Origin of the sequence: Mycobacterium appelbergii (genome assembly GCF_032883035.1) — a bacterium.
GTDB lineage: Bacteria > Actinomycetota > Actinomycetes > Mycobacteriales > Mycobacteriaceae > Mycobacterium > Mycobacterium appelbergii.
Genome location: NZ_JAMQTH010000017.1, coordinates 1 through 57,671, shown reverse-complemented (window position 1 = coordinate 57,671; position 57,671 = coordinate 1). Strand labels below are relative to the sequence as shown.

34 protein-coding genes (1 of these 34 running past the window's edge) are annotated in these 57,671 nt (G+C 64.8%); 16 read left to right on the top strand and 18 right to left on the bottom strand.

Annotated elements, in window-relative coordinates; genetic code table 11:
- Positions 1-318, top strand: the 3' portion of a protein-coding gene (locus tag M1247_RS30750; protein WP_317160207.1) for a succinic semialdehyde dehydrogenase. 1,236 nt of this gene lie to the left of the window's left edge; only the last 318 of its 1,554 coding nucleotides appear in the window; its start codon lies off the left edge, out of view; the stop codon is at positions 316-318.
- A gap of 21 nt (positions 319-339) precedes the next feature.
- Here the strand turns inward: M1247_RS30750 and M1247_RS30745 are convergent, their stop codons facing one another.
- Positions 340-1,461, bottom strand: a complete 1,122-nt coding sequence (locus M1247_RS30745; RefSeq protein ID WP_317160206.1) for an NAD(P)H-dependent flavin oxidoreductase — start codon at positions 1,459-1,461, stop codon at positions 340-342.
- On the bottom strand, positions 1,458-3,110 hold the full coding sequence (locus M1247_RS30740) for a medium/long-chain-fatty-acid--CoA/3-oxocholest-4-en-26-oate--CoA ligase (protein ID WP_458695269.1): 1,653 nt from the start codon (positions 3,108-3,110) through the stop codon (positions 1,458-1,460). The genes M1247_RS30745 and M1247_RS30740 overlap by 4 nt, the downstream gene beginning before the upstream one ends.
- Before the next feature lie 70 nt (positions 3,111-3,180).
- On the opposite strand from M1247_RS30740, the gene M1247_RS30735 reads away from it, so the two are divergent.
- Positions 3,181-3,990, top strand: a complete 810-nt coding sequence (locus M1247_RS30735; protein WP_317160205.1) for a crotonase/enoyl-CoA hydratase family protein — start codon at positions 3,181-3,183, stop codon at positions 3,988-3,990.
- 56 nt (positions 3,991-4,046) lie between these two features.
- On the opposite strand, the gene M1247_RS30730 is transcribed toward M1247_RS30735, so the two are convergent.
- Positions 4,047-4,379 (bottom strand): hypothetical protein, encoded by a 333-nt coding sequence (locus M1247_RS30730; protein WP_317160204.1) that lies wholly within the window; start codon positions 4,377-4,379, stop codon positions 4,047-4,049.
- A 224-nt stretch (positions 4,380-4,603) separates the two neighbouring features.
- Between M1247_RS30730 and M1247_RS30725 the strand changes: the two genes are divergently transcribed.
- Entirely contained in the window at positions 4,604-5,467 is an 864-nt protein-coding gene (locus M1247_RS30725; RefSeq protein WP_317160203.1) for a type IV toxin-antitoxin system AbiEi family antitoxin, read from the top strand.
- Here M1247_RS30725 and M1247_RS30720 read toward each other — a convergent pair.
- The 3 genes from M1247_RS30720 to M1247_RS30710 form a co-directional block, all read right to left on the bottom strand.
- Positions 5,439-6,650, bottom strand: a complete 1,212-nt coding sequence (locus M1247_RS30720; protein ID WP_317160202.1) for a cytochrome P450 — start codon at positions 6,648-6,650, stop codon at positions 5,439-5,441. The two genes, M1247_RS30725 and M1247_RS30720, sit on opposite strands and share 29 nt — an antisense overlap.
- The gene (locus M1247_RS30715; protein ID WP_317160331.1) at positions 6,647-7,327 is read right to left on the bottom strand and encodes an acetoacetate decarboxylase family protein; all 681 of its coding nucleotides are present in this window, start codon (positions 7,325-7,327) and stop codon (positions 6,647-6,649) included. The genes M1247_RS30720 and M1247_RS30715 overlap by 4 nt, the downstream gene beginning before the upstream one ends.
- Positions 7,328-7,424: 97 nt before the next feature.
- Positions 7,425-8,456, bottom strand: a complete 1,032-nt coding sequence (locus tag M1247_RS30710) for an LLM class F420-dependent oxidoreductase (RefSeq protein WP_317160201.1) — start codon at positions 8,454-8,456, stop codon at positions 7,425-7,427.
- A gap of 57 nt (positions 8,457-8,513) precedes the next feature.
- On the opposite strand from M1247_RS30710, the gene M1247_RS30705 reads away from it, so the two are divergent.
- Genes M1247_RS30705 through M1247_RS30685 form a run of 5 tightly spaced genes read left to right on the top strand, consistent with a single transcriptional unit; the run spans position 8,514 to position 13,054 of the window.
- Positions 8,514-9,503 carry a Zn-ribbon domain-containing OB-fold protein gene (locus M1247_RS30705; RefSeq protein ID WP_317160200.1) on the top strand — a complete coding sequence of 330 codons (990 nt, stop codon included), beginning with the start codon at positions 8,514-8,516 and terminating at the stop codon, positions 9,501-9,503.
- Between the two features lie 8 nt (positions 9,504-9,511).
- Positions 9,512-10,576 (top strand): thiolase family protein, encoded by a 1,065-nt coding sequence (locus M1247_RS30700; protein WP_317160199.1) that lies wholly within the window; start codon positions 9,512-9,514, stop codon positions 10,574-10,576.
- Entirely contained in the window at positions 10,577-11,755 is a 1,179-nt protein-coding gene (locus M1247_RS30695; protein WP_317160198.1) for a thiolase family protein, read from the top strand. It abuts the gene before it with no gap.
- A 5-nt stretch (positions 11,756-11,760) separates the two neighbouring features.
- On the top strand, positions 11,761-12,639 hold the full coding sequence (locus tag M1247_RS30690) for a TIGR03619 family F420-dependent LLM class oxidoreductase (RefSeq protein ID WP_317160330.1): 879 nt from the start codon (positions 11,761-11,763) through the stop codon (positions 12,637-12,639).
- A 1-nt stretch (position 12,640) separates the two neighbouring features.
- On the top strand, positions 12,641-13,054 hold the full coding sequence (locus tag M1247_RS30685; RefSeq protein WP_317160197.1) for a nuclear transport factor 2 family protein: 414 nt from the start codon (positions 12,641-12,643) through the stop codon (positions 13,052-13,054).
- Here the strand turns inward: M1247_RS30685 and M1247_RS30680 are convergent, their stop codons facing one another.
- Positions 13,055-13,597, bottom strand: a complete 543-nt coding sequence (locus M1247_RS30680) for a gamma carbonic anhydrase family protein (protein ID WP_317160329.1) — start codon at positions 13,595-13,597, stop codon at positions 13,055-13,057.
- Positions 13,598-13,670: 73 nt separating this feature from the next.
- On the opposite strand from M1247_RS30680, the gene M1247_RS30675 reads away from it, so the two are divergent.
- From M1247_RS30675 to M1247_RS30665, 3 genes are all read left to right on the top strand, one after another.
- On the top strand, positions 13,671-14,318 hold the full coding sequence (locus M1247_RS30675; RefSeq protein WP_410506971.1) for a hypothetical protein: 648 nt from the start codon (positions 13,671-13,673) through the stop codon (positions 14,316-14,318).
- A 104-nt stretch (positions 14,319-14,422) separates the two neighbouring features.
- Positions 14,423-15,613, top strand: coding sequence for a 3-ketosteroid-9-alpha-monooxygenase, oxygenase component (locus M1247_RS30670; RefSeq protein WP_317160195.1), 1,191 nt, complete (start codon positions 14,423-14,425; stop codon positions 15,611-15,613).
- Positions 15,613-16,083 carry a hypothetical protein gene (locus tag M1247_RS30665; protein WP_317160194.1) on the top strand — a complete coding sequence of 157 codons (471 nt, stop codon included), beginning with the start codon at positions 15,613-15,615 and terminating at the stop codon, positions 16,081-16,083. The genes M1247_RS30670 and M1247_RS30665 overlap by 1 nt, the downstream gene beginning before the upstream one ends.
- 76 nt (positions 16,084-16,159) lie before the next feature.
- Here the strand turns inward: M1247_RS30665 and M1247_RS30660 are convergent, their stop codons facing one another.
- From M1247_RS30660 to M1247_RS30650, 3 genes are read right to left on the bottom strand one after another with little or no spacing between them, the layout of a single operon-like run.
- Positions 16,160-17,305: a sulfotransferase family protein gene (locus tag M1247_RS30660; protein ID WP_317160193.1), complete on the bottom strand. Its 1,146-nt coding sequence runs from the start codon at positions 17,303-17,305 to the stop codon at positions 16,160-16,162.
- Entirely contained in the window at positions 17,302-18,084 is a 783-nt protein-coding gene (locus tag M1247_RS30655) for an SDR family oxidoreductase (protein WP_317160192.1), read from the bottom strand. Before M1247_RS30655 ends, M1247_RS30660 begins: the two co-directional genes overlap by 4 nt.
- Positions 18,085-18,086: 2 nt before the next feature.
- Positions 18,087-19,214 (bottom strand): hypothetical protein, encoded by a 1,128-nt coding sequence (locus M1247_RS30650; RefSeq protein ID WP_317160191.1) that lies wholly within the window; start codon positions 19,212-19,214, stop codon positions 18,087-18,089.
- Between the two features lie 104 nt (positions 19,215-19,318).
- Between M1247_RS30650 and M1247_RS30645 the strand changes: the two genes are divergently transcribed.
- Positions 19,319-20,215 carry an IclR family transcriptional regulator gene (locus M1247_RS30645; protein ID WP_317160190.1) on the top strand — a complete coding sequence of 299 codons (897 nt, stop codon included), beginning with the start codon at positions 19,319-19,321 and terminating at the stop codon, positions 20,213-20,215.
- Between the two features lie 11 nt (positions 20,216-20,226).
- Here the strand turns inward: M1247_RS30645 and M1247_RS30640 are convergent, their stop codons facing one another.
- The 6 genes from M1247_RS30640 to M1247_RS30615 form a co-directional block, all read right to left on the bottom strand.
- Entirely contained in the window at positions 20,227-20,547 is a 321-nt protein-coding gene (locus M1247_RS30640; protein WP_317160189.1) for a hemophore-related protein, read from the bottom strand.
- Between the two features lie 17 nt (positions 20,548-20,564).
- Positions 20,565-23,429 (bottom strand): MMPL/RND family transporter, encoded by a 2,865-nt coding sequence (locus tag M1247_RS30635; RefSeq protein WP_317160188.1) that lies wholly within the window; start codon positions 23,427-23,429, stop codon positions 20,565-20,567.
- A complete protein-coding gene (locus tag M1247_RS30630) occupies positions 23,429-26,317 on the bottom strand; it encodes an MMPL/RND family transporter (protein WP_317160187.1) in 2,889 nt (962 codons plus the stop codon). Before M1247_RS30630 ends, M1247_RS30635 begins: the two co-directional genes overlap by 1 nt.
- A complete protein-coding gene (locus M1247_RS30625; RefSeq protein ID WP_317160328.1) occupies positions 26,314-26,724 on the bottom strand; it encodes an MmpS family transport accessory protein in 411 nt (136 codons plus the stop codon). Before M1247_RS30625 ends, M1247_RS30630 begins: the two co-directional genes overlap by 4 nt.
- 247 nt (positions 26,725-26,971) lie before the next feature.
- A complete protein-coding gene (locus M1247_RS30620) occupies positions 26,972-27,757 on the bottom strand; it encodes an alpha/beta fold hydrolase (RefSeq protein ID WP_317160186.1) in 786 nt (261 codons plus the stop codon).
- Positions 27,758-27,783: 26 nt separating this feature from the next.
- Complete coding sequence (locus tag M1247_RS30615; RefSeq protein WP_317160185.1) at positions 27,784-29,523, bottom strand: AMP-binding protein; 1,740 nt, start codon at positions 29,521-29,523, stop codon at positions 27,784-27,786.
- A 435-nt stretch (positions 29,524-29,958) separates the two neighbouring features.
- Between M1247_RS30615 and pks2 the strand changes: the two genes are divergently transcribed.
- The 4 genes from pks2 (at position 29,959) to htpG (ending at position 40,201) form a co-directional block, all read left to right on the top strand.
- Positions 29,959-36,285 carry a sulfolipid-1 biosynthesis phthioceranic/hydroxyphthioceranic acid synthase gene (pks2, locus tag M1247_RS30610; protein ID WP_317160327.1) on the top strand — a complete coding sequence of 2,109 codons (6,327 nt, stop codon included), beginning with the start codon at positions 29,959-29,961 and terminating at the stop codon, positions 36,283-36,285.
- 32 nt (positions 36,286-36,317) lie between these two features.
- Positions 36,318-37,079: a class I SAM-dependent methyltransferase gene (locus tag M1247_RS30605; RefSeq protein WP_317160326.1), complete on the top strand. Its 762-nt coding sequence runs from the start codon at positions 36,318-36,320 to the stop codon at positions 37,077-37,079.
- 276 nt (positions 37,080-37,355) lie between these two features.
- Entirely contained in the window at positions 37,356-38,177 is an 822-nt protein-coding gene (locus tag M1247_RS30600; RefSeq protein ID WP_317160184.1) for a GAP family protein, read from the top strand.
- Positions 38,178-38,260: 83 nt separating this feature from the next.
- Positions 38,261-40,201 carry a molecular chaperone HtpG gene (htpG, locus tag M1247_RS30595; protein ID WP_317160183.1) on the top strand — a complete coding sequence of 647 codons (1,941 nt, stop codon included), beginning with the start codon at positions 38,261-38,263 and terminating at the stop codon, positions 40,199-40,201.
- On the opposite strand, the gene M1247_RS30590 is transcribed toward htpG, so the two are convergent.
- Complete coding sequence (locus M1247_RS30590; protein ID WP_458695270.1) at positions 40,198-53,661, bottom strand: non-ribosomal peptide synthetase; 13,464 nt, start codon at positions 53,659-53,661, stop codon at positions 40,198-40,200. The two genes, htpG and M1247_RS30590, sit on opposite strands and share 4 nt — an antisense overlap.
- Before the next feature lie 20 nt (positions 53,662-53,681).
- On the bottom strand, positions 53,682-57,671 hold a 3,990-nt coding region (locus M1247_RS30585; protein ID WP_317160181.1), incomplete at its 5' end, for a condensation domain-containing protein.

Sequence of the window (57,671 nt, the reverse complement as noted above, 5' to 3'; positions counted from 1 at the left end):
GGGCTCAATGCCAGCGTGTGGGCGGGCTCGAAGTCCGAGGGTGAGGCGATCGCGGCGCGGCTGCAGGCCGGGACGGTCAATGTCGACGAGGGCTACGCCCTGGCGTTCGGCAGCACCGCCGCACCGATGGGCGGCATGAAAGCGTCGGGCATCGGCCGCCGCCACGGGGCCGACGGCATCCTCAAATACACCGAATCACAGACGGTTTCGACGGCGAGAGTGCTGAACCTGGATCCCCCGCTGGGGATTTCGCAGACGTTCTGGCAGAAGGCGCTGACCCCGATGATCCAGGCGGTGCAGAAGCTGCCGGGCCGGTGACCTTCTCCCGCGCGCAGGAAATCAGGCGTCGCGGACGGTGTCGAGCCGCGTCGTCGCGGCCTCGAACCCGCTGACCAGTTCCCCGATGATGTCTGCGACCGGGCGAATCTCGTTCATCCGGCCCACAATCTGACCGACCGGCATCGACACCGTATCGGGGTTGTCGGATTCGTTCATCCGCTGGTGAGCCTCGCTGACCAGGATGTTCTGCAACGGCATCGGCAGCGGCTCCGGAGCGTCCGGGGCATCCCACGCGTCGGTCCACTTGGTCTTGAGCAGCCGGGCCGGCTTGCCCGTGTAAATCTTGCGGCGCACGGTGTCGGCCGTGGTGGCTTTGAGCAGCGCCTCCTGGATCGTCGACGTGCCACCGGGCAGGCGGTGACCGAGGTCGTACTCAGCAGCGGTGAGGAACGCCGAGCCCATCCACACACCCGACGCGCCGAGCGCGAGCGCCGCGGCGACCTGCTTGCCGGTACCGATGCCGCCGGCAGCGAGCACCGGGGCCTTGCCCTCAAGGGCGTCAACGATTTCCGGCCACAGGACCATGGAGCCGATCTCGCCGGTGTGACCGCCGGCCTCGTGCCCCTGGGCGACCACGATATCGACACCGTTCTCGGCGTGGCGTAGCGCGTGCTTGGCACTGCCGGCCAGGGCTGCCACCGGGACACCGGCCGCATGCGCCTGGTCGATCACGTCCTTCGGCGGGGAGCCCAGCGCGTTGGCGATCAGCTTGATGGGGTGTTTGAGCGCGACCTCGACGTGGCTGCGCGCCACCGAATGCAGCCAGCCCAGCACACCCTCGTTACGCTCTTCATCCTCGGGAAGCTGCGGAACCCCAAGATCGGCGAGGGTTTTCGCGACGAAGTCGCGGTGACTCTGCGGAATCAACTTGTTGATGTCGACCGCGGTGCCCTCGGTCGGAATCTTGGCAGGCATCACGATGTCGACGCCGTAAGGTTTGCCGTCGGTGTTGGCGTCCATCCATTGCAGGACGTTCTCCAGATCGTCGGCGTCATTGAACCGCACGCAACCCAGCACACCCAGGCCGCCGGCCTTGCTGACCGCCGCCGCGACCTTCTCCGACGGGGTGAACACGAAGATCGGGTACTCGATCCCGAACCGTTCGCAGAGTTCGGTTTTCACTGTTTGGCCCCCACATGGTTGGCGTTCACGTCATCGGCGGGACGTTCCTCGGTGGTGTCCTTGGCCCAACGGTAGTCCGGTTTGCCGGCCGGGGACCGCTTGACCTCGTCGACCAGCCAAAGGCTGCGGGGCACTTTGTATCCCGCAATCTCGGTGCGGACGAACGCGTCGAGTTCCGCCAGGGTGGGGCGGGCGTCGGGACGCGCCTGCACCACGGCCGCGACGTGCTGGCCGAAACGCTCATCGGGAACACCGACCACCAGCGCGTCGAACACGTCGGGATGGCCCTTGAGCGCAGCCTCGACCTCTTCGGGGTAGATCTTCTCCCCGCCGCTGTTGATCGAGACCGAGCCGCGGCCCAGCATCGTCACACTGCCGTCGGCCTCGACCTCGGCGTAATCACCCGGAATCGCGTAGCGCACACCGTTGATGGTCTGGAACGTCTCCGCCGTCTTCTTCTCGTCCTTGAAGTAGCCGACCGGAATATGACCACGCTTGGCGATGATGCCGCGCACACCCGAGCCCGGCTTGACCTCGTTGCCGTCGTCGTCGAGCACCACGGTGTTCTTGTCGATGGTCACGCGCGGGCCACCGGTATGCGACTGTCCCTTGGCCACGATGCTGGTGCCGCCGAACCCGGTCTCCGAGGAACCGATTGAATCGGTGATGATCCGGTTGGGCAGCAGCTCAAGGAACTTCTCCTTGAGGCTCGTGGAGAACAGCGCGGCCGTACTGGCCAGCAGGAACAACGACGACAGGTCGTACTCCTTGCCCTGCGCCTGTGCCGTCAACAGCGAATCAAGCAGCGGACGGGCCATCGCATCACCGGTGAAGAACAGCAGGTTCACCTTGTGGTCGTGGATCATCTGCCAGACCTCGTCGGCGTTGAACTCCGGCGCCAGCACCACGGTCTGCCCGGAGAACAGCGACATCCAGGTGGCCGACTGGGTGGCACCGTGGATCATCGGCGGGATCGGCAGCCGGATCATCGGCGGATTCGCGGCGGCCTGCTTGGACAGGTCGTACTCGTCGGCGATTGGCTCGCCGGTCGCGAAATCGGTGCCGCCGAACAGCACCCGGTAGATGTCCTCGTGGCGCCACATCACGCCTTTGGGGAAGCCGGTGGTGCCGCCGGTGTACAGCAGGTAGATGTCGTCCTCGCTGCGCGGGCCGAAGTCGCGCTCGGGCGAACCCTGCGCCAGCGCTTCCTCGAAGGCCACGCCGCCGTACCGCTGGAAATCATCATCGCTACCGTCTTCGACCGCCAGGATGGTCGTGATCTTCGGAGTCTCCGGCAGCACATTGGCCACCCGATCGGCGTAGCGGCGCTCATGCACCAACGCGACCATGTCGGAGTTGTCGAAGAGGTACTTCAGTTCGCCCTCGACATAGCGGAAGTTGACGTTGACCAGGATGGCGCCCGCCTTGACGATCCCGAGCATCGCAATGACGATCTCGATGCGGTTGCGGCAGTACAGGCCGACTTTGTCGTCCTTCTTGACACCCCGGTCGATGAGGTAGTGCGCAAGTCGGTTGGCCTTCTCCTCGAGCTGCGCATAGGTCAGCTGTTCGTCGCCGCCGATCAGGGCGACACGGTCAGGCACAGCGTCGATCGCGTGCTCGGCAAGGTCTGCGATATTCAGAGCCACAGAACCTAAACTAGAACGTGTTACATTTCGTGACAAGTCCGGGGTTACCAAGCAGGGAGGTCGACGGTCCGTGAGCGACGAAAAAGATCAGGAAAAAGGGCCCGACGCCCTTATTGACCAGCGCGGACACACTTTGATCGTGACGCTGAACCGGCCAGAGGCGCGAAACGCGCTTTCCACCGAGATGCTCTCGATCATGGTCGAGGCCTGGGACCGCGTCGACAACGATCCAGAGATCCGCACCTGCATCCTCACCGGGGCCGGCGGGTACTTCTGCGCGGGCATGGACCTCAAAGGCGCGACCAAGAAGCCGCCGGGAGATTCATTCAAGGACGGCAGCTACGACCCGTCACGCATCGACGGCCTGCTCAAGGGCCGCAGGCTGACCAAGCCACTCATCGCGGCCGTCGAGGGCCCGGCCATCGCCGGCGGCACCGAGATCCTGCAGGGCACCGATATCCGCGTCGCCGGTGAGAGCGCCAAGTTCGGTATTTCCGAGGCCAAGTGGAGCCTGTACCCGATGGGTGGCTCGGCGGTTCGCCTGGTGCGCCAGATTCCGTACACAATCGCGTGCGACATGCTGCTCACCGGACGGCACATCACCGCAGCCCAGGCACTGGACTACGGGCTGATCGGACACGTGGTGCCTGACGGTACGGCGCTGGACAAGGCGCTGGAGATCGCCGAGGTGATCAACAACAACGGCCCGTTGGCGGTGCAGGCGATCCTCAAGACCATTCGCGAAACCGAAGGCATGCACGAGTTGGACGCCTTCAAACCCGACACCGCCAACGGCATCCCGGTGTTCCTCTCCCAGGACGCCAAGGAGGGCCCGCTGGCATTCAAGGAGAAGCGGGCACCCAACTTCCAGATGAAGTAAGCCGATGACACGACTGAGGCCCTGCTCGAAGCGAGCAGGGCCTCAGTGCTATCCGGTCACCAGTGGGGATGCGGCGGTCCCCACGGCCGCGGTGGCGGCGGTGGCGGTCCCCAGAACGGTGGCGGTGGCGGTGGCCGCCAGAACGGGGGCGGAGGCGGAGGTGGTGGCGGTCCCCAGAACGGTGGCGGCGGAGGCGGCGGTCCCCAGAACGGCGGAGGGGGCGGCGGAGGGGGCGGGAAGAGTGGGGCCGGGCCCATCAGCCCCGCCGACACCGAACCGGCCACGGGGGCCGCATTGGCCGCCCCGGCCAGGCCGACGCCACCGGCCAGCAACGCCCCGGTGAGAAGCATCCCACCGATCGCCTTGCGCCCGTTCGTATGTCGTGCCATACCGTTCACCTTTCTGTCATCGCGATCAGCGTCGAACCTAATTTAGCGAGACTATCTAATTAGGCTGTACGACGAAAGTCCCCTAACGCATGCACAGCCAATACTTAACTAAGACATAGGGTTGCGAGCCATGCCGATCGTGAAGCCTCTGCGAGTTTTCGGCCGATTTCTCGCAGACGTTTCACGCTCGCGGATATGTCGGTCAACGTTGACACACTTCCCGCATGGGCGAACCTTTCATCGGTAGCGAAGCCGTCGCATCCGGACGGCTGACGCCGTATCAGCTTCGCAGTCGCTTCGTCGGAATCTATCCGGGCGTCTACATATCCCGAGACGCCACGCTCACCGCGCCCCGCAAGGCTAAGGCGGCTTGGCTGTGGTCGGGCCGTCGCGGCGTGATCGCCGGCAGATCGGCATCGGCATTGCACGGCGCGAAGTGGATTGACACCGGCAGTCCCGCTGAGCTGATCTCTGACAACCGGCACGCCCCCAAAGGGCTCAGCACGTGGAGCGATCGTTTCGAGGGTGACGAGGTCGAACCGATCAACGGAATGCCGGTGACCACTCCCGCCCGGACCGCGCTCGACCTGGCCTGCCGTTATCCCACCGACAAGGCAGTTGCCTCGATCGACGCCCTGACCAACGCTACGAAATTCAAGATCGCTGATGTCGAGTTGCTCATCGATCGCTACCGCGGCCGTCGTGGGCTGAAGAATGCTCGTGCCGTAGTTGACCTCGTCGACGGCGGAGCCGAGTCACCTCGCGAAACCTGGTTGCGGCTGCTCGCGGTCCGCGCTGGATTCCCACGGCCCAAGACTCAAATTCCGGTGCACGACGAATTTGGCATCTTGGTCGGTGTCTTCGATATGGGTTGGGAGGACGCCAGAGTGGCCGCCGATTACGACGGCGAGCAGCATCGCACCGACCGCCGCAGGTTCAATCGCGACATCCGCAAGGCCGAAACGGTGACGCGATTGGGCTGGACAGACATCAGAGTGACGGTCGAAGACGGCGAGGCCGACATCATCAAGAGGATCTCGGCTGCTGGCGTGCCACGAGTCAGGCTCCGACGGGAGCTGTCGGGGTGAACACCACGGGCATGGCCTCGGGTCCGCTGACGAAGTTCGCGGGCCGCAACGGCACCTCGGCACCGTCGGCCAGTCGCAGGTCGGGCAGACGCTTGAGCAGCCGGGACGTCATGAGCTTGAGCTCGAGGCGGGCCAGCTGGTTGCCCAGACAGAAGTGACTGCCGAAGCCGAAAGCCAGGTGGCTGTTGGGATTCCGGTCGATATCGAAGTCGTCCGGGTTGTCGAAAACCGTCTCGTCGAAGTTCGCCGACTCGAACATCAGCATGATCTTCTCACCGACCTTGAGCTCGGCACCGTGGAACGTGGTGTCCGCGGTCAGGGTGCGGCACATGTTCTTCACCGGCGACGTCCAGCGCAGCATCTCCTCGATCGCGCCGGGCAGGAGCTCCTCGTTGGCCACCAGGCGGTCCCACTGATCCCGATGGCGCAGCAGCTGCTCGGTCCCGCCGGAGAGCGTGTGGCGGGTGGTCTCATCGCCGCCGATAAGGATCAGCAGTGTCTCGAACACGATCTCGTCATCGGTCATCCGTTGACCTTCGACCTCGGCGTTGACCAGGATCGAGAACAGATCATCGGTTGGATCGGCGCGCCGTTTTGCGATCTGTTCCATGGTGAACGCGGTGTAGGCCGCGAAGGTGTCCATCAGCTTCTGGATCACGGTCTCGTCGACATGCGAGGACAACCCGCACACCAGGTCATCGGACCACTTCAGCAGCATCTCGCGCTCCGTGGGCAGCACCCCGAGCATGTCGCCGATCACCGCCATCGGCAGCGGGGCGGCGATATCGCGGACGAAGTCGCATTCGCCGCGCTCACAGACGGCGTCGATCAGCGTGTCGCACAGCTTCTCGATCGACGGCACCTTGTCCATCACCCGCTTGCGGGTGAATCCGGAGTTGACCAGCTTGCGCCGCAACAAATGTGCCGGATCGTCCATGTCGATCATGTAGGGCATGCCGGGCTGATCGGGTCGGATGCCGCCGGTGGAGGAGAACAACTCCGGGTTGCGCTCAGCGTCGATAAGCGCCGCATAGGTAGTCGCCGCAGCCAGCCCGTTGCGGTCGCGGAACACCGGCTCATTGGCCCGCATCCAACGGTAGGCCTCACGGGCACCGCCGTCGGCGTAGAACGTGCCGTTGGCCAGGTCGACGTCTGGCTTGGTGGCCGAAAGTACCTGCGTCATGAGATCTCCTTGGCTTCACCGAACGTCATCTGCACGTTCTCGACGGAACTCGATACGAGCGCACGCTTGGGCAGGCCGAGCGAGGCAAGGTCTTTCGCGTACGGGTGATCGCCGAGCCACATCCGCACCCCTCCGGGCCGGTATCGCACACCGGACAGGCGCATCTCCCCCGCGGTTTCGCGGGTCACGCCGTCCAGATGCGAATATGTCGGGTGCACCTGCGGGCGGGACGTGAACGTCGGTGGCACCGGCAGACCTGTCCGGAACTCCATGCCCACGACCAGCTGTCCGTCGATGCTGACGTCAAATCCGAACTGACGGGCGTCCCGAACAGTGAAGTCTGCCATCACTTTCGGATAGCCCCAGATGGTTCGGCCGGCTTCCAACGTGAATGCCTGATCGACCGGCAGGTGATGGATGAACGCGCCTGCGGACTGCAGGGCGCGCACCCCGGAGGCACTCGAACCCGGCGGGTTCACCATGACGTTGGTGCCGTACTCCAGATACTGCCCGAGGTCACTGTCGAGGTAATGCATGAGCATCAGGACCACGACCGCGCGGCCGGGCCGGTACCGGCACACCTGCAGACCGCTGTAGTCGATCATGCGTTGCGCGGCGTCGGCATCGACCGAGAACATCGCCATGTGTTGCCGGGCGGTGCGGACCTGGACCGGCATGGTCACGACGGATCCGGCGATGATGTGCTGAGAAGACCCAGTGGTATCGGTCACACCCCAAATCTAGAACGCGTTCTAGACAAGTTGCAACAAGTGTCTACACCAGCGCGGCGAGTTCCCGGATCTGCTCGGCGCTGCGGCCGCTGACCACCATGGTGGTGACACCGGAGGCTTCCCAGACCTTGATCTGCTCGCGCACATGGTCGACGTCACCGACGATCGCGGCGTCGTCGACCACCTCGTCGGGTATGACCTCGGCCGCTTCGTCCTTGCGACCCGACCGGAACAGCGCGGTCACCTCGTCGACCACATCGCCGTATCCCATCCGGCGATAGACCTCGGCGTGGAAGTTGGTGTCCTCGGCGCCCATGCCGCCCATATACAGCGCCAGGTACGGCTTCATCGCGGCGAACGCCGCGGCCCGGTCGTCGGTGATGACGATGTTGGCCGTCGCACAGATCTCGAAATCCTCGCGGCTGCGCCGAGCCCCCGGACGGGCAAAGCCCTCGTCGAGCCAGGAGTTGTAGGTGTCGGCCATGCGCGGGGTGTAGAAGATCGGCAACCAGCCATCACAGATTTCGGCGGCCATCGCGACGTTCTTGGGCCCCTCGGCACCCAGCATGATCGGGATGTCGGCGCGCAACGGATGGGTGATCGGCTTGAGCGGCTTGCCCAGCCCGGTCGTCCCCTCGCCCGACAACGGCAGCGGATAGTGCGGTCCTGCGCTGGTCACCGGGGCTTCCCGGGCCCACACCTGGCGGATGATGTCGACGTATTCACGGGTGCGTGCGAGCGGTCTCGGGAACTTCTGGCCGTACCAGCCCTCGACCACCTGCGGTCCGGATACCCCAAGGCCCAGGATGTGCCGGCCGCCCGAGAGATGATCCAGGGTCAGCGACGCCATCGCGCACGCGGTCGGGGTGCGGGCGGACAGTTGCACCACCGAGGTGCCCAGCCGCAGTCGGCTGGTGGCCGAACCCCACCAGGCCAGCGGTGTGAACGCGTCCGAACCCCAGGCCTCGGCGGTGAACACGGTGTCGAATCCGGCGTCTTCGGCTGCGGCCACCAATTCGGCGTGATTGGTGGGCGGTTGCGCGGCCCAATATCCCAGTTGGAGCCCTAGCTTCATGAGGTTGCCTTCCGACCCGTTCTTGCCACGATTCTTAGAACCTGTTCTACTCGATGTGTGACAGCCAGCCAAAGCCGCCCGGCCTCGACAGATAATCACGAGCCGCCACTTTCTGCGCCACTGAAACTGTCTTTTGACTACACCCGTTCAGTTGGCCCGTTGCTCGGTCAATTCTTCACCGCGCTGCGTGAACGCCGAATCGTCGGCGTGCGCGGGTCCGACGGACGTGTGCACGTGCCACCCGCTGAGTATGACCCGGTCAGCTACGAACCTCTGACCGAGGTGGTACCGGTGTCCAGTGTCGGCACAGTGCTGTCCTGGACATGGCAGCCCGAGCCGCTGGAAGGCCAGCCGCTGGACCGGCCGTTCGCGTGGGCGCTGATCAAACTCGACGGTGCGGACACTCCGCTCCTGCATGCTGTCGACGCCGGGGACGCAACACTGGCCACCGGGGCGCGGGTCCACGCGCACTGGGTCGACGAGCCGGTCGGCGCGATCACCGATATCGCGTACTTCGTGCCAGGTGACACTCCGGAGGACGTCCCCGCCGTGACCGACGACCGGGACCCGGTGACGATGCTGGTGGTTCCGAGCTCGATCGAGATCCAGCACTCGGCATCACATCCGGAGAGCGTGTTCCTGCGCGGACTGCAGGAGGGCAAGCTGCTGGGCGCCAGGACGGGGCCCGAGGGCAAGGTGTATTTCCCTGCGCGCGAGGCTGACCCGGCCACCGGTCAGCAGCTCACCGAATACGTCGAGCTGGCCGACAAGGGCACTGTGACGACGTTCGCGATCATCAACATCCCGTTCGCCGGGCAACGCATCAAGCCGCCGTACGTGGCGGCGTACGTGCTGCTCGACGGCGCCGATATCCCATTCCTGCACCTGGTCACCGACATCGAGGCGGCCGAGGTGCGAATGGGTATGCGGGTCGAGGCGGTGTGGCGGCCCCGGGAGGAATGGGGCCTGGGCATCGACAACATTTCGCACTTCCGGCCGACGGGCGAGCCCGACGCCGAGTACGACACCTACAAGCACCACCTGTGAGGGACACGATGACTGATCGCGATATAGCGGTGGTCGGCTTCGCACATGCCCCGCATGTGCGCGCCACCGACGGCACCACCAACGGCGTCGAAATGCTGATGCCATGTTTTGCCCAGCTCTACGCCGAGCTCGGCCTGCAACAGACCGACATCGGCTTCTGGTGCTCCGGTTCGTCGGATTACCTTGCCGGCCGGGCATTCTCGTTCATCTCCGCGATCGACTCGATCGGCGCGGTACCGCCGATCAACGAATCGCACGTCGAGATGGACGCCGCATGGGCACTGTATGAGGCGTACATCAAAATCCTGACCGGCGAAGTGGACACCGCGCTGGTGTACGGCTTCGGCAAGTCCTCCTCCGGGGTTCTGCGCCGGATTCTGGCCCTGCAGACCGATCCGTACACCGTGGCGCCGTTGTGGCCGGATTCGGTGTCGATGGCCGGGCTTCAGGCCCGTTTCGGGCTCGACTCGGGCAAGTGGACGGCTGAGACGATGGCCCAGGTGGCGCTCGACTCGTTCGCCGTTGCCGAGCGCACCGACAGTGAGAAACCGGCCAACAGTATCGAGGAACTGCTGTCCCGTCCCTACTTCGCCGATCCGCTGCGCCGCCACGACATCGCACCGATCACCGACGGCGCCGCGGCCATCCTGCTGGCGGCCGGCGACCGGGCCCGCGAGTTGCGCGAGAACCCGGCGTGGATCACCGGTTTCGAGCACCGCATCGAAACCCCGATCCTGGGCGCCCGGGACCTGACGACATCCCCTTCGACGGCGGCTTCCGCGCAGGCCGCCACCGCCGGTGATGCCGGCTCCATTGAGGTGGCCGAACTCCACGCGCCGTTCAGCCATCAACAGTTGATCCTGCGCGAAGCGATCGGGCTGGGTGACTCGACGAAGATCAACCCGTCCGGCGGCGCCCTGGCCGCCAACCCGATGTTCTCGGCCGGACTTGAGCGCATCGGATTCGCCGCGCAGCACATCTTCAACGGATCAGCGGGGCGTGTGCTGGCACATGCCACCAGTGGTCCTGCGCTGCAACAGAATCTCGTTGCCGTCCTGGAGGGGAAGAACTAGATGGCGAACAAAGCTGCTGTCCTCGGCACCGGGCAGACCAAGTACGTCGCCAAGCGGCACGACGTGTCGATGAACGGACTGGTGCGGGAGGCCATCGACAAAGCCCTCGCTGACTCCGGTTTGACGATGGACGACATCGACGCCGTGGTGGTCGGCAAGGCACCGGACTTCTTCGAGGGCGTGATGATGCCCGAGTTGTTCATGGCCGACGCCACGGGCGCGACGGGCAAGCCGCTGATCCGCGTGCACACCGCGGGATCGGTGGGTGGCTCGACCTCGATCGTGGCGGCCAGCCTGGTGAAGTCGGGCAAGTACCGGCGCGTGCTCACCATGGCGTGGGAGAAGCAGTCCGAGTCGAATGCCATGTGGGCGTTGAGCATTCCGGTGCCGTTCACCAAACCTGTCGGTGCGGGCGCGGGCGGCTACTTCGCCCCACACGTGCGCGCCTACATCCGCCGGTCCGGTGCACCCGATCACATCGGAGCGATGGTCGCGGTGAAGGACCGGCTCAACGGCGCCAAGAATCCGTTGGCGCACCTGCACCAGCCCGACATCACGCTGGAAAAGGTGATGGCCTCCCAGATGCTGTGGGACCCGATCCGTTTCGACGAGACCTGCCCGTCTTCCGACGGTGCGGCGGCCATGGTGATCGGCGATGAGGAGACTGCGGACGCTCGGGTGGCCGAGGGCCATCCGGTCGCCTGGATCCACGCCACCGCGCTGCGTACCGAACCGCTGGCGTACTCGGGCCGTGATCAGGTCAACCCGCAGGCCGGCCGGGATGCGGCGGCCGCGCTGTGGCGCGATGCCGGAATCACCAGTCCGATCGACGAGATCGACGCCGCCGAGGTCTACGTGCCGTTCTCCTGGTTCGAGCCGATGTGGCTGGAAAACCTGGGCTTTGCCGCCGAGGGCGAGGGGTGGAAGCTCACCGAGGCCGGCGCCACCGCGATCGACGGCAAGATCCCGTTCAACGCGTCCGGCGGCGTGCTCTCGTCGAACCCGATCGGCGCGTCGGGCATGATCCGGTTCGCCGAATCGGCCATCCAGGTGATGGGCAAGGGCGGTGATCACCAGGTCAAGGGCGCCCGCAAGGCATTGGGTCATGCCTACGGCGGTGGCGCACAGTATTACGCGATGTGGGTGGTCTCCAGCGACAAGCCGGCAGCCAAGTCATGACACGCATGAAGTACACCCTCAGCGTGGCGATGGGGCCCCTCGAGCATCTGACCGAGTTGGCGCGCACCGCCGAGGAAGTCGGCTTCGATGCGATCGCGCTGCCGGACTCACTTTTCTACATGGAGAAGCAGGCCGCGGACTACCCCTACACCCCGGACGGTTCGCGGATGTGGAATGCCGAGACCCCGTGGGTGGACCCGCTGATCGCGGCAGCCTCGATGGGTGCGGTCACCTCGACGCTGCGGTTCTACACCAACGTCATGAAGCTCGGATCCCGCAACCCGCTGCTGCTGGCTCGACAGGTCGGCTCGGTGGCGAATCTGACCAACAACCGGTTCGGCTTCGGAGTAGGTATCGGTTGGGCGCCTGAGGAGTTCGAGTGGTGTGGGCAACCGTTCGCCAAGCGCGGTGCCCGCGTCGACGAGATGATCGAGGTGCTCAAGCTGGTGCTCGGCGGCGGGATGGTCGAGTTCCACGGTGAGTTCTACGATTTCGAACGCCTGCAGATGAGCCCGGCCCCGTCCCGGCCGGTGCCGTTCTACGTCGGCGGACACACCCCGGTGGCGCTCAAGCGGGCAGCACGGGCCAGCGACGGCTGGACCAGCGCGATGATGACCTGCGCGCAGTTGGCCGAGACGGTGTCGACCATCAACACGTTGCGCGCCGAATACGGTCGCGCCGACGAACCGTTCGAGTATCAGGCGGTCTGCATCGACAAGTTCGATCTCGACGGCCACCGGGAACTCGCCGCGGCCGGGATCACCGACAACATCGTGATCCCATGGATGCTCGATGGTCATGGCTTCGATGCGCCGATCGAGGCGAAGAAAGACTCGCTCAAACGGTTCGCCGACACCTACATCCACTCCGGTTGGCAGGACTGAGATGACCGTCACAGACCCAAACCATCCGGCGCACCTGGCCGGCAAGCGCTCCCGCGCCGCGGTCGCGGCACGGGACAAAGACGCCTGGCTTGCGGTGTTCGCCGACGACGCGATCGTGCAAGATCCGATCGGGCCGTCGTTCTTCGACCCCGAAGGCAACGGACACCGGGGCAAGGAAGCCATCGCGGCGTTCTGGGACAAGGCGATCGCCCCGACCGAGAACCTGGAGTTCCGGTTCGTCGACACCTTCCAGTGCGGTAGCGAGGAGGCCAACGTCGGCAGCATCGCCACCACGATGGGCGGCCACCAGATCGTCACCGAGGGTGTGTTCACCTACCGCGTCAATGACGCCGGGCAGATGGTCGCGCTGCGCGCGTTCTGGGAGGTCGACCGGGTGAGGACCACACCGGTCTAGTCAGTCGCGAGGTTCCGAGGGCACTTCGGCCAGTCCCGACAGATAACGCTGCGCCAGCTCCCGATAGGCCGCGGGGTTCGTCTCGACCCACATCGCGGCTCCGGTGCCGCCGATCGGACCTTTGACCTTGGCCGGTGCGCCGGTGACAAGAACTTCGTCGGGGATGCGGGTGCCGCCGACCACGAGCGAATGAGCCGCGATGAGGCTGCGCCGTCCGATCACCGCACCGTCGAGCACGGTGCAGTGGTTGGCGATCAAGGTCTCCTCGCCCACGTGCGCCCCGTGTATGACGCACATGTGCGCCACCGTCGCGCCAGGGCCGATGTCCACCGGCACGCCCGGCGGCGCGTGCAGCACCGATCCGTCCTGCACATTGGCGCCCTCGCGGATGACGATCGGCGCGTAGTCGCCACGCAGCACCGTGTTGAACCAGACCGACGCACCCGCCTCGACCGTGACGTCACCGATCAGCGTGGCAGTCGGGGCTATGAAAGCGGTCGGGTCGATGTGCGGTGCACGACCCTCGAACGAGTACATCGGCATCATTCAGATATACCCGGTGGTGGCCCCGGTACGTTGGATAGAGAATCCGCCAAACAACAGAACTTCGGTGCCATTGTCTGAATATTTTTCCAACATCCGTGTGAAGTTCTTCGCTGCCGCCGCGTTGACGGCACTGACCTGCCTGACGGCTACCGGCTGCGACACTGCCGACCCCGGCACGAGCGGGCCGGTGGGCAGCACGACGTCGTCCGCGCAAGCCTCCCCCACCACCAGCAGCAGCAAGGCCGCCGAGCCCGGGCCGGCCGACTACAGCCGGCTGCTGCTGCAGGCGGCTGACCTGAGCGACGACGAGGACACCTTCGCGGTGCGATCGACCTCCGGTGGCCCGAACGGGCTGCCGGGTGCCAGCGCACTGTTCGTCAATGCCGACGACACCAGGGCGATCTCCGACACCATCGTGATGTACCCGGATGCCGCGGCAGCGACCGCGACCCTGAATCAGGCGCTGCCCGAGATCGGCAAGGTGGTCACCGGCGGCACGCCGCAGCCCGTCGCGGTCGGCACCGACGGCAGCATGACCGTCGGCACATCCCCCGACGGCAGCAAGGCCACCACGCTGCTGTTGTTCACCCACGGCCCGGCCTTCGTGCGATTGCAATTCGAAAGTGCGCCGGAGGACCCGACGACCGACCGATTTGTGAATGCGATCGGCCGGATGCAGCAGATCGCGCTTCGCGTGGGCCTGGGCGCTGGGGAGTAACACCCTGGTCGGTGGGGTATGCCCCAGGTCACGTGCCAATTATTGCCAGATCGGGAGGAAAAACTGTAACGTGTTCTAGTTAGAGAGCAAGGACTGGAGGAGCCATGGCTACCGAGACTTTCGGCGGGCAGGAGCGTAGCGACCGGGGAACCGGTGTCGCTATTCGCGAGATCGACACCGGCGCGCTGCCCGATCGGTACGCACGGGGGTGGCACTGCCTCGGCCCGGTGAAGGATTACCAGGACGGCGAGCCGCACTCGGTGCAGGCCTTCGGAACCAAGCTGGTGGTGTTCGCCGATTCGCAGGGCGATCTGCAGATTCTCGATGGCTACTGCCGCCACATGGGTGGTGACCTGTCGCAGGGCACCATCAAGGGCGACACGGTGGCGTGCCCGTTCCACGATTGGCGCTGGGGCGGCGACGGCAAGTGCAAGCTGGTGCCCTACGCCAAGCGGACGCCCCGCCTTGCCCGCACCCGCGCCTGGCACACCGATGTGCGCGGCGGCCTGCTGTTCGTCTGGCACGACCACGAGGGCAATCCACCCCAGCCCGAGGTCCAGATCCCCGAGATCCCCGAGGCCGCCAGCGACGACTGGACCGAGTGGCGCTGGAACACGATGCTCATCGAGGGCAGCAACTGCCGCGAGATCATCGACAACGTCACCGACATGGCGCACTTCTTCTACATCCACTTCGGCCTGCCGACGTACTTCAAGAATGTCTTTGAAGGCCACATCGCGTCGCAGTACCTGCACAACGTCGGCCGGCCCGACATCGGCGACATGGGTACCGCGTACGGCGAGGCCCACCTGGATTCCGAGGCTTCCTACTTCGGCCCGTCGTTCATGATCAACTGGCTGCACAACAACTACGGCGGCTTCAAGGCCGAGTCGATCCTGATCAACTGCCACTACCCGGTGGACCAGGATTCGTTTGTGCTGCAGTGGGGTGTCATCGTCGAGAAGCCCAAGGGCATGGACGATGCCACCACCGACAAGCTGTCCAAAGCTTTCACCGAGGGTGTCAGCAAGGGGTTCCTGCAGGATGTCGAGATCTGGAAGCACAAGACCCGCATCGACAACCCGCTGCTGGTCGAGGAGGACGGCGCGGTTTATCAGATGCGGCGCTGGTATCAGCAGTTCTATGTCGACGTCGCCGACGTGACGCCCGACATGACCGACCGGTTCGAGATGGAGGTCGACACCACCGCGGCCAATGAAAAGTGGCACGTGGAGGTTGAGCAGAATCTCAAACTCCAAGCAGCGCAGAAGGAATCGGCGGAGCAGACGAGCTGATGGCCTCCGGCAGCGAGCGGACGCAGACGCCAGACGTTGACCGGCTGGCCCGCTCGATGCTGCTGTTGCACGGCGTGCACGAGGATGACGATCACCCTGCCGGCGATGGCCGTAACACCGGGAACTGGTCCAAGGCACCGAATTTCGCAGCTGACCCGCAGCGAGCGGCTGCCGTGCGAGCGGCGACCGAACAGGACCGGGAACGCTATCTGACCTCGGGGCTGGCCGCGGTGGATTGCCGGTTCTGCCACGTGACGGTTCAGGTCAAGAAGCTCGGCCCGGAACACACCTCGGTGCAATGGAGTTCGGAGGCGACGCAGCGTTGCGCGTTTTTCGCCGACATCCGGGCCGAGGGTGGTGATCCGGCGCGGGCCCGCTCCTGCCCGCGACTGGCCGACAGCATCAAGCACGCCGTCGCAGAGGGGTGTCTGGAGGAGATCTCCTCTGCCCCACCCCCTGGCGACGGCTGATTCTCCCCCGCGAGCAGACAGTTGTGTACCCTGTAACGCCGGGTTTCAGGTACCGAAGTGTCTGCTCGCCGGGGTACTAGAGGCCCTTGAAACGCTCCTTGACCGCCTCGACGGACAACCCGTAATCGGCCAGTGAATAGCTGTGTTTCGGCGCCCGCGGGCCCCTCTTGCTTGCCTCGTTCACCGCTTCGACGGCTTCGCGGGCCGCATCGGTGTAGGGCAACCCGAAATGGCGGTACACGTTCTCCACGGTGCCCACCGGATCGGCGATGAAATCGAAGTAGTCGACGTCGCAGAACTGCGCCGGATCATGTTTGGCCCGTTCGGCATTGAACAGTTCCAGGCCACGCGACCAGGTGTCCAACGCATCGGCCCCTATCTGCGCGCCGACGAAGGTGTCCGACCATCCCTCGGTGGTGTGCTGCGACAGTGAGCACATCGAGGCCATAATGGTATCGGCCGGCCGGTGACACTGGATCACCAACGCGTCGGGATAGGTGGCGAACACCGCCTCGAGCGCGAACAGGTGGCTGGGATTCTTGAGCACCCAACGCTTTCCGGGATCGTTGAGGCCGATCAACTGCAGGTTACGGCGATGACGCTGATACGACCGGGTCCAGTCCTGCCCTGCGAGCCAGTGCGCATACGTCGGCAGGTGGGCCAACGTCTCATAGGACACCGAGTGCAGGGACTGCCGCAACAGCTGCCAGCACTCCTCCACCTCGTCGGCGGTCATGAAATGCAGGCCGGTGTAATCCGGGTTCTCGTCATGGTGCCGGGAGAACTGAGCGTCGAGCTGCTGGTAAACGGGGTTGTCGGCCCAGGTTTCGCGCGGCGGGCGTGGTTGCGGGAATTCGGCCAACCACATCTCCAAGCCCTGATGGGCCGGGTCGGCAGTCAACAGCCGGTGCAGCACAGTGGTTCCGGTCCGCGGCAGGCCGGTCACGAAGATCGGCCGCTCGACCACCACATCGGCGTGCTGCGGATACTGCTTCCACGACGCCTCACTCAACAGCCGCGCCACCAACGCGTTACGCAGGAAGAACCGCGACATCTTGCTGCCCAGTTCGGTCAGACCGGCGTCGCGTTGATACGACTCCAGCAGCACGCCAAGCGCTTCGCGGTAGTTGTCGTCGTCGGTGCCGAAGTCCTCCAGCCCGGTCGCCTTGGTCGCCGATCGGTGCAGATCCTCGACCGTGCCCACATCAGTTCGCGCTGTCACGCTTTGTACTCCCCGCAGTTCACATCCAACGCCTGACCGGTGATACCGCTGGACAGATCGCTCGCCATGAACAGGATGGCCGAGGCCACCTCGTCCTCGGTGGGCAGCCGTTTGAGGTCGGACGCGGCGGCGGTGGCCTGGTAGATCTGGTCGACGGTGGTGCCGTACTTGCCCGCCTGATGCGTGAAGTAGCTCTCCAGCGTGCCACCCCAGATGTAGCCGGGCAGGATTGAATTGACCCGAATGCCTTGGTCACCCAGCTCCGTGGCCAGCGATTGCGACATGGCAAGCAACGCCGACTTGGCCATCTTGTAGGCACCGTACTTGGCCTGCGAGTGGCGTACCACCATGGAGTTCACGTTGACGACGGAGCCCTTGGCCTCGGCGAGCGCCGGGGTGAAGCCCTGGATCAGCCGCAACGCACCGAACACCGTGAGCTCGATGGCGTCGCGCATGTGGTCGAACGTGGTGTCGGCCAACGGCTTCATCGACGGCACACGAAATGCGTTGTTGATCAACACATCCACCTTGCCGTACGCCTCCAGCGACGCGGAAACGAGGTTGTTCACCTGCTCCTCGTCGGTGATGTCGGTGCCGACGGTCACGGCGCGGCGGCCGAGGTCGGTCACCTGCTTGGCCACCTCGTCGAGACGTTCGACGGTGCGGGCGGCCAGCACCAGGTCGGCGCCGGCTTCGGCGCAGCGCCGGGCCAGGGTGGTGCCGAGCGCAGGCCCGACGCCACTGATGACCACGATCTTGTTCTCAAGCAGTCCGGACATGTCTACCCCAGCATCCTGTTGGCGATCTGCTGCTGGCGCAGCGCGATACGCGCCCGCCATTGTTCATCGGAAATCTTGTTCTGTTCGTAATACGGGAGGGCGGCCTGCACCTTGTCGAGATCGACCAGTTCCACTGTCGGCCCGTCGGCCTCCGTCAGCTGCCGCGACACCCGCTGCCAGCGGAACTGCAGGATGCCCTTGGCGTGTCCGAGCGTCTCGACCCAGTTGGTGACGCCGGGATTCTGATCGGAGACCACGATGCGGATCTTCCCGTCGGGATCGGCTTGGGCCTGAGTGCCGTTCAGCGACGTCTGGTGATTGATGTAGTCCAACGAGATGTACCACAGGCTGCCGAGTTGGAACCCTAGATACGGCGCATCGGTGACCGGCAGGGTGATGACCAACGCCTGGTCTGCCGTGAGATCGTAGTGACCGGCCGAGGAATACTGCGTGGCCAGTCCGCCCGGCGTCAGCCGTGGCGCAACCATGGTGTTGACCGGGATGTTGAAGTAGAACCACTGCGGGAACTGCAGCCAGGTCTTGACGCGCTGGACCAACTGCTTACCTGCAGTGGCGAACCGCCTTTCGATGAGCTCGCGGCTCAGCGGCGGCGGCGCGGTGCCTGCGGTGTCGGCTCTGGCGATCGCCAGCGTGCCGCGCCTGGCCGACCAGTCGTTGTAAACCTCGCGGATCACCAGCTGCGCGGGCGCCTGCGGGGTGAACCGCCATTCGAATGTGCCGTCTGCACCGACATCGAGTTTGCGGTCATCGAATGCGGTTTCGCTGTCCGGCACGTTGGCGTCGGTGTACTCGCCGCCGAGCAATTGGAAACTCAGATCCGTTGTGCTGCCACGTGTCCCGGTGACTACGTATTCGTGCCCCGCATGTACCCGGGCGCCGAAGTACATCGTGTCCGGATTGTCCAGTCCCATCTTGTTGAACGGGCCGGTGCCCGACAGCAGAAACGGATGGTCGCGGTCATAGTCGAACGCGATGTGCGTACAGGCCGAGATGCCGCCCGCGACGTACTGCAGGCCTTCCAGCAGATCGGCCTCGGACTCGATGTGTGGCGCCTCGGCGACCAGGCGCTCGGCCTCGGCGATGGCGTCGACCAGTGGCTGTGAGTACATCTGCATCCATTCCGGTGCGGTCCAATATTGGACCGAGATGGTAGAGTTTCTGTACCGACACTAGAACGCGTTTCAGTTCGAGTCAATGCTGAGAGGTCTTTCGCATGACGCCTGCCGAGCCGACCGGCCGCGAATCGCCGCCCACCGCCCGGGTGGTCGCGATCCTCGACTTCCTCTCACGTCACCCCCATGACCGGTTCGGCCTGTCCGAGCTGGCACGACGTGTCGAACTGAGCAAGCCGACCTGCCTGGGCATCCTGACCACCTTGACCAACACGGGTTATCTGGTGCGCGACGACAGCGACAAGTCGTATCGCCTTGGGCCCACCCTGATTTCACTCGGTCACATCGCGCAGGAGTCGATGCGGGTCAGCCCGGCCGCCCGCACCGAGTTGCGTCGGTTATCGGCGGCCTTCGACACCACGGCAGCCCTTTCCGCGGTGGTCGACGACCGCATCACCGTGCTGGAACTGGTCGGACCGCCGGGCATCGATGTCGGCGTCCGGGTCGGGCAGAGCTATCCGTTCGCGCCGCCGGTCGGCCTGATGTTCGTGCTGTGGGACGACGACGCCCTGCGAGCCTGGCTGGCCAAGTCGCCGACCATCCCACTGCGCACCGAATCCGCACGGTTGCACCGGGTGATCGATTACTGCCGCGCCGACGGGTATCTGGTGGAACGCCTGACACCGGGAGGTCGCCGGCTCTATGCGTTGATGGCCGGGATGTCGACGAACCTGCCCGACGAACTGCGGGCGCTGCTCGGCGAACTGGTGTCCGACATCGGCGAGCGGGTGTACCTGCGCGAGGAAAGTGAAGCGCGTTCCGATATCAACGTCATCTCTGCGCCGGTGTTCGATCACCACCAACGCCAGGTCATGGCCGCCTCACTCCACATCGGAGCGACCCTGACGCACAACGAGATCGCCCAGCGCGCCCAGGCATTGGTGACGGCCGCGGACGCGGTGACCAAACAGCTCGGCGGAACCAAGCCGACACTCTGACGCGACGAAGCTCAGAAGTTGTTGCAGGTGTCGAACGTCGTTTGCAGAAGCCCGAGGTATGGCTGATTGGCCGGGTAACTCGCGATCGCCTCGGCCATCTGCCGACGCTGCCCGGGCGCCGCAGCGATGAACTGCCGCAACGCGGACTGCGCCTGCGGCGATACGCCGCCGGGATGTTGCACATTCAGCGCCGACATCACCTGGTCGTAACTACAGGTGCTGTTGACGGCAGAGTCCAGATTCGGATCGGCGGAAGCGATACCGGCCCCGACGGTCAATGCCAACGCCAGGCCAGTGACGGCGACAGCCACACTGATCGGTGATAGTTCCATGGTTTACGGACCTCCTCCTAGTTACCTTCTTGATTCAGCAAATATGTGCGGACCAACGGTCGAGGACCGGTATCCCGCAGCAGAACACTCGCCGGACGTGGGCGAACGCGCTGCGGCCACCAGAACCATCGCCCGAGAAGCGCAGCGATCGACGGAGTCATGAGGGCGCGGACAACCAGGGTGTCCAGCAGCAGGCCGATACCGATCGTCGAGCCCACCTGGCCGATGATCCGCAGATCGCTGGCCACCATCGACATCATCGTGAAGGCGAAAACCAGACCGGCAGACGTCACCACCTTGCCGCTGCCCCCCATCGCCCTGATGATGCCGGTGTTGATGCCCGCGTGGATCTCCTCTCTCATCCTCGACACCAGCAGCAGGTTGTAGTCGGATCCGACCGCCAAGAGGATGATCACCGACATCGCGAGCACCAGCCAGTGCAGGTTTATGCCGAGGATGTGCTGCCAGATCAGCACGGACAGCCCGAAGGCCGCACCGAGCGAAAGCGCCACCGTGCCCACGATGACCAGCGCGGCGATCAAGCTGCGCGTCATGATCAGCATGATGATGAAGATGAGGCACAACGCGGCCACACCGGCGATCAGCAGATCGTAGGTGGAGCCGTCCCGCATATCCTTGAAAGTTGCTGAGGTACCGGCAAAGTAGATCTTGGCGCTCTCCAGCGGGGTCACCTTGAGCGCCTCCTCAGCGGCGCTGACGATGGCACCCGCGCGGGCGATGCCTTCGGGCGTCGCAGGATCACCGCGGTGCGAAATGATGAAGCGGACGGATCTGCCGTCCGGTGAGAAGAACAGGTCCATGGCGCGTTTGAAGTCCTCGTTGGCCAGGACTTCCGGTGGCAGATAGAACGAGTCGTCGTTGCGGGCCGCATCGAAAGCCTCACCCATCGCGCTGGCGTTGGCGCTCATCTCGTCCATGAGCGAAAACGCACCCATCATGGTGCTGTGCATGGTCAGTGTCATGGACTGCATCGCCTGCATGGAGGCGACCATCGGCGGGAACTGCTCGATCAGTTGCGGCATGAGCACATCGAGCCGACCGGTTTGACTGACCAGGCCGCTGACATTGTCGACGACGGCGTCGACCGAGTCGAGCGAATCGAACAAGGACCGGAACGACCAGCAGAACGGTATGTCGAAGCAGTGCGGCTCCCAGTAGAAGTAGTTACGGACCGGTCGCCAGAAGTCGTCGAAGTCCGCGATATGGTCACGCAGATCCTTGACGTCGGATTCCAGCTCACGCATGATCTGCGTCATATCGTGGGTGGTATTCACCATCTTCTGCGTCACGGCGTACATGCGGTTCATCAGGGTGATGAGTTCCGCGATGTCGTCTGCCTGCGTGAGCAGGCTGCCCATCTGATCCCGCTGGAATGGCAGCAACTGTTGCTGGTTGGCGTTCTGCAGACTGAGCAGGAACGGTATCGACGTTCGGGCGATCGGAGTTCCCTCGGGCCGGGTTATGCCCTGCACCCGGGAGATGCCCGGCACCGCGAACACCGCCTTCGCGAGCTTGTTCAAAATCAACAGATCTGCCGGATTGCGCATATCGTGGTCGGCCTCGATCAATAGGACATCCGGTGTCATACGCGACGGCGGGAAGTGCCGCTCGGCGGCGGCGTAACCCACATTGGCAGGGATGTCGGCAGGCACGTACAACCGGTCGTTGTAGCTTGTCTGATATGCGGGCAGAGCCAGTAGACCGATCAGCGCGACCACACACGATGTGATGAGAATGGGTGCGGGCCAACGGACTACCGCGGTGCCGAGACGCCGCCACCGGCGCACGATGATCTTGCGTTTGGGTTCGAACAATCCGAAGCGACCACCCACTGCAAGCACCGCCGGAATGAGTGTCAACGCCACCAGCACGGCCACCACCATCGCGACCGCGGTGGGAATGCCCATGGTGTGGAAGTAGGGCAATCGGGCGAAGCTGAGGCAGAAAATGGCTCCGGCTATCGTCAGGCCGGAGCCAAGGACGACTTTGGCGATGCTTCGGTAGGTCGTGTAGTAGGCGGCATCGCGATCCTCTCCGGCCTGGCGGGCTTCCTGGTATCTGCCGAGGAAAAATATGCCGTAATCCGTTCCGACCGCGATCCCCAGTGATATCAACAGATTCACCGCGAAGGTCGACAGCCCGATGATCTCGTGCCCGCCGAGGAAGGCCACCACTCCCCGCGCCACCTGTACCTGTATCCCCACCATCGCCAGTAGCAGGACCGCGGTGACGATCGAACGGTAGACAAGGAGCAGCATCGTGAGAATCACCACGAGCGTCACCACGGTGATCTTGATGATGGATTTGTCACCGGCGTGGTTCATATCCGACACGAGTGGGGCCGGCCCGGTGACGTAGGCCTGCACTCCCGGCGGCGGCGGCATCCGCTTCACGATGTCGCGCACTGCTTCCACGGATTCGTTGGCCAGCGATTCTCCTTGGTTCCCAGCGAGATTCAGTTGAACGTAGACGGCCAAGTTGTCCGAGCTCTGCACCGCCGTCGCGGTGAGCGGGTCGCCCCAGTAGTCCTGCACATGCTGGACGTGGACGGTATCGGCCTTCAACTGGCGAACCAGATCGTTGTAGTAGCGGTGCGCCGCGTCGCCCAAGGGTTGCCTGCCCTCCAGAACAACCATGGCCACGCTGTCGGAATCTGACTCGCCGAAGCTCTTTCCCATGCGCTGCGCGGCTTGGAACGAGGGCGCATCTCTGGGCACCAGCGACACCGAATACTGCCGCCCGACCGTTTCGAGTGACGGAAGCGCGAAAGTCAGGACGGCCACGATCACCAGCCAGCCGACAATGATCGGCACCGCCAGGCGGTGGATCGTTCGGGCGATGAACGGTGGATCCGAGCCCATCAGGAGCCGCGGTCTTCCGGCTTCAGCAACAGCGAACGCACCAGTGGCCGTGGTCCGGTGGCCCGCAACAGTGCGCTCGCGGGACGTGGGCGTACCCGCAGCGGCCACCAGAACCAGCGTCCGAGGAGTGCGGCGATCGACGGCGTCATGAATGCGCGGACGATCAAGGTGTCGAACAGCAGCCCGATGCCGATCGTCGAACCGACCTGGCCGATGGTGCGCACGTCACTGGCCAGCATCGCCAGCATGGTCGACGCGAACACCAAACCTGCTGCCGTCACCACCTTTCCGCTGCCACCCATCGCCCGGATGATGCCGGTGTTGATGCCGGCGCCCACTTCTTCCTTCATCCGCGACACCAGCAGCAGGTTGTAGTCAGACCCCACCGCCAACAGGATGATGAGAGAGATCGCCAGCACCAGCCAGTTCAATTGGATGCCGAGAATGTGCTGCCAGATCAACACGGACAAGCCGAACGCCGCACCCAGGGACAGCGCCACGGTACCGACGATGACCATGGCCGCGACCAGGCTGCGAATCATGATCAGCATGATGGTGAAAATCAGGCACAGCGCCGCGATCCCGGCGATCAACAGGTCATAGGTGGACCCGTCCACCTGATCTTTCGCCATCGCCGCGGTGCCCGTCAGGTAGATCTTGGCGTTCTCCATCGGGGTGCCCTTGAGCGCCTCCTCCGCCGCCGTCTTGATCGGGTTGACGCGGGCAATTCCCTCCGGCGTCGCAGGATCGCCGCGTTGGGAGATGAGCATCCGCATCGACTTACCGTCCGGAGATATGAAGACGTTCATCACGCGCTTGAAATCCGCGTTCTTGAACACATCTGGCGGCAGGTAGAAAGAATCGTCGTTCTGAGCGGTATCGAACGCCCTGCCCATGGCAGTGGCGTTATCGCTCATCTCCTCCATCTGAGAGAAGATCCCCGACATCGTGGTGTGCATCCCGAGCAGCACGCTCCGTGTGCTCTGCATGGTCGCGATCATGGCCGGGAACTGCGCCATCATCTGCGGCATGAGGGTATTGAGCTGATCCAGATTTCCGATCAGCTGGTGCATCGTCGCGGTCACCTTGTCGACCCCGTCCAGTGCCTCGAACAGGGACTTGAGCGACCAGCAGATCGGAATGTCGTAGCAGTGCGGTTCCCAGTAGAGATAGTTGCGGACGGGCCGGAAGAAGTCGTCGAAGTCCGCCATGTGATCCCGTAGGTCATTCGTGACGTCTTCGAGTTCATGCGTTTTGCCGACCAGATCGTTGGTCGTGGCGGCCAACTCTTGCATGAGCGCGTACATCCGCTGCATGACGCCGATGGTTTTGGTGATCTCGTCGGCCTGGGTCACCAGATCGTTCATGCGTGCCTTCTGAAACGGCAGCAGTTGCAGCTGGCCTGCATTCGACGAGCTGATGATGAACGGTATCGTGGTGTGCTTCAGGGGAATTCCCCCGGGACGGGTCACCGCCTGGACCCGGGACACCCCGGGAACCGCCAGCACCCCTTTGGCGAGCTTGTTCAGGATCAGGAAGTCTGCGGGGTTGCGCATATCGTGGTCGGTCTCAACCAGGAGAACGTCGGGCGACATCATCAGTGACTGCGGGAAATGCCGTGCTGCGGCATCATATCCGGCATTCGCGGGAATGTCCTTGGGCAGATACTTCTGGTCGTTGTAGCCGGGTTGATATGCCGGTAGTGCAAGCAGTCCGATGAGCGACACCGCGAACGTCGCCACGAGAATGGGCGCGGGCCATCGGACGATCGCCGTGCCCAGTCGCCGCCACCGGCGGGCGATGATCGTACGCCTCGGCTCGAACAACCCGAATCGGCTGCCGACCGCGAGAACTGCCGGAATCAGCGTGAGCGCCACGCAGACCGCGACAATCATTCCCAGCGCGCACGGGATACCCAGCGTCCGGAAATACGGCAGGCGGGTGAAGCTGAGGCAGAAAACCGCACCCGCGATGGTCAGACCCGACGCCAGCACCACCCGGGCGACACTGCGGTAGGTGGTGTAGAACGCCGTCTCGCGGTCCTCCCCGACCTGACGCGCCTCCTGATAACGCCCGACGTAGAAGATGCCGTAGTCGGTCCCGGCGGCAATCCCCAGTGTGACCAGGAGATTGACGGCATACGTGGAAAGGCCCATGAGCCCCTGATCACCGAGAAAGGCGATCACGCCGCGAGCCACCTGCAATTGGATGCCCACCAACAGCAGCAGGATCACGGCCGTGAAGATCGATCGGAAGAACAACAGCAGCATCGCCAGGATCACCGTGAGGCTCAACCCCGTGACCAGCAGCACCGTCCGGTTGCCGCTGTCGCTCAGATCGGCGACGATCGCCGCCGGTCCGGTCACATAGGCTTTCACCCCGGGCGGCGGCGTGGTGCGTTCCACGATGTCGCGGACTGATTGCAGCGATTCGTCCGACAACGGTTGGCCGAGATCACCGCTGAGGCTCATCTGGACGTACACGGCCAAGTTGTCGGTGCTCTGCGCGGCACCGGCGGTGAGCGGATCGCCCCAGAAATCCTGGACATGCTGCACGTGTGCCGTGTCGGCTTTCAACTGGCGAACGAGGTCGTCGTAGTAGCGGTGCGCGGCGTCCCCGAGTGGCTCTCGCCCCTCCAGCACGATCATCGCCACGCTGTTGGATTTCGATTCGCCGAAGCTGTCCCCCATGCGCCGAACCGCCTCGAACGACGGCGCATCAGTGGGGATGAACGAGACCGAGTGCTCCTTTTCGACCTGCTCGAGTGGCGGGACGAACGCACCGAGGACATAGGCGATCACCAACCATCCCAGGATGATCGGTATCGCCAGCGAACGGATCACTCGCGGTACCCGCGGCGGTCTGGTGTTCGCGGGCGGGCGGCTCATGCGGCCTTCAGCAGGCAATAGGTGAACGCTTTCTCCCCTTGCTCGACCTTCTCCGCTTTGACCTTGTCGTCCACTGTGATTCGGCATCCGATGGTGTCGCTGTCACCCTGGGCGATGACGTTGACCATCGCCGTGGCCTCGGTCATCGGGAACTTCAGCGACCATGGCAAGCTTGCGTTGGCAACGAACTGCGGCTCGGCGTCGACGTCGAAATAGCTGATGTTGGCCACCGTTCCGGGCGGCCCGAACACCTCGTACACCAGCTGTTTTGGATCGTATGGCTTGCGTTCCTGAAGTTCGGTGTCGGAATACGCGGGGCGAACCTCGGACCCGAAGACGCCGTGCAGCCGCAACACGGTGAATCCCCCGGCGCCCACCACCAGGAGGATCACCAGTGGAATCCACAGCCGCTTCAGAGCCCCCACACCACGCACCTCCTCACATCTGAGGGTTGGCCCGACCTCAACCGGCGAATCGCTTGCCCACGCCCGTATGGACGCGGAACGAAAGCTACACCCGCACGGGCTGAATAGTCAGCGGGACTGTAGATTTGACGCGTCCGACGGTGCCGGTAGTTGAATTCACAACGACCCATTGCCCGAAGCTGGGCATTCGCTGCGTGACGACCGACAGTCGCGTGGCGTGCGACCACGGTCATGAGGCGTGACCACTGAAGAAGTTCAGGATTGCCGAGTTCACCGCATCCGGGCGTTCCAGGAAGCCCAGATGCCCCGCATCGGCGATCTCCAGATAGCGCCCGTTCGGCAGGGCGTCTGCCACCTCGGCGCTCAAGTGTGGTGCCATCACCAGGTCGTCGGCGAATCCGATCGCCAGAACATCAGTCGTGATCGACCGGTAGGCGGGCCGCCGATCGTTGTTCGGTGCAACGCCGTACTGGGCGCGAACTCCCGGCGTCGTTCTCGCCGGCCATCTCGTGAAGGTGTCGATCCAATCCCGAACCGTGTCTTCATTGTTCAAGGTCTTCGGTGAGAAACTTTCGAGCAGACGGAGTTTCGCCTCATATGTGGCGGGCAGCTGAACTCCGGCATCGGCAAGGTCCCGTTCGGCTGTCCGGAAGAATTCGCGGGTGACATCGTGACGTCCGCGAGTGGCCATCAACGCCGCCTGGCATACCATCTCGGGCCGGGTCAACATCAGTTCCTGCGCAATGTATGAACCCATGGAGACCGCCACCACGCGAACTGGAGCAAGGTCGAGGTGCTCGATCAATTCGGCCGTGTCAGCCACCATCGTTGCCGTGGTGAAGCCGTCTGTGCCTGCGGTCGCGCCCACTCCCCTGTTGTCGAACGTGATGACGCGGTACCCGGCAGCACGGAATGCCGGCACCTGATAAAGATCCCAGGTACGCCCGAGACCGCCCTGACCGGAAATGAACAGCACCGCATCGCCGCGGCCGCGGTCTTCGTAGGCCAGTTTCACTGTCCGCCTCCCCCTGGCATACGCACCTAAGCGTCCAGGCGCGCGAACTGGCCGTGTCGATACTGTTCGACACACTGCGCGCGACGCACTTTGCCGCTCGTGGTGATCGGTATCGAACCAGGTGACACGAGGACGAGATCGGCAACACCAAGGCTGTGGGTATTGAAGATCGCGGAGGTCACGGCGCGCTTGACGGTGGACAGCCGGTCGGTGGGCTCCTCGATCGGCTCGGTGGGCCTTCGCACTTCGATGATCACGACGAGTTTCTCGGTAGCGCCGTCCGGAACCGCGATGGCAGCACACCGGCTCCGGCTGACCTCCTGGATCGTCGCCTCGATGTCGTCGGGAGAGTGATTGCGCCCGTACACGATCAACAGATCTTTGATCCGGCCGATGACGAACAGTTCGTCCTCGAAGAGAAAGCCCGAGTCCCCGGTTCGCAGCCAGGGCCCCTCAGGGGTGCCCGGTGGCGCAGCGACGAGCCTGCCCCCGAACGTGGACTCGGTCTCACGAGCACGGCGCCAGTAACCAGTGGCGACGTTGTCGCCGTGCACCCAGATTTCGCCGACGGTGCCGACCGGGCACTCGGCATGTGTCTCGGAATCCACGATACGGATGCCGGGCGCCACCGGTACGCCGTAACTGACCAGTGGGGTGCCCGCGCCGTTCACGCAGCGCCGGGCGGTGCCGACGGTCAGCGCGTCCGAGTCGAACCGAACGATCGCAGGCGCTTCGCCGGAGGCGCGGGTCGCCACGTAGACCGTGGCTTCGGCAAGACCATAGGACGGCCGTATCACCTCGGGGCGCAGATGGAATCGAGAGAAGCGCTGCGTGAAACGTTCCAGCGTCGCGGGATGCACTCGCTCGCTGCCGGTGATGATCGCGAGCACATTCGAGAGATCAAGGCCCGCCATGTCCTCGTCCGAGGTCTTGCGCACCGCCAGTTCGAACGCGAAATTCGGGGCGGCGGTGTAGGTGCGGTCATTGGTCGCCAACTGCTTCACCCATCGGGCCGGCCGTTGCAGGAACGCCACCGGGCTCATGAGCACGGCGGGCACTCCGGCCAGCACCGGCGCACACACACCCAGGTACAGGCCCATGTCGTGATAGAACGGCAGCCAGGACACGATCGTCGAACCCTCTGGCACAACGTTTCCGAAGTCCTCGAAGTATCCCGTCGTGAGCTGTTCATAATTGGCCAGCAGGTTGCGGTGCGACATCATCACCCCGGCCGGCTGGCGGGTCGATCCGGACGTGTACTGCAAATACGCTGTGTCCGTATCGCTCTGCTGAAGCGGACTCGGTGCCCAGTGCCCGTCAAGACTCAACGAGTCGACTTCGACGATCGCCGGGATGGACTCCACGGCATGGGTCTTGACGTATTCGGCCACGACAGACGATACGGCCGATGTCGTGAGAATGACCGTCGGCGCGGCATCCCGCAGCACCGAGCTCACCCGCTCGTCACTGACACCGCCGAGAGGAACCGCAAGCGGCACCGCAATTCGCCCGGCCTGCATGGCGCCGAGAAACGCAACGATATAGCCGAGTCCCTGCGGCGCCAGGATCAGCGCGCGATCACCCGGTGTACCGGAACGCTGTACTTCTCGCGCGACGATGCAGGTTCGCCGATACAACTCGGCATACGTCAGGCTTTCCCCGGCACCGTCCCAATTCTTTTCATAATCAACAAACGTCACCGCCGTGTCATCGCCTTGAAGGCCGGCACGCTCGCATAGCAACGTCAAAATGGACGTCTCACTCACGGGCGTCAGAGTAGCCCCGCAATGGTGGCCGATATACAAAAAGTAGCAAACTTGCTATGACCGATCCGGAGATAACGCGCGGGCGAACTCTCCGCGCAATCCTCAACACCATTCACAGGATCGCGTACGCAGCACCACAGCATCTGATCTTGTTCGCAACGGAGATTCCCCCGGCCTTGGTGCAAAGTAGTTGAAATCGCTTGTACCTCGCCGGCGGATTGCCCAGATTCTGGGACAAGGCATCACAGCGAATTTACCGTTAGCAATTGTGACCGTCCGCTGCGGGCGTTGAGCCGGCGATACCCGGCGCCGACAACCGGTGCCACTATTCGGCTCACCGCACCAATGAGGGATATCGAGCCTTGCTGCGGTCAGACCGCCGAAGGCCTGCTGGGAGGAGGGCAATTGGCTGCATCCGAGTTTGTTGACGAGGAATTGCCGCGGGTCGATCCGGACGCGCTCGCACCGCCCATTGCCGCAACGCCGGTCACCCCGATCGCTGTCATCGGCATGTCGTGTCGGCTTCCCGGCGGGATCGACTCCCCGGAGCGATTCTGGGAGGCGCTGCTGCAGGGCGTTGATCTGGTCACCGAGGTTCCGCCCGACCGGTGGGATGCCGACGAGTACTACGACCCCGAACCCGGGGTGCCGGGCCGGTCGGTGTCGAAGTGGGGCGCCTTTCTCGACGACGTCGCCGGTTTCGATGCCGAATTCTTCGGAATCAACGAGCGCGAGAGTTCGGCGATCGATCCTCAGCATCGAATGCTTCTGGAGACATCATGGGAGGCCATGGAGCATGCCGGCCTCACCCGGGATTCGCTGACCGACTCTCTCACCGGCGTCTTCATCGGACTGACCCACAACGACTACCTCATGCTGGCCGCTGATGCGCAAGCCCTTGAGGCGGCATATGGGTTCAGCGGCAACAGCTTCAGCCTGGCCTCGGGACGGGTGGCCTACGCGCTCGGCGTGCACGGCCCCGCACTGACGGTGGACACTGCGTGCTCTTCGGGCCTGACCGCCGTGCACCTGGCCTGTCGCAGCCTGCACGAGGGCGAGAGTGACCTGGCGTTGGCCGGCGGGGTCACCCTGGCCTTGGACCCGCGAAAATTCGCATCCGGATCGGCCGAGGGCATGCTGTCGCCGACCGGGCGATGCCATGCCTTCGACGCCGCGGCGGACGGCTTCGTCTCGGGTGAGGGCTGCGTCGTGCTGCTGCTCAAGCGGTTGCCTGAGGCGTTACGCGACGGCGACCGGGTGCTGGGTGTGGTGCGCGGGACCGCCGCCAATCAGGACGGCCACACCGTGAACATCGCCACGCCGTCGGATGCCGCACAGACCGCGGTGTATCGAGCGGCGCTGGCCGCAGCCGGTGTCGATGCGGCCACCGTGGGGATGGTCGAGGCCCACGGCACCGGCACCCCGGTGGGTGATCCAATCGAATACTCCAGCCTGGCCCGGGTTTACGGTATCGACGGTCCCTGTGCACTGGCGTCGGTGAAAACCAACATGGGGCATTCCCAGGCCGCCTCCGGAGCCGTCGGGCTCATGAAAGCGATTCTGGCGGTGCACCATGGCGTGGTGCCGCAGAATCTGCACTTCACGCGGTTACCCGACCGGCTTGCCGAGATCGACACCAAGCTCTTTGTCCCGAGCGAAATGACGCCGTGGTGCACCAACGGGCAACAGCCACGGCGGGCAGCGGTGTCGTCCTATGGGCTCTCGGGCACCAATGTGCACGCGATCGTGGAACAGGCTCCCGAACCTGCGGACAGCACAACCACTTCGGCCGTTTCCACCGCGACTGCCCCACTGCTGTTCGCGTTGTCATCGACCTCGCCAGACGAACTGCGTCGCACGGCGGGCCGGTTGGCAGACTGGTTGGGCACTCACGACGATGTCGCGCTACCCGATCTGTCCTATACGCTCTCTCGACGGCGGGTGCACCGCCCGGTACGCACCGCCGTGAATGCCAGCGGCCGTGCGGAACTCGTCACGGCGCTGCGTGAGGTTGCCGACGGCGATACCCCTTATCCAGCGGCCGTCGGGCGCGATGACCTCGGGCCGGTGTGGGTGTTCTCCGGGCAGGGTTCGCAGTGGCCCGCGATGGGCGCCGAACTACTCGAGACCGAGCCGGTGTTCGCCGCCACGGTTGCAGCGGTCGAGCCGATCATTGCGCGCGAATCAGGATTCTCGGTGACCGAGGCGATGTCGGCACCGCAGACCGTAACAGGTCAGGACCGGGTCCAGCCGACGTTGTTCACCATGCAGGTCGCGTTGGCCGCCACCATGAAGTCCTACGGGGTGCGCCCCGGTGCGGTCATCGGCCACTCGTTGGGTGAGGGGGCCGCCGCCGTCGTCGCAGGCGCGCTGTCGTTGGAGGACGGCCTCCGGCTCATCTGCCGCCGGTCTGCGCTGATGTCCCGGATCGCGGGCAATGGCGCCACCGCAGCGGTCGAACTTCCTGCCAAACAGGTGCTTTCGGAGCTGACCGGTCGCGGGATCAGCGATGTCGTGGTCGCGGTGGTGGCCTCGCCTCAGTCCAGTGTCATCGCCGGCGCCACCCACACGGTCCGTGACCTCGTCGCGGACTGGGAACAGCGGGGCGTGATGGCCCGACTGGTGCCGGTCGACGTCGCGTTCCACTCGCCTCAGGTCGAACCGATCATCGGCGATCTGACCGCGGCGCTTGCTGACCTCACCCCGATGACACCGAAGATTCCGTTCTATTCGGCGACCCTGTTCGACCCGCGCGAGCAGCCGGTGTGCGACGCCGCCTACTGGGTGACCAACATGCGGCGGATGGTGCGGTTCGCCACCGCGGTGCAGGCGGCGCTCGAAGACGGCTACCGGGTGTTCGCCGAACTGTCACCGCATCCCCTGCTGACCCGAGCCCTCGAACAGACCGCCCGCAGCCGGGAGACGCCGATGGCGGCACTGGCGGCGATGCGACGCGAACAGGCGTTGCCCGACGGCATGCGCGGGTTCCTGATCGATCTGCACAGTGCCGGTGCCGCAGTGGACTTCGCCGCACTCTGCCCCGACGGCCGGCTCGTGGACGCACCCCTGCCGACCTGGACGCACCGCAGGCTGTGGCTGACCGGTGGCGGCCAGGACTCCCCGACCCATGGCGGCTGCACCATCGCAGTGCATCCCCTGCTCGGTGCCAACGTGCGATTGCAGGAGGAGCCCGAGCGCTACGTATGGCAGTCCGATGTCGGCACCATCGCCCAGCCATGGCTGGCCGACCACCAGATCCGCAGTGTTGCTGTGCTTCCCGGCGCGGCGTACTGCGAGATGGCGCTGGCTGCGGCCGGCGCGGTGCTGGGCCGGTCAGCCGAGGTCCGCGACATCCGCTTCGAGCAGGCACTGCTCCTCGATGAGCAGACCGCGGTCGGCGCGTCCGCGTCGATGTCGGGTCCCGGCGTCGCGCACTTCACAGTGGAGACCAGCCAAGACGGCGAACACGTGCGACAGGCAACCGCCGAACTGCACGCCGCGGCCGACGAACAACCGCGTGCCTACGACCTTTCTGCACTCCGTACCCGTCATCCGGACGAGCAGGACGGAGCCGACGTCCGGAACCGCATGGAACGGCATGGTATTCACTACGGGCCGGCTTTCACGGGCCTGGTAGCGGTGTACACCGCCGAGGCGGGCACCGCGACCCTGCTGGCCGAGGTCGCGCTGCCCCGCTCCATCCGGTCACAGCAGGACGCGTACGGGATACATCCAGCCCTGCTCGATGCTTGCTTCCAATCGGTGGAGGCGCACCCCGACGTGCAGGCCCTCGGCTGTGACGTGATGGCACTGCCGCTCGGCGTCCGGCGACTACGGTCCTACGGCTCGGCACGCAATGCGCACTACTGCCACGCGCGGTTGAACACCGTCGACGCCACCGGAATCGAAGCGGACATCGACGTGCTCGATGAACAGGGCACGGTGCTGCTGAGCGTGCAGGGGCTCCGGCTGGGAACCGGAGTTTCCGCAAGCGCACACGATGACCAGGTTTTCAGTGAGAGGCTGCTGACCGTCGAATGGCGACAACGGGATCTGCCGGAGGTCGAGTACGCCGATGCCGGGTCGTGGTTGCTGATCAGCGCCTCCGCGGGGCCTGACATGGCAACCGCCAAGCTCAGCGATCTGTTGAAAGTGGCAGGCGCACAGTGCACCAGCATGTGCTGGCCCAACCAGCCCGACGACTCGCTGACATGCGAAGAGCTCGGAAGCCATCTGCGGGCCGGCCGGTTCACCGGAGTGGTGATCCTGACCGCTCCGCGCAACGGTGACGACGCCAATCAGTCGCCGCTGCTCGGCCGCGAGTATGTGCGCCGTCTGGTACACATCACCCGCGAGTTGCCCGAGATCACCGGTGAGCTGCCCCGCCTGTTTGTCGTGACCCGCAATGCCCAGACCGTGTTGGCCGGTGACCTGGCCAATCTCGAGCAGGCCGAGTTGCGGGGCCTGATCCGGGTGATCGGCACCGAGCATCCGCATCTGACCGCGACGCAGATCGACGTCGACGAGGCCACCGACGTCGAAGAAATGACGGGACAGCTTGCACAACAGCTGCTCGCCGGGTCCCAGGAGGACGAAACCGCGTGGCGGAACGGCCGCTGGTACACCGCGCGGTTGTGCGCAGCCCCGCTGCGGCCCGAGGAGCGACGGACCACCGTCGCCTACCCCGAACGCGACCGGATGCGCCTTCAGATCCGTACGCCGGGAGACCTGGAGTCGATGGAACTGGTTTCCTGCGACCATATTCCACCGGGCCAGGGACAGATCGAGGTGGCGGTGGGCGCCTCCAGCGTCAACTTCGCCGATGTGCTGGTCGCCTTCGGCCGCTACCCCGCCTTCGATGGGCGGCTGCCACAACTCGGCATCGATTTCGCCGGGGTGGTGACGGCTGTCGGGCCCGGCGTGACCGAGCACCAGGTAGGCGATCGGGTCGGCGGTCTGTGCGCCGACGGTTGCTGGAGCACGTTCGTCACATGTGAGGCGAACCTGGCTTCCTCCATTCCTGCCGGCCTGACCGACGCGCAGGCGGCCGCGCTCACCATCGCGACGGCCACTGCCTATTACGGGCTCAACGACATGGCCCGTATCACCGCGGGCGACAAGGTGCTGATCCACTCTGCTACGGGAGGCGTGGGCCAGGCGGCGATGGCTGTCGCGCGCAGCGCAGGGGCAGAGATCTTTGCCACCGCCGGCAGTGAGCGACGCAGACAGCTGCTGCACGATATGGGTGTCGAGCATGTGTACGACTCGCGGAGTCTGGATTTCGCCGACCAGATCCGTCGTGACACCGAGGGCTACGGAGTGGACATCGTGCTCAATTCGGTGACCGGTGCCGCCCAGCGCGCAGGCCTCGAGTTGTTGGCTTTCGGTGGGCGATTCGTGGAGATCGGCAAGCGGGACATCTACGGCGACACCAAGATGGCGCTCTTCCCGTTCCGGCGCAACCTGTCGTTCTATGCCGTCGATCTTGCGTTGATGTCCGTCAGCCATCCTGATCGGCTCCGGGAGCTGCTGTCGCGCGTCTACCGGCTCACCGCAGCAGGCACGCTGCCGATGCCCGAGTTCACCAGTTATCCACTTGCCGACGCCGCGACCGCCATTCGGACGATGAGCGGCGCCCAGCACACCGGCAAGCTGGTCCTCGACATCCCGCACACCGGCTCCAGCCGGCTCGTGGTCCCGCCGTCACAGGTCCAGGTGTTCCGCCGTGACGGTGCGTACATCATCACCGGTGGCCTGGGCGGGCTCGGACTGTTCATGGCAGAGCAGATGGCCGAGGGCGGCTGCGGCCGCATCGTGGTGTCCTCACGCTCGCAGCCGACCGCGCAAGCGCTCGAGACGATCGAGCGCATCCGCGCGACCGGTGCCGACATCGTGGTCGAGTGCGCCGACATCGCCGAAGCGGGCAGCGCACTGCGGCTGGTCGCCGCGGCGACCGCGGGCGGCCTTCCCGTCCGCGGCGTACTGCATGCGGCCGGGGTGATCGAGGATGCCGCGTTGACCAACATCACCGATGACCTCATCGAACGAGACTGGGCACCGAAGGTTTACGGTGCGTGGAATCTGCACCGGGCCCTCCAGGAGGTCGGCGCCGAGGCGGCCTTGGACTGGTTCTGCTCGTTCTCGTCTGCGGCTGCCCTGATCGGCTCACCGGGGCAGGGTGCCTACGCCGCGGCCAACAGCTGGTTGGATGCGTTCACCCTGTGGCGGCGCGCGCAGGGCTTACCTGCCACCGCGATCGCGTGGGGCGCCTGGGGGCAGATCGGGCGGGGCACGGCGCTGGCAGAAGGCGCAGGCATCGCGATCGCACCTGCCGAAGGCGCGTATGCGTTCGAGGCGCTGCTGCGTCACGATCGTGCCTACACCGGATATGCCCCGATCACCGACGCACCCTGGTTGAGTGTGTTCGCCGAACGCAGCCCATTCGCTGAGGCGTTCCGAACCGCCGCCAACAAGTCGACGGGCACCAGCAAGCTGCGGGCCGAGCTCGACGAGCTGGCCCCCGAAGAATGGGCGGCCCGGTTGCAGCGGGTGATCTCCGACCAGGTGAACGTGATCCTGAGGCGCAGCGTCGACCCTGACCGTCCGCTGTCGGAGTACGGCATGGACTCCCTCGGTGCGCTCGAGCTGCGGACCCGTATCGAGACCGAGACCGGGGTGCGCATCTCGGCTACCGGGATCACCACCATTCACGGTTTGGCCGAACTGCTGTGCGAGAAGCTCACCCCGGTAGAAGCCGCCTGACCGTGGCCACGAAAACCGGTCCGATCAAAACCATGCCGCGCGGTGGGCCCGACGCCTCCTGGTTGTCGCGGCGGTTGCAGACCGACCGGCTGGAGTACCTGGATCGCGACGACGTCTCCGAGCTCAAACACAGGGTCGTTCAGGCAATCGATCGAGGCGGTCGACGTCCGCGGTTCGGCACCTATGAGAAGTACGCCCGGATGGCGCTGCAGGAGGTGTCCGAATGCCCCACGCCGAAAATCCTGGAGCTGGGGTGCGGACTGGGCGGGTTGTCGCGCAAGCTGCTCGAGCTCAGCCCCACAGCGCGGGTGACGGTCACCGACATCGATTCGTCGTTCGTATCCGATATCGCGACAGGCGATCTGGGCAGCCATCCCCGCGCCACCGTCCGGACCATGGATGCGACGGCCATCGATGCTCCCGACGGGTGTTTCGACCTCGCGGTGTTTGCACTGTCGCTGCATCATCTCGGGCCCGAATCGGCCGCCCGGGTGTTCGACGAAGGAACCCGGGCAGCCAGGAAGCTGTTGATCATCGACGTGCGCAGGCCCGCACCGCCGCTGCACCTGGTGATGCTGAGCGCAGCACTGCCGTTCACGCGGATCCCGGTGATCCACGATGCCGTCATCAGCGGCCTACGTGCCTACAGCCCGTCAGCGTTGCGGATCCTCGCCCGTCACGGCGACCCAGCCGTCACCCTCGAATTCCGAAGCGGTCGAATGGGCCCCACAGTGGTACTGGCGCGTCGCAGTCAGCAAATCTCCCGCAGCCCGCGCGGGGGCCAGATGGGCTGAGCCGACACTGCTGCGCTGACGCCATCAGCGATGCGTCGGACCGCCTCTCACCGACGGCGGTCCGACGACCTTGCCCACTCCACGAATGCGCCGCCAAATGTCGTTGATACGCCTCATTCTCGCGCCACACCGCCCGATCTCCGGTTACCGGTCCGCCCCTCCCGGGCACTCGGCGGGACACCGGCCCACCTCGCCCTCCGCCGTCGAATCACCCCGTTCCACCGAATATCGCAAGAAGCCCGACAGCAAATATCACAGGCGGTAGCATTCGGTGCTATGTGGGGGTCGTTGGCCGCTCTGGCACTCTTGACGACGATCAATCCTGTGCGCCTCGGGCTCATCCTGCTGGTGCTGTCCCGGCCCCGGCCCATGAAGAACCTGCTGGCCTACTGGACGGGGGCGCTGGTCGTGGGGATGGCCACCCTCCTGATTCCGCTGATCATCCTGCACGCCACGCCATCGTCGGCCTCGTTTGCCGACAAGTTCGCGAACCCGACCGCGAGCCCCCTGGCCCAACGCAGCACGATCGGCACGGGAGCGTTTCTGTTGTTGATTGTCGTCGCGCTGGGCGTACATTCACTGGTTCGGGCCCGGACACCCGAGCTCAGCGCGACACCTGCGGCGATGGAGCCGGACGGCACCACCAAAACCTCGACGCTGCTGCTTGATTCGTCGGTCCCGCCGGCACTCAGACGGTTACTGCACCCGGCTCCTGACGACGGGACCGAGGGTGCATCGAAGGCGCGGCGCCTGCTCTCCCGGGCGCGCACGGCGTGGCGCGACGGATCGCCGTGGATCTCGTTCTTCATCGGTGTCTGGTTCCTGCCGCCACTGGACGGGGTGTTCTTCGCCCTCGGCATCGTCATTGCCTCCGGTGCCTCCACAGGCGTCCAGTTCATCGCCCTGGTGGCATTCGTCATCGGCGTGCTGACCGTCGAGGAGATCATCCTGGTCAGCAACGTGTTCGCCCCCGAGCGGACGCAGGCCGTCCTCCGCCGAGTCCACGACTGGGCGCGGGTTCACCGCCGCAAATTCGTCGCAGCGATCCTCACGGTGGTCGGACTTTCGCTGATAGCCCGCGGTATGGGCGGCTTGTGAACCAAGGCCGACACACGTCGTGACGCACTAGGTATCATGTCCGGCGAAATCTGTAGCGAAATTGTTCTGTCGGACGGGATCACATGTCTGCACGTGTCGAACGGTTGGAATTTCAAGCGGAGGCCCGCCAGCTGCTGGAGCTGCTGGTGCATTCGGTCTACTCGCACAAGGACTCCTTTCTCCGGGAGTTGATCTCGAACGCGTCGGACGCGCTCGACAAGCTGCGCCTGGAGACGTTGCGGAACAAAGACCTGAGCGTCGACGCATCGGACCTCCACATCGAGATCGAGGTGGGACACGATCCACGAACCCTGACCGTCCGGGACAACGGGATCGGGATGACCCACGACGAAGTCGTGGACCTGATCGGCACGCTCGCGAAGTCCGGTACGGCCCAGCTTCGCCAGCAGTTGCGAGAGGCCAAGAAGGCAGCCGATTCCGAAGAGCTGATCGGCCAGTTCGGGGTCGGTTTCTACTCGACGTTCATGGTGGCCGATGAGGTCGAGTTGCTCACGCGCAAGGCCGGTGAAAGCACCGGCACCCGCTGGGTGTCCAGCGGCGACGGCACCTACACCATCGAATCGGTCGACGACGCCCCGCAGGGCACCTCGGTGATCCTGCGCCTCAAACCCGAGGACGTCGAGGATCAGCTGCCCGACTACACCGCTGAGGGAAAGATCAGGGAGCTCGTCAAGAAGTACTCCGATTTCATCGCGTGGCCGATCAGGATGCAGGTCGAGCGCCGCACGCCCGCAGCCGAGGAGGGCGGCGAGGCGAAGGTGTCCATCGAGACGCAGACGCTGAACTCCGGCAAGGCGCTGTGGGCGAGGTCCAAAGACGATGTCTCCGACGAGGAGTATCAAGAGTTCTACAAGCACATCGCGCACGCCTGGGACGACCCGCTCGAGGTCATCACCATGAAGGGCGAGGGCACCATCGAGTATCAGGCGTTATTGTTCATCCCGTCGCATGCGCCGTTCGACCTGTTCACCCGGGAGGCCAAAGTCGGGGTGCAGCTCTACGTCAAGCGCGTGTTCATCATGGGTGACTGCGAGGAACTCATCCCGCGATACCTCCGCTTCGTCAAAGGTGTCGTCGACGCACAGGACATGTCGCTCAACGTCTCCCGCGAAATCCTGCAGCAGGATCGCCACATCACCGTGATCCGTCGTCGGCTGACCAAGAAGGTTCTCGCGACCGTCGGCGAGCTGCAGAACGACCGGCCCGACGACTACCGCACCTTCTGGACCCAGTTCGGCGCGGTACTCAAAGAGGGCCTCATGCAGGACCAGGACAATCAGGCCACGCTGCTTGCCCTGTCATCGTTCTCCTCGACACACAGCGACGACGAGCTCACCACTCTGGCCGACTACGTCACTCGGATGAAGGACGGGCAGAGTCAGATCTTCTACGCCACCGGACCATCGCGTGAGCAGCTGCTGAAATCACCACATCTGGAAGCGTTCAAAGCCAGGGGCTTCGAGGTGCTGTTGCTGACCGACCCGGTCGACGAGATCTGGGTGGGTTCGGTACGTGAGTTCGACGGCATGGCACTGCAGTCCGTGGCCCAGGGCGAGGTGGATCTCGACTCCGAGGAGGACAAGGCCACCCACGAGGCGCAACGCGAGGAGCAGGAGCGCGAATTCTCGGATCTGCTTGCCTGGTTGAAGGAGTCGCTGAGCGACCACGTCTCGGAGGTGCGGTTGTCCACACGCCTGACCGAGTCGCCTGCCTGCCTGATAACGCCCACCTTCGGCATCACCCCGGCCCTCGCGCGGATGTACCGCGCGTCCGGCCAATCGGTTCCGGCCGGCAAGCGGATCCTCGAGATCAACGCGAATCATCCGCTCATCACCGCGCTGCAGAAAGCCCAACAGGACCGCGGCGAATCACCGGAGGCCGGCGATCTCCACGAAACCGCGGAATTGCTTTATGGCACTGCACTTCTCGCCGAAGGAGGCGAACTCGACGATCCGGCGAAGTTTGCCGCCCTGCTTGCCGACAGATTGACCCGCACAGTCTAGGGGTGCCGGCCCAGCGCACGTTTGAGCCACTCACCGTATTCGCCTACGGCCTCGCTGGTGAACATCTCATAGTGTGTGCAGTCAACCGAATGCGCGGCGATGTCACCCGTGACAAAGGGCCGCCAGCTTTGCAGATGGGATCGGATGGCCCTGCGGTTTCGCCAGGCCCGCCATCGGGACCAGATCGACGCGCCGCTGTTTTCCCTTTTGCCGTGGCGCGCCGCAGAGAAGATGACGACATCGCCGTTGAACACCGCGGGCTCGTGTTCCAGCAGCCGCAGCTGGTTCGCCGTGAGGCTTTTGACCATGAACTCGACGAGCGCTTTGGGTGGTGGTGCGAAACCCGGCGCCACTCCCTGCTGAACGATCTTCTCCGCGCGTCGATAGCTCAGCGGCCGCCGATGGGCCGGAACGTCAATGTGGTTGGCACTCAGGAGGTACTCCAACACCAGGCCTTCGGCCAACGCATGATTCTTGGCGACGGTCCGGTATGACATCGACCGGGTGCCCCTGACCTTGTTCAGGTTCAAGGCAGCGTCCATGAGAATGAGCCGTTGCACCTCGCAACCGCGGCGCTGCAGTTCAATGGCCAGTTCGTGAGCGACAACCCCGCCGAAAGACCAGCCGAGAAGCTGGTAGGGACCGTCGGGGTAGAGAGCTTGCAGCCGGTCCGCGTAGCTCATCGCCATGCTGCGAATCGATTCCGGCTCGACTTCGTCGCCTTGCGGTACCTGGTTGAGCCCGGTGATCGGCCCATCCACGTAGTCGCCCAGTGCCCGGTACGACCAGCTCAGTCCGAAACCGTCATGGACACAACACAATGGCACTCCGGAACCCCGCTTGAGCACGTCGACGGACACCACTTCCCGCTCACTGTCCGCGCTGCCTACCTGGACGGCCAGGCCTTTCACCGACGGTGCGTCGAACATCACCCGCACTGCCAGGTGAGTGTCCAGGGACTTGTTGATCGCCGCGACGGCTCGCATCGCTGACAACGAATCACCGCCGAGGTCGAAGAACGAGTCATCGACACCGACACGTTCGAGACCGAGCACATCGGCATAAATGCCGGCGAGGACCTCCTCGGTGACCGTTGTCGGGGCTCGATACGTGCCCACGGCGTAGCCCGGTGCAGGCAACGCTCGCGTATCGAGTTTTCCACTGACCGTCAGCGGCAACGAGTCCACAACGATCACCGCGGCCGGAACCATGTAGGCCGGGAGGCGCTCAGCGAGCGCTGTTCGTACCTGATCTGGATCGATGGTCCCAGAGTGGGTTTCGGAGAGGTAACCAACCAGACGCTTGTCACCGGGGCGGTCCTCCCGCGCAATCACTGCTGCTTGGGCCACTCCGTCGATATCAGCCAGGGCCGTTCGGATTTCGCCCAACTCGATGCGATATCCGCGAATCTTGACCTGCTCATCGGCCCGGCCCAGGTATTGCAGCTGACCATCGGATCCCCACCGCACCAGGTCCCCGGTGCGGTACATGCGGGTTCCTGAGTCGACGAAGGGGCATGCCACGAAACGGGAGCCGGTCAGACCCGGGCGGCCCAGGTACCCGCACGCGACGCCCCGCCCGGCCACATAGAGTTCGCCGACCACGCCTGCCGGCACCGGGCGCAACCATTGATCCAACACGAACACCGCTGCGGTCGGAACCGGCGCACCGACCGGAACAACGCTCGGCGCCGCGTCGCGAGATTTCTGCAGCGGTGCACTCATCGAGGCATACACCGTCACCTCGGTCGGCCCGTACGCATTGATCACCACGCGCCCCTGCGCCCACCGGTCCACCACGTCGGCCGGGCAACTCTCGCCGCCGAGCAGTAGCGCAGTGGATCCCAAACCCTCCGGCGACAGCGCCGCCACCGCCGACGGGGTCTGTGTCAGAACGGTGACCTGTTCCGCAATCAGCAGATCATGGAAGTCCTGCGGTGAGGCGGCCGTCTCTTCGGGCACCACGACGAGCCGGCCTCCGGTCAACAGTGCGGCCCAGATCTCCCACACCGAGAAGTCGAATGCGTACGAATGGCACTGTGACCACACCTGATTCGTCGGTAGCCCGGCGGGCATAGACGCCGCCAGGTGAGTCAGGTTGCGGTGCGTGACGGCCACCCCCTTCGGCTTGCCGGTGGTGCCCGAGGTGTAGATCAGGTACGCGATGTCGTCAACCATCGGTACCGGGACGCCTGTGACCGGGTACCGGTCAGGGCGAGGCTCGCCGACATTGATGACCGGCACACCGTAACCGGAAAACCGGTACGCCAGATCCCCGGTGGTGATCGCGACCATGGGCGTCGCATCGGTCATCATGAAATCGACCCGTGAGTCTGGCACGACGGGATCGATCGCGAGATATGCCGCACCCGTCTTGAGCACTGCCAGCATCGATACGATGGCCTCGGTGCAGCGGTTGAACAACAGTGCCACACATCGGCCAGGACTGGCGCCGCGGCTGATCAGCAAGTGCGTCAACTCATTCGAGGCCTCGTCCAGCTCTCGGTAGGACATCGAAGAACCTTCGAAGCGCACCGCCACCGCCGATGGTGTACGCAGCACCTGCTGTACGAACAACTCAGGGACCGATGCGGGGTCAACCGTCTCCGTGAGCATCGCCACGTTGCCCAACCCATCGAGGACGACGCGCTCATCGGTATCGAGGACATCCACCGAGGACACCGCCCGGCCCGGGTCGGCAATCAGTGCCATGACAACCCGCTGCAGACGATCGACCAGCGACTGGATGCGCTCACGGTCGAACACATCGGTACGGAACTCGACCATCCCGCCGATGCCTGCGGGCTCACCAGAGGAGGTGAAGCGCTCCTCAAGCGAGAAGGCCAAGTCCATCCGGGCCGAATGAGTGTCCGAGGACAGCGGGCTCAGGGTCACGTCACTCAGCACAGACTCCGCGGCGGACTCACCGCGGTCTTTCACCGCGAAGTTCTGCCAGGCGAACATCACCTGGATCAGCGGATGATGCGTAAGGCTCCGACTCGGGTTGATTCGATCCACCAAGACCTCAAAGGGCACATCCTGATGCTCGTAGGCCGCCAGGCTCCGCGTGCGCACCTGGGCCAACAATTCAGCCACTGTCGGATCACCGGCCACATCAACCCGCAACACCAGGGTGTTGACAAAGAAACCCACGAGATCGTCCAGCGCCGGGTCACGGCGGCCGGCGATCGGGAAGCCCACCGCCACATCGCTGCCGGCGCTCAACTTCGCAAACAGCACCGCCAGGGCAGCCTGCATCACCATGAAACTCGTCGTATCGTGCCGGCGGGCCAGCTGTGCGATCTGCTGCTGTAGCTGTGCGGGCCACTCGACCGTCACACTGGCCCCGCGGTAATCAGCCACCGCCGGATACGGCCGATCGGTCGGCAACTCCAACCGCTCGGGCAACCCTGACAATGCCTGTTCCCAATACGCCAGTTGACCTGAAATCACACTGTCGGCGTCGGACAGCTCGCCCAGGTATTCCCGCTGCCACAGTGCGTAATCCACATACTGCACCGGCAACGGAGCCCAGTTTGGCGCGGATCCGATACAACGGCTCGAGTACGCCACACCGAGGTCAGCCACCAGTGGCCTGATGGACGAACCATCGGCAGCGATGTGGTGCACCACCACGACGAATACGTACTCGTCTTCGCCTATGTGCAAAAGCGTGGCACGTAACGGTATTTCCTGCGCCAGGTCGAAGCTGTAACTTACCTCTGCGCCGACGGCCTCCCACAGACGCTCTGGCGACCATGCCCGAGCATCAACAACCTGCCAGCCGAAATCTACCCGGTCCGCAGGCACCACCACCTGCTGTGGGATGCCGTCGGGCGCAGCGAATACCGTACGGAGGCTTTCATGGCGTCGCACGACATCACCGATGGCCGCGCCCAGCGCATCGCTGTCCACCGCACCGCTGATCCGGTACGCGACGGGCATGTTGTACACCGGCGAGGGCCCCTGCAGCTGATCCAAGAACCACAACCGCTGCTGGGCGTACGACAACGGTACGACTGCAGGCCGCTCTCGTGCAGTCAACGCCTGGCCCATGTGATCAGCAGCGTGCAGCCTGATCCATTCGGCCAACGTGGCGACGGTAGGCGCGTCGAACAGGGCCCGGATCGGGACATCGACGCCTAACTCCAACCTGGCGCGCGCGATCAATCTGGTGGCGGAGAGCGAATGCCCACCCAGGTCGAAGAACCCGTCATCGATGCCCACCCGGGTGACTCCGAGAACCTCGCCGAACAGCCTGGCCAACACCCGTTCCCGTTCATCGCGCGGTGCCCGGTACGCCACCCCGGTGCTGAACTCCGGCGCGGGGAGGGCGCGACGATCGAGTTTGCCGTTGACGGTGAGTGGCAACGCGTCGAGCACCATGATCGCCGCCGGAATCATGTACTCGGGCAAGCTGCGCGCCGCGAAGCTGCGCAACTCGCCGGTACGTTCGACGGCCGACGGGTCATTGACATAGCCGGCAAGGGACCCGATCGGTGCGCTCGGCAGGTAGACGTCGGACAACGTGGACGGCTCTGCCGTGTGCGTGTAGGCGATGTCGACCAGACCGGCCGTCGGCGACCAGGTCACTGCGGTGAGATAACCGAGCTCCTGACCGAGTGCAAGACACTGGTGTGGCAGCACCGTGTCAGGGGACGAGTCTGTCCCCGAGCGCAATTCGTCGACCGTCAACCGGGTTCCAGGGTTGGCCAGGGCCTGCGCCATCGCCACGTCCGACCATATCCCGGCGTGCGGCACCCCGGTGACGCGGAGCTCCGGCAATCGCTCAGACCGCAGATGGTCCGCGAGCGCGGCCAGGCTGCCGTACCGCTGCCAGGGTTCGGAGCGCAACTGCGCGACCGAACGCACCGGTGCGGGCCCTTTGCGCAACACCACCTCATACCGGTAGCGGCTCAGTTCGTTGACCGCGCGCATCTGTTTGAGCTGCACATCGACCGCGACGATGTCGGAAAGCTGCTGCGGTAGGGCCGCAAAGAACTCCGGCGCCAACAGCAGTTCCTGTTCGGTGAGCATCTCGCGTTGCACGCGTTCGGCCACCGCGGCGGCATCTTCATCGCCGCGGCAGTCGGCACACACCACCCCGGTGGTGAACGCCCGCAGCAATGACAGGTTGCGCACATCACCGATGAACAACGCACCGCCCGGTGCCAACATCCGCATCGCCACGGTAAGAACGTCGAGCAGATAGCCCGCGCTCGGGAAGTACTGGACGACCGAGTTGAGCACCACGATGTCGAAATGGCCCGACGGTAAGCCGTCGGCCGCATCGGCCGGCTGTACCTGCAACCGCACCCGCTCCGCCCATGGCTGCCCGGCCATGGCCGTCTGCAGCGAGTCAATCGTCGGCGCCGAGAAGTCGGTTCCCCAGTATTCGTCACATTCGGGTGCCACCTGTGCGAGCAACAGACCTGAACCGACGCCGATCTCGAGAACCCGCCGCGGCTTGAGCGCGACAATGCGGTTCACTGTGTCCGAACGCCATTCCTGCATCTGCGGCAACGGAATCGGATCACCGGTGTAGCTGCTGTTCCACCCGCCGAAATCCTCACCCAGTTCGGCCGGGTCGCCCGTGCTGAACGACTCCCCCGAATAGAGGTCGCCGTACACTCCCCGCCACTGTTCGACGAGCTGGGCTTCCCGGGCGGGTTCCCTGACCAGCATCATCTCGTTGTCCAGTACGACATAGCTCACCAGTTGCTTGTCGTCGGTCGGTTCACCTGACCTCGCGGTGAGCGTGTGGGCCACCGTCACGGCCTGCGCTACACGCGGATGATCGGTGAGTACCGCAGTGATCTCGCCGAGTTCGATGCGGTAGCCGCGGATCTTGACCTGTTCGTCGGCACGGCCGGCATACCGCAACTGGCCGTCGGGGCCCCACGACACCAAGTCACCGGTGCGGTACATCCGCGCGCCGGACTCGAAAGGGCATGCCACAAACCGTCCTGCACTCAACCCGGCTCGGCCTACATACCCGAGACTCACACCGCGTCCGGCCACGTACAGCTCGCCCACCACGCCGACCGGCACCGGACGCAGCCACCGATCGAGCACGAACAACGCCGCGCCGGGCACCGGCAGTCCGATCGGGACCATGCCTGATCCCGGAACCAGCGGAGCACTGATGGTGGCGTAGACCGTGGTCTCGGTCGGTCCATAGCCGTTGATCATCACGCGATCGGGCGCCCACCGGTCCACCACGGCCGCCGGACACGCCTCTGCGGCCACCATCAACGCAGCCGACTCCAAACCGGCCGGTGACAACATCCCCACCGCTGACGGTGTCTGACTCAGCACCGTCACCCGTTCTTCGATCAGCAACGCCTGCAACTCCTGTGGCGACCTCGTGACCGACTCGCCGACCACCACCAAACGGCCACCGTGCAGCAGCGCGCCCCACATCTCCCAGACGGAATAATCGAATGCCAACGACGAACAGCCTGCCCACACCTGCTGTGGACACAACTCGACACCCACATCGAGGCCGTCGAACAACCGCGTCACATTCTGATGCGTGACCGCAACGCCTTTCGGCGTTCCCGTGGTGCCGGAGGTGTAGATCAGATGCGCCACATCGTCGGCGGCAGGCCCGGCCAAGCCGGTACTCGGATATCCGTCGATACGTGGATCCTCGACATCGACAACGTTGACACCGTATCGGCTCAACCGATCGGCCGAACGGCTCACGGTCAGCACCGTCACCGGCGCGGCATCGGCCAGCATGAATTCGACGCGGCTGTCCGGATGCGCCGGATCGATCGGCACATACGCCGCCCCAGCCTTGAGCACCGCCAGGATCGACACCACGGCCTGCGCCGAGCGATTCAGCAACAGCGCCACATACCGCCCCGGGCCTGCCCCATGTTCGATGAGCAGGTGTGCCAATCGGTTCGAGGCTTCATCCAGTTCGCGATACGTCCATGACCGGCCCTCGAATCTGACCGCCACCGTATCGCCGGTCCGATTCACCTGCGCGGCGAACAGCTCGGGTATCGATGCCTCGGGCACCGGCCGGGTCAGCACTGCGCGATGTCCGATGTCGTCCAACTGTGCGTACTCGGTGACGTCGAGCACGTCGACCGAGGACAACAACCGCGACGGATCGACGGTCATCGCAGTCAACACCCGCTGCAACCGTCCGACGAGGCTTTCGATACTCGCTGCGTCGAAGACATCGGTGCGGAACTCCACCGTTCCCCAGATGCCCGCCGGCTCACCATCGGCATCCCAGTGTTCTCGCAGGAAGAACACCAGATCCATCCGGGCCGAGGCGGTTTCCGCGGACAGCGGCGCGGCGTGCACGTCACCCAGTCGGAGTGCGGTGGCCGGATCATTATCGAGTCCGGGGAAGTTCTGCCAGGCGCAGATCGCCTGGATGAGAGGATGATGGGTCAGACTCCGAGCCGGGTTGAGCCGCTCCACCAGCACCTCGAACGGCACATCCTGGTTCTCGTATGCGGCCAGGCTGCGGCTGCGCACCTGCTCCAGCAACTCGGCGACGGTGGGAGCGCAGCCAACATCGACGCGCAACACCAACGTGTTGACGAAGAAGCCGACCAGTTCGTCGAGCGCGGGATCGCGTCGGCCGGCGATCGGGAAGCCCACGGCTACTTCAGCACTCGCGCTCAATTGGGCGAACAGGAACGCCAGCGCCGCCTGGACCACCATGAAACTGGTCGCATTGTGTTCGCGAGCCACCCGCGCCACCTGTTGCTGCAGCTCGGCCGGCCAATCCACCGCCACCGTCGCCCCACGGTAGTCGGCAACCGGCGGATACGGCCGATCCGTCGGCAACTCCAGGCGGTCCGGCAGGCCGGCCAATTCCTGCTCCCAGAACGCCACTTGCCCGGCAATCGCACTGTCTGGATCGGTCAGGTCGCCGAGATGTTCGCGCTGCCACAGGGTGTAGTCCACATACTGCACCGGCAATGGCGCCCAATCCGGTGCCCGGCCCGTGCTGCGCACGGCATAGGCCACTCCGAGATCGCGCACCAGCGGGGCGATCGACCACCCGTCCGCGGCAATATGGTGCACTACCGCGACGAGCACGTGGTCGTCCTCGGCAATCCGGAACAATCTGGCACGCAGGGATATCTCGGTGGACAGATCAAAGTGGTGGCGAACCTCGCCCCCGACCGCCTCAGTGAGCCGCTCGACCGACCAGTCACCGGCATCGATGATCTGCCAACCGAAATCGGCGTCATCGGCGGGCAGCACAACCTGTCGAGGCACTCCCTCGACCGCCGGGAACACCGTTCGTAGACTCTCGTGACGACCGATCACATCCGCCAGCGCCGCCCGCAACGCCTCTACGTCCAACGCCCCGCTGATGCGATACGCCGTGGGCATGTTGTAGGTGGCGACCTCGCCCTCGACCCGATTGAGGAACCACATCCGGTTCTGGGCATACGACAGCGGCACGAGCGCCGGCCGCTGCTGTGCCCGTAATGCAGGCAGACCACCTGAACCCACACCGACGCGCGGTGCCAACTGCGCCACCGTGGGCGCGTCGAACAACGTGCGCACCGCCAGGTCGGTGTCCAGGCTGGTGTTGATCGCAGCGATCAGCCGCATCGCCGACAGTGAATCGCCACCGCGGTCGAAGAAGGAATCGTCGATGCCGACGCGCTCGAGGCCGAGGACCTGGGCATAGATACCGGCCAGGATCTCCTCCACCACGGTGTTCGGGGCTCGGTAACGACCGCCGTCGACGTACTCCGGTGCGGGCAGGGACTCCTTGTCGAGTTTGCCGTTGACGGTCAACGGCATCGCTTCCACGACCATGATCGCAGCAGGGACCATGTAGGCAGGCAACCGATGCGCCAGCTCTGTCCGAAGCGCGACGGAATCCACTGCGCCAGAAGTTGTTTCTGTGACATAGCTGACGAGACGCTGATCCCCCGGCCGGTCTTCCCGCACGATCACCGCGACCTGATCCACACCGGGCAGGCCACACAACATCGTGTGGATCTCACCCAATTCGATGCGATACCCACGAATCTTCACCTGCTCGTCAGCGCGGCCGAGGTAGTGCAGCTGCCCATCGGCGCCCCATCGCGCCAGGTCCCCTGTGCGGTACATCCGGTTCCCGGTACCGCCGAACGGGCATGCCACGAAGCGTGAACCGGTCAGCCCGGACCGACCCAGGTATCCAAGGCCGACACCACGACCAGCCACATACACCTCACCGATCACACCCACGGGCACCGGATGCAACCACCGGTCCAACGCAAACAGTGCCGCACCCGGCACGGGCGAACCTATCGGCACCAGGCCCGAGCCTGCCTGTAACGGCGCACTCATCGTCACACCCATGCTGGTCTCGGTAGGGCCGTAGGCATTGATCATGATCCGACCCGGCGCCCACTGATCCACCACCTCCGTCGGGCATGCTTCACCTGCCACCACCAATGTCACCGACTCCAAGCCCGCCGGCGAGAGCATGCTGACGGCTGACGGCGTCTGGGTCAGCACGCTGATCTGTTCGTCGACCACAAGGTCATGGAGATCCTGCGGCGACGCGGCCACCGCCTCGGAAACCACCACCAGTCGGCCGCCGCGCAACAGCACAGCCCAGATCTCCCATGCCGAAACATCGAATGCCAGCGAGTGACACAATGCCCACACACCACCGGGCGGGATCCCGAAGTCCGTCACGAACAATTGAGTGACATTCTGGTGGTTGACGGCCACGCCCTTCGGCACACCGGTGGTACCCGAGGTGTAGATGACATAGGCGATGTCGTCCGGGCTGGGCTCCGGTAACGGTGCGTCTGACGCGTCGGCGATGCCAGAGTCGTCGATATCGATGACCAGCACATCAGATCCATCCAGTCGCTCGACCGACGCTGCGCTGGTGACCACCGCTACCGGCGCGGCGTCTCGCACCACGAATTCGATCCGGGCGTCGGGATGCAGAGGATCGATCGGCAGATAGGCTGCACCCGTCTTGACCGCTGCCAGGATCGACACAACGGCCTCGGCGGAGCGCTCCATCAGCAACGCCACGCAGGTACCTGGTCCGGCGCCCAATCCGATCAGGTGGCGGGCCAACCGGTTCGACGCGGCGTCGAGTTCGCGGTAGGTCAGTGAGCAGCCTGCCGAAGACACCGCCACGGCGTCGGGAGTACGCGCGACCTGCCGGGTGAAGGCCGCCGGAATCGTCACGGGCTGTGCCTGGGCATCCAGTACCGCACGGTTACTGATCTCGTCGAGCAGGTCGTAGTCGGCCCGGTCGAGCAGGTCCACCGACGACACCGTCCGCGTCGGGTCGGCAGTCATCGTCGTCAGGACGCGTTGCAGTCGGCCGACCAGGGATACGATGCTGGTCGCGTCGAAGACATCGGTACGGAACTCGACCTTTCCGCCGATCCCGGCGCAATCGCCGGCATCGTCGAAGCGTTCGCCGAGTGAGAACACCAAATCCATGCGGGCGGTGCGGGTGTCGACAGGCAGTGCGGTGACCTGAGCATCACCCAGCGCGGCTTCGTCGGCCCGGTCTTCCGCGAAGTTCTGCCAGGCCAAGGTGACCTGGACCAACGGATGATGGGCCATGCTGCGGGTGGGATTCAACCGATCGACCACCACCTCGAACGGCACATCCTGGTGCTCATAGGCGGCCAGGCTGCGTCGCCGCACCTGGCCCAGCACGTCGGTGAGGGTCGGGTTACCGGTCAGGTCGACCCGCAACACCAGGGTGTTGACGAAGAAACCGACCAGATCGTCGAGTGCTGGATCACCACGACCCGCGATCGGGAAGCCGACCGCCACTTCAGGACTGGCACTCAGCTGCGCCAGCAGTACCGCCAGCGCAGCCTGCACCACCATGAAACCGGTGGCATTGTGCTCGCGGGCCACCCGGGACACCTGTTGTTGCAGATCGGCAGGCCACTCCACCGCGACACTGGCGCCGCAGAAGTCGGCCACCAGCGGATAAGGCCGATCCGTCGGCAGCTCCAACCGCTCAGGTAAACCGGCCAGTTCCTCCTGCCAGTAGGCCGCCTGCGCAGCGATGCGACTGTCCGGGTCGTCGAGATCACCGAGGTAGGCGCGCTGCCACATCGTGTAATCCACATACTGCACCGGCAGCGGCACCCATTCCGGCGCCCGTCCTGCACACCGACTGTCATAGGCCATCTGCAGGTCGGCCGCCAGCGGGGTCACCGACCAGCCGTCAGCAGCGATGTGGTGGACCACGACCACCAGCACGTGTTCGTCTACTCCTACCCGGAACAGCGTTGCGCGCAGCGGGATCTCAGTGGACAGATCGAACGGGCGGCGCTGTACGGCGCCGACAGCCTCCTCCAGCTGCGCGGTCGACCAGCCCCGGCCGTCAACGACGTGCCAGCCGAAGTCGGCGCGCTCAGCGGGCACCACCACCTGCTGTGGAATCCCCTGGGCCGCAGTGAACAGCGTGCGTAGAGTTTCCTGACGCCCGACCACGTCAGCCAATGCCTGGCCGAGGGCAGCTGCGTCAAGGCGCCCGGACAACCGCAATGCCACTGCCATGTTGTAAATCGCCGAGGGGCCCTGCAACTGGTCCAGGAACCACAACCTCTGCTGGGCGTACGACAACGGGAGAACGTCGGGGCGCTCAGCCGCGACCAACGGCTCACGGTTTCCCGAGCCCGTGCCGACGCGTGCCGCGAGCGCAGCCACCGTGGGTGACTCGAACACTGCGCGCACCACCAGGTCGGTATCGAGGCCGACGTTGATCGCGTTGACCACCCTGGTCGCCGACAGCGAGTCGCCGCCCAGGTCGAAGAACGAGTCGTCGGCACCGACCCGCTGCAGCCCGAGCACCTGCGCGTACACGCCTGCCACGATCTCCTCGACCGCGGTCGCCGGGGTGCGGTAGCCGTCCACATCGACGTATTCCGGTGCAGGCAGGGCCCTCTTGTCGAGCTTTCCGTTGACCGTCAGCGGAAACGCTGTCAGCACCACCACCGCAGCAGGAACCATGTAGGCCGGTAACCGCTCGGCCAGGAGATCACGGATTTTCCCCGGATCGACTGCACCAACGGAGGTCTCGGTGACATAGCCGACGAGGCGCTTGTCGTCGGAACGGTCCTCACGCACGATCACAGCCGCTTGCGCCACCCCGTCCAGGGCAGCGAGGACAGATTGGATTTCGCCGAGCTCGATCCGATAGCCCCGAATCTTGACCTGTTCGTCGGCACGGCCGAGGTAATGCAGTTGGCCGTCGGTACCCCACCGCACCAGGTCTCCGGTGCGATACATGCGTGATCCTGACGCGCCGTCATCGAAGGGGCAGGCCACGAACCGCGACGCCGACAGGCCGGCGCGGTGCACGTAACCCACACCGACCCCGCGGCCGGCCACATACAGCTCACCGATCACCCCCACCGGTACCGGGGTCAGCCACTGATCGAGCACGAACAATGCGGCCCCTTGCACCGGGGCACCAATCGGGACAGCGCTCGCCGCAGCCGTTTCCGTGCCGTTCAGCGGCGCACTGAAGGTCGCGTAGACCGTGGTCTCGGTCGGACCGTACGCGTTGATCATCACATTGTCGGACGCCCACCGACCCACCAGCTCAGGCGGGCAAGCCTCGCCGGCGACGATCAACGTCGTCGACTCAAGACCCTCTGGCGACAGCATCCCGGCCGCTGAGGGAGTCTGGCTGAGCACTGTGACATGTTCTGCAGCCAACAATGTGTGCAACTCCTGTGGCGAACGCGCCACCTGTTCGGGCACCACCACCAACCGGCCACCGTGCAACAGCGCCCCGAAGATGTCCCACACCGAGACGTCGAATACCAGCGAATGCCATTGCGTCCACACCTGCCCTGGTCCGACCAGAGCCGGGTCCACCGAACTGATCAACTGGGTGACGTTGTGGTGCGTGATGGCCACTCCCTTCGGGACACCGGTGGTGCCCGAGGTGTAGATGACATAGGCGATGTCGTCGGCCGCCGGTGCGGGCAGGGCGGTGCCCGGACAACTGTCGATCCGAAGATCGCCGATGTCGACGATGGGCAGCTCGATCCCGTGCAGGCGGACGGCCAGCTCCGCGGTGGACACCATCACCACGGGAGCGGCATCCTCGATCATGAACTGCATTCGGGCGTCGGGGAGCGCCGGGTCGATCGGAAGATACGCCGCACCCGACTTCAGCACCGCCAGGATCGACACAATCGCCTGCACCGAGTGTTCGAGCAACAGCGCTACGCACTCACCGGCTCCCGCACCGAGACCGACCAGCAAGTGCGCCAACCGGTTCGACACTTCGTCGAGTTCGCGATAGGACATGCTGTTGCCGTCACAGGTGACCGCTACCGCGTCCGGATAACGCAGCACCTGCTCAGCGAATACCTCCGGGATCGACAGCGCAATCGTGGGCGCGGTCAGCACCGCCCTGTTGCCGAACTCGAAAAGCCCGGTGTGCTCGTCCTCGTCCAGGAAGTCCATCGACGACAACCGCCGACTCAGGTCAGCGGTCATGAAGGGCCCTCCGCTTCGGCGGTCATCGCGACCAGCACACGGCGTAATCGGTCGATCAGCCGCTCAACGCTGCGTGCGTCGAAAACATCGGTGCGGAACTCCACGGTGCCTCCTATCCCGGCGGGTTCACCGGTTTCGTTCCAGCGCTCGCCCAATGCGAAGGTGAGGTCCGTGCGTGCGGTGTGGGTATGTGTGGGCAACGGTTCGACCCGCACATCACCCAGGGCCAATCCGCCTGCGACGTCGCTGTTGTGTTGCCACGAGAGGTTCTGCCAGGACAGCACCACCTGGACCAAAGGGTGATGGGTGAGCGACCGAGCGGGCTTGAGCCGGTCGACAAGTACCTCGAACGGCACATCCTGATGCTCGAACGCGGCCAGCCCGCGCTGACGTACCTGCTCCAGCAATTCGGCGATGGTGGGATCTCCGGCCAGATCCACCCGCAGCACCAGAGTGTTGACGAAGAACCCGACCAGATCATCGAGTGCCGGGTCGTTTCGCCCGGCAGCCGTGATTCCTACCGCTACATCGGTAGTGGCACCGAGCTTCGACAGCAGCAGAGCCAGCGCGGCCTGGACGACCATGAAGCTGGTGGCGTTGTGTTCGCGGGCCACCAGTGCCACGCGGTGCTGCAACTCGGCAGGCCACTGCACCGCGACGCTCGCCCCACGGTAATCGGCCACGGCGGGATAAGGCCGATCGGTAGGCAGCTGCAGACGATCGGGCAGGCCGGCCAGAGCCTGCTCCCAGTACGCCAACTGCCCGCAGATACGACTCTCGCCATCGCTCAACTCGCCGAGATGCTCACGCTGCCACAACGCGTAATCGGCGTACTGGACGGGCAACGGCGTCCAGTTCGGCGTCTGTCCCGCGCACCGGCTGGCATATGCCCAACCCAGGTCGGTCACCAGCGGGGTCACCGACCAACCGTCGGCAGCAATATGGTGCACCACCGCCGCGAGCACGTGCTCCTCCTGGCCGAGCCGGAAAAGCGTTGCTCTCAACGGTATTTCACAGGCCAGATCGAACGGATGGCGCGCCACCGCGCCGATGGCCCCCTCGAGCCGGTCGCGAGACCAACCCACGGCGTCGACGATTTGCCAGCACATGGTGACCTGTTCGGGCGGCACCACGGACTGCTGCGGCGTCCCGGCCGACACGGTGAACAGAGTGCGCAGGCTCTCATGGCGGCCCACCACATCGGCCAGCGCCCGGCCGAGCGCGTCAGGGTCCAGCTTGCCGGTCAGCCGCAACGCCACAGCCATGTTGTAAACCGCTGAGGGACCTTGCAACTGATCGAAGAACCACAACCGCTGCTGGGCATAGGACAACGGGATCCGCTCCGGGCGCGCCATCACACGCAACGGTGGACTGACCGCGTCGCCCTGGTGTACGTCCAGGTACTCGGCGAGGGTTCCGGTGGTCGGCGCGTCGAAGAGGTACCGCACGGGCACATCTCTGCCAAGCGCGGACTGCAACCGTGCAGTCACGCGCGTGGCGGTCAACGAATCGCCGCCAAGCGCGAAGAAGTCGTCGTCGAGGCCGACCTGCTCCAGGCCCAGTACCTCGGCGAACGCCTGCGCGATGGTCTTCTCGACGGGCGTCTGCGGGGCCCGGAAAGCCGTGGCGGTAAACACGGGTTCGGGCAACGCCTTACGGTCGATCTTGCCCGACGTAGTCAAGGGGAACTCGTCGAGTACCATGATCTGGGTCGGCACCATGTACTCCGGCAGACGTTCGACCAACCACTGCCGCACGACATTGACCTTGCCGTTGGCGTCGGGATCGTTGGCGTAGGAGTTGCGCTGCCGATTCCCGGCAGATGGTAAGTACAGATCCGTCAGCATCGTGTTTCCGTCTTCGGTGGGCGCCAGGAAAATTGCGTCGATCGTGCCGACCACCGCACCCCAGGTGACCGCGACCCGGTATCCGGCCGCCTCGCCGACCGAACAGAGTTGTTTGGGGGTAGCCGTCGGCGAGGTAGCGGTGGCCTCGGCCACGAGCAGTCCGTCAACCAGTGCCTGTTCGGATTCCACGTCGGTGATCACGCCGGTGCGCGGTATTGCACTGATCCGTACCAACGCCGGCCGCTGCGTGGTCAATTCGGCGTGTAGTCCGCTGAGCCCGGCACAGTCGGACCAGGCCCAGGTGGGTGCCGCCGCCAGCGAACACACCGCTGTGGGCGTCTTGTGGATGACCACGTCGTAGCGGTAGCGGGTCAATTCGTTATCGGATTCACCGCGTTTGACCTGGATGTCCACCCCGCCCACCGACGGATGTTCAGCTGCCCAGGTGGTGAAGAACTCCGGGGACAGCAACAATTCAGGGTCGCCGAGCATTGCGCGCTGCACGAGCTGACGGATCTCGTCCGGGTCGGTGCCGGTATGACGCGCGAGCGTGACACCGGTCTGGAAGGCGCCATGCAGACTGTGGTTGCGCACATCGCCGAGGAACAACCGCCCACCGGGCGCGAGAAGTTCCACTGCATTGTCGATGACCTCGCTCAGGTATCCCGCATTGGGGAAGTACTGGATGACCGAGTTGACGATGACGGTGTCGAAGTATCGCAACGGTAGTCCATCGCTGACGTGGGCAGGTTGGGCGAGGAGCTGAACCCGATCACGCCACGGAATTTGCAAGCGCTCCAGTGAAAGTGCGAGCGACTCCATGGCAACGGCTGACATGTCGGTACCGACATAGTGTTCGCAGTGCGGGGCGACCTGGGACAGGATCAGCCCCGAGCCGGCACCGATCTCCAGCACCCGCGCCGGCTGCAGCGCCAGGATGCGCTCTACCGTGGCTGATCGCCATTCCTGCATCTGCTGCAGCGGAATCGGTTCCCCGGTGTAGCTGCTGTTCCAGCCCCGGAAGTCACTGCCGAATTCCGATACCTCGAGTTCGGCGTCATAGAGCTCGTCGTAAACATGTTGCCACTGGTCGACGACGTCGGCGTCGTGATCGGCGGTGCTGGTGTTCTCCAGGGCCACATAGGCGATCAGGTGATCGACGGTATCCCGGTGATGCACCGCGGCCGCCGCACGACTGACCTGGGGACAGGCGAGCAGCGTGTTCTCGATCTCACCCAGTTCCAGCCGCTGCCCCCGCAGTTTCACCTGAGCATCGGCACGACCGAGATACTCCAGCGATCCCGTTGCGCTCCAGCGCACCAGATCACCGGTCCGGTACATGCGTGCTCCGGGTCCCCCAAAAGGATTGGCGACAAACCGCTCTGCGGTGAGCTCGGGGCGGCCCACATAGCCTCGCGCCAACGCCGGGCCTGCCAGATACAGCTCACCCACCACACCGATCGGCACGGGATTCAGCCGCCCATCCAGCACCAGTGCCGCTACCCCGGCGATGGGCGCCCCGATGTCCACCGGCTGCCCTGCCGACAACGCCGCTGTGCACGTCGACCAGATGGTCGCCTCGGTCGGGCCGTAGGCGTTGAACATCGCCCGGCCCGGTACCTCGTCTTGTTTCTCGCGTCCGGGTGCCCAGGTGGCGACCAATTCGGCCGGGCAGGCCTCACCTGCGGTAAGCAGGGTACCGAGGCGCCCCTCCAGACCGGCCTGGTCCAACGTGGCCAGCACCGTCGGTGTCAGCACCGCTGCGTCGACCTGTTCCTCCTTGACCAAGACCGTCAAGGCCTCTCCGGCATAAGAATCCGGCGGCGCCACGACGAGCGTGGCCGCGGCGCCGACTGCCAGAACAGCCTCGAAGATCGAGGCGTCGAAGGTGGGTGCGGCCACCATCAGCACCCGGGCGTCAGAGTTCAGCCCGAACTGTGCGCGTTGCGCCGCGGCCACGCCCAGCAGGCCGGCGTGGCTGACTACCACGCCTTTGGGGGTGCCGGTGGATCCGGAGGTGAAGATCACGTATGCGGCGTCGTCAACGGTGTTGGGACGCACGAGCTCTGATTCGGCGATCGGTTCCGCGGACCGGCCCGACACATCGAGCGCATCGAGGGACAGAACAGGCCGCTCACC

What these genes read in the sequence shown, in the direction of transcription:
- M1247_RS30670 (WP_317160195.1), top strand. Translation starts at nt 14,423, where the DNA reads ATGGCTACCGAGACTTTCGGCGGGCAGGAGCGTAGCGACCGGGGAACC.
- M1247_RS30715 (WP_317160331.1), bottom strand. Translation starts at nt 7,327, where the DNA reads ATGCCGGTCCAGGTCCGCACCGCCCGGCAACACATGGCGATGTTCTCG.
- M1247_RS30720 (WP_317160202.1), bottom strand. Translation starts at nt 6,650, where the DNA reads ATGACGCAGGTACTTTCGGCCACCAAGCCAGACGTCGACCTGGCCAAC.
- M1247_RS30680 (WP_317160329.1), bottom strand. Translation starts at nt 13,597, where the DNA reads ATGCCGATGTACTCGTTCGAGGGTCGTGCACCGCACATCGACCCGACC.
- M1247_RS30710 (WP_317160201.1), bottom strand. Translation starts at nt 8,456, where the DNA reads ATGAAGCTAGGGCTCCAACTGGGATATTGGGCCGCGCAACCGCCCACC.
- M1247_RS30725 (WP_317160203.1), top strand. Translation starts at nt 4,604, where the DNA reads ATGGGCGAACCTTTCATCGGTAGCGAAGCCGTCGCATCCGGACGGCTG.
- M1247_RS30655 (WP_317160192.1), bottom strand. Translation starts at nt 18,084, where the DNA reads ATGTCCGGACTGCTTGAGAACAAGATCGTGGTCATCAGTGGCGTCGGG.
- M1247_RS30605 (WP_317160326.1), top strand. Translation starts at nt 36,318, where the DNA reads ATGCCGCGCGGTGGGCCCGACGCCTCCTGGTTGTCGCGGCGGTTGCAG.
- M1247_RS30635 (WP_317160188.1), bottom strand. Translation starts at nt 23,429, where the DNA reads ATGGGCTCGGATCCACCGTTCATCGCCCGAACGATCCACCGCCTGGCG.
- M1247_RS30700 (WP_317160199.1), top strand. Translation starts at nt 9,512, where the DNA reads ATGACTGATCGCGATATAGCGGTGGTCGGCTTCGCACATGCCCCGCAT.
- M1247_RS30730 (WP_317160204.1), bottom strand. Translation starts at nt 4,379, where the DNA reads ATGGCACGACATACGAACGGGCGCAAGGCGATCGGTGGGATGCTTCTC.
- M1247_RS30690 (WP_317160330.1), top strand. Translation starts at nt 11,761, where the DNA reads ATGAAGTACACCCTCAGCGTGGCGATGGGGCCCCTCGAGCATCTGACC.
- M1247_RS30650 (WP_317160191.1), bottom strand. Translation starts at nt 19,214, where the DNA reads ATGTACTCACAGCCACTGGTCGACGCCATCGCCGAGGCCGAGCGCCTG.
- htpG (WP_317160183.1), top strand. Translation starts at nt 38,261, where the DNA reads ATGTCTGCACGTGTCGAACGGTTGGAATTTCAAGCGGAGGCCCGCCAG.
- M1247_RS30685 (WP_317160197.1), top strand. Translation starts at nt 12,641, where the DNA reads ATGACCGTCACAGACCCAAACCATCCGGCGCACCTGGCCGGCAAGCGC.
- M1247_RS30695 (WP_317160198.1), top strand. Translation starts at nt 10,577, where the DNA reads ATGGCGAACAAAGCTGCTGTCCTCGGCACCGGGCAGACCAAGTACGTC.
- M1247_RS30600 (WP_317160184.1), top strand. Translation starts at nt 37,356, where the DNA reads ATGTGGGGGTCGTTGGCCGCTCTGGCACTCTTGACGACGATCAATCCT.
- M1247_RS30630 (WP_317160187.1), bottom strand. Translation starts at nt 26,317, where the DNA reads ATGAGCCGCCCGCCCGCGAACACCAGACCGCCGCGGGTACCGCGAGTG.
- M1247_RS30665 (WP_317160194.1), top strand. Translation starts at nt 15,613, where the DNA reads ATGGCCTCCGGCAGCGAGCGGACGCAGACGCCAGACGTTGACCGGCTG.
- M1247_RS30640 (WP_317160189.1), bottom strand. Translation starts at nt 20,547, where the DNA reads ATGGAACTATCACCGATCAGTGTGGCTGTCGCCGTCACTGGCCTGGCG.
- M1247_RS30645 (WP_317160190.1), top strand. Translation starts at nt 19,319, where the DNA reads ATGACGCCTGCCGAGCCGACCGGCCGCGAATCGCCGCCCACCGCCCGG.